The organism is Patescibacteria group bacterium (assembly GCA_038065255.1).
In the GTDB taxonomy this organism is placed as follows: Bacteria; Patescibacteriota; Patescibacteriia; order JACQRZ01; family JACQRZ01; genus JBBTRI01.
The window spans coordinates 1-57671 of sequence record JBBTRI010000010.1 but is presented as its reverse complement, the minus strand read 5'-3'; the positions used below and the strand labels follow the sequence as shown (position 1 = coordinate 57671).

Genomic DNA, 57671 nt, shown 5'->3' with positions numbered 1-57671 from the left:
AAAGTGATCGCATGGTACGACAATGAGTGGGGCTATTCTTGCCGTTTGGTTGAGATGGCACTTCATATTGGAAAATGAGGCACTGTATGAACATATTCAACTTGTTTAAGACAAGAGCGACAGAACCGTTTAGCAAAGAAAATGCACAACTCTTTCTCACCAAAGCTGGAATTCCGGAAGGTGTAATACATTTTATTCATCAAACATCTGGATATAATCCAAAAATATCAGAAAACGGCGTGAATATAACAATAGCAGGCGATCTCAATAATGAGGAATTGAAAAAACTTGCAATCCTTGCAGTATATTTTCCTTCATTTGAAAAATGGCAACTTGTTTCAACGGAATCTCCGCAAGGAATACCAACCGGATCAAAAAGAGTGCCATGCATAATAAGCTATTGCTTAAAGGAGGTATTCCTTTAGCTTGTGGTTATATAGATTATTCTATGATTCTTAAGACACTTGATGATATTGATCTCAAAGGTAAGCGCGTACTGTTTCGCGTTGCCTATGATGTTCCCCTGCGCCGGAAAGGCATCGGTTGGATCGTTGCGGATGACAGCAGGATTCGTGCTACTATACCAACACTCCGACATCTTATCAAAAAGAAGTGTCGGATAGTTATTGTTACATACTTGAACCGGCCCGGAGGAAAGGTGGTAGAAAAAGATAAGCTCAACCCTGTCGCAAAATCACTTTCCACAATCATTAATCGCCCCGTCAAAAAACTCGATACTTGTACCGGTCCTGATGTGCAAAAGGCATTGGATGCCATGAAGCCCAGTGATATCGTTATGCTGGAAAATGTTCGTTTTTCTCAAGGAGAAGAGACAAACGATGCTGCATTTGCTGCAACGCTCGCTTCGTATGCCGATTGTGTTGTTTTTGATGCATTTGCTCAAAGCCATCGGGAATGCCCCTCTATCACCGGAATTCTTTCACTGCTGCCGAGTGTGTGTGGTTTGAGCATGCTGCAGGAATACAAAACGCTCACCAGTTTACTTGCGAAGCCAAAGTATCCTTTTGTTGTTGTGATGGGGGGAGCAAAGATTTCAGACAAAGTAGAAGCGCTTGAACACTTGCTTGGCATAGCTGATATTATTTTGATTGGCGGAGCGATGGCGCATAATTTTTTGAAAGCAGAAGGAGTAAAGATTTCAGCATCACTTATTGAAGATCCACCGATCGACAGTAAAAAGCGCCAGCAACATATGTACTCTGTCGCTGAGCATATTTTGGCAAAAGCAAAGGGTATTTTTGTTAATCTTGGCCATAATCAGTCAATCCCAAAACTTGTGCTTCCGATTGACCTGGTCGCAGCTTCAAAAGCTCAAGATCTCGCTCAAACAGAAATTGTCGACCTTACCGGAGATCATCCTCTGCCATGGAATTGGATGTATTTGGATATTGGCCCCAATACTGCCAACTATTATTCGTCAATTATCAAAAAAGCCAAGACAATCTTCTGGAATGGGCCCATGGGATATTCAGAGCTCCAACAATTTTCTACCGGAACGAAAGCAATTGCAGAAAGTATAGCTGCAAATAAGGGTACAACGATTATCGGAGGGGGAGATACGGAGATAGTCATAAAATCACTTGGGTTGCACAAAAAATATTCCTTTGTTTCCACTGGCGGTGGAGCTTCTCTTTATGTGTTGGCGGGAAAGGAGTTGCCTGTTTTACCTTATCTTAAAAAATCATAATTCTTAATAATTAACCATATGGCAAAAATTACCTATGTGCGAGGATATGAAATTCTTGATTCTCGCGGAAATCCAACGGTTCGAGCAGTTGTAGAATTACAAGATGGAAGTGTTGGTACTGCATCAGTGCCATCAGGCGCATCCACTGGCAGCCATGAAGCACTTGAACTCCGTGATGGTGATAAAAAGCGCTATAACGGCAAGGGAGTCCTGAAGGCTGTTGCAAATATAAACAATGAACTAGCACGCGCAATTAAGGGAATGGATGCTTCAGAGCAACGATTGATTGACGATAAAATGTGCAAACTCGATGGAACCGAGAATAAATCCCGCCTTGGAGCAAATGCACTGCTTGGAGTGTCGCTTGCTGTTGCGCATGCCGCATCACAATCAATAAGTCAACCGCTCTATCGCTCGATACGCTCCACATTCAAACTCAAGCTTAATGGCTATACCATGCCGCAGCCGACCATGAATATCTTAAATGGCGGCAAACATGCCGATAGTGGTTTGAATATCCAGGAGTTTATGGTCATACCGATGGCAAAAACACTCACGGAACAAGTAAGAAAGGGCGCTGAAATATTTCATGCACTTCACGACCTGCTAAAAAAGAAGGGGCTTTTAACTCTTGTTGGCGATGAGGGTGGTTTTGCACCAACACTCAGTGCAAATGAAAAAGCACTCTCGTATATCGTTAAGGCGATTGAACTAGCGGGGTATATACCAGGCAAGGACGCTTATCTGGGAATGGACTTGGCTGCATCTGAATTTTACGATCAAAAAAGCAATCTTTACTACCTTACTCCAAGTAAGGGTTTGCGATCTGATCAAATGATAGAGTTGCTGGAAATGTGGCGCAAAAAATATCCCATCATTCTTGCTGAAGATCCTCTTAGTGAAGATGATTGGGATGGATGGCAGACATTGACGCGCAAGCTCGGAAAAAAACTTATTGTTGTTGGTGATGACTTATTTGTAACAAACCTAAAACGGCTTGCTATGGGCGTTGACAAAAAGGTTGCAAATGCTATCTTGATTAAACTCAATCAGATAGGAACGCTTACTGAAACTATCGATTGCATCATGACTGCAAAAGATCATGGTTATAAGGTAATTATTTCTCATCGATCGGGTGAAACAGGTGATACGACCATTGCTGATCTGGCAGTTGCAGTAAATGCTGAGTTCATAAAGACTGGCAGCCTTTCTCGATCTGACCGTGTAGAGAAATATAACAGACTCATGGAGATAGAGTATGAATTAACTGCTCATCAGTAAGTACCTGTCTCCCTAATGATAAAGGTAGTGATAGATTATATGTATGGCTCAACAGCATAAGCCGACAGTTTTAATTGTTCTTGATGGTTGGGGAGTTGCGGTGCCGTCCCAGGCAAATGCGATTGCCCAAGCAAAAACTCCCGCATACGAGAGCGCTATTCAGAATTACCCAACGTTAACACTACAGGCCTCCGGCGAGGCAACAGGGCTGCCATGGAGTGAGGTTGGAAATTCCGAAGTGGGACATATGAGTATTGGCGCGGGACGGATTATTTTTCAAGAGCTTTCCCGCATTAATAACGCAATTTCTCAGGGTTCGTTTTTTAGTAATTCAGTATTCCTTCAAGCGCTAGAACATTGCAAAAAATCCGGAGGTACACTTCATCTGCTTGGACTTGTAAGTTCCGGTGGCGTTCATAGTCATATTGAACATTTGTTTGCACTTCTTGAATTGTGTAAACAACAGAATGTTCAAAAAATTGCACTACATATCATTCTTGACGGCAGAGATACACCCTACGCTCAAGGCATTCAATTTGTAAATGCGGTAGCCGAAAAGTGTGATGCTGTTGGTGCGCAGATTGCATCGCTATCTGGCAGATTTTATGCGTTGGATAGGGATCATCACTGGGATCGAGAAGAAAAGGCATATCGAGCGATTGCAGAAGGTATTTCGGATCATCAGTATGAGAGTGCAGTGGATGCGGTAGAAAAATCCTACGCTGCATCTGTGTACGATGAGGAGTTTGTTCCGGCAGTTATTACCAAAGATGGAAAGCCGCTAGCTCCTATCGTTGCCGGCGATGCGGTTATCTTCACCAATATTCGGGCTGATCGTGCACGTCAGATGACCCACGCTTTTATGGATGATACATTTGATAAATTCGAACGAAAAAGAATTGATAATCTTTTTTTTGTGACCATGACGGAGTATGAAAAAGATCTCCCGGTTTCTGTAGCCTTTGGTCCTCAAGTAGTAAAAAATTGTATTGCAGAATGGATAAGTACGCATGGACTAAAACAAATCCATATAGCAGAAACAGAAAAATATGCCCACATCACCTACTTTCTGAATGATGGTCGCGAAGAACCGTTTCTCAATGAAAAACGTATCATGCTACCCTCGCCTCCGGTTGATTCCTATGATAAAAAACCCGAGATGAGCGCGCGCGAGATAGCAAAAGAAGCAGTAAAGGCAATTGAGAGTAATGAATATGATTTTATTGCCTTAAATTTTGCTAATTCTGATATGGTAGGGCATACAGGGAATTTAAAAGCAACTATCAAAGCAGTGGAGACGATTGATGATTGTCTATCTCAGATTATTCCTGAAGTACTTGCCCGAAATGGAAGTGTACTTATTACGGCTGATCATGGAAATGCAGAAACAATGCTTGATCTTGCAACAGGCAGAATCGATAAAGAGCATACAAATAATCCGGTGCCATGTATTATTATTACAAAGGAACTTGAGGGAAAAACAAGCGGATTCACTGACCGTGCAATCGGCAAGGATTTAAGTGCGTTAGAACCGAGCGGTCTACTATCCGATGTTGCTCCCACAGTACTCAGTCTCATGGGCATGGAAAAACCATCAGAGATGACAGGCAATTCTCTTCTCTCTAATTAATTTTATTTAAGCTTTGCGCAGATCTCTATGCTTCAATCTGAACTGTCAACCAAGACACTGCGAGAAAACCCAAAAGATGAACTTGCAGTAAATGCCCAGCTTTTAGAGCGTGGTGGGTTTGTAAGTAAACTAATGGCAGGGGTATATGCATTTTTGCCTCTTGGCTATCGTGTATTGGCTCATATTGAGCGGATAGTCAGAGAAGAAATGAACCGTATAGGCGGTCAAGAATTATTCTTGCCGGCACTTCATCCCAAAGAATTATGGATGCAGACAGGACGTTGGGATAATTTTGATGCACTGTTCAAAATCCAATCACGGTATGACAGTGAATATGCGCTTGGCGCAACCCATGAAGAGGTGATTGTTCCTGTGATGAAATCATTTATCCAATCATACAAGGATTTGCCCTTTGCAGTGTATCAAATTCAGACAAAGTTTCGTGATGAGCCTCGTGCAAAATCAGGCGTTCTTCGTGGGAGAGAGTTTCGCATGAAGGACATGTACTCTTTTCATACTGATGAGAAAGACCTTGACCGATACTATACAATTGTGAGTGAAGCGTATAGAAGGATATTTCAGCGCATTGGGTTACCTGCCCATTACACTGAAGCATCGGGCGGTACCTTTTCAAAATATTCGCATGAATTTCAAGTGCCGATTGAAACAGGGGAGGATACTATTTACTACTGCAAGAAATGTGATTACGCAGTAAATTCAGAAATATCAGAAAAGGGTGCATGTCCCAAATGTGAGGGCATCGGTGAACAGCTCAAGGCAAGCGAGGTGGGTAATATCTTCAAATTAAATACAAAATATTCACAGCCGTTTGACCTCACATTTACTGATGATAGCGGGCAGCACCCCACCGTACTCATGGGTTGCTACGGGATTGGCACATCACGCGTACTTGGTACTGTTGTTGAATATTCACATGATCAAAAAGGAATCATCTGGCCTGCAAGTATTGCACCTTTTTTGGTCCACATTGTGCCGCTTTTTTCATCTGATGAAGACACGCAGAAGCTTATAATGGACCGCTCTCAAAAACTATTGGGAGCATTGCAAGAATTAGGAATTGAGGTACTTCTCGATGACCGTAGGGGAGTGAGTGCAGGACAAAAATTTGCTGATGCAGACCTTATTGGAATACCTTTGCGCGTTGTGATAAGCGAAAAGACGATTGCTGCCGGTGGGTATGAATTGAAAAAAAGGTCAAGTGCAGACGCGGTCGTGTTGCCAGCTGAACGTATTATGGATTCAGCAAAAGAACAGCATGTCAGATCGCAACTATAGCATAAGATATGACAAGTATCGTTAATAAAATATTTGGCAGATTCTCTGTAGATCTTGGTATCGATCTCGGTACGGCAAATACTCTTGTATATGTGCGAGAAAGAGGAATTGTCATTAATGAACCGTCGGTTGTGGCCGTGAATATGAGGACTGATCAAATACTTGCAGTGGGGCATGAGGCATATAAAATGGTTGGCCGTACGCCCGCGCATATTGTTGCAACAAAACCACTTGTGGATGGGGTGATTTCTGATTTTGAAGTAACAGAAAAAATGCTGAAATATTTTATTAAGAAAGTACATAAAGAAGCATTTGGCTTTTCTCCTCGGCCACGCGTTGTTATAGGCATTCCGCTTGATATTACCGAAGTGGAGCGTAAGGCCGTTGAAGATGCGGCTCTCTCAGCCGGAGCACGCGAAGTGTATCTTATTGAGCAGCCTATGGCAGCAGCAATTGGCGCTCGAATTCCTGTTCAAGAATCAAGCGGACATATAGCTGTTGATATAGGCGGCGGTACTACGGATATTGCAGTAATTTCATTAGGTGGAATCGTTTCTTCACGTTCACTTAAAACCGCAGGTAATGAGCTGAATGATGATATTATCAAATACGCTCGTGATTTTTTTAGCATTCTTCTTGGCGAGCGAACAGCTGAATATGTCAAAATTAAGATTGGTTCAGCCATGCATCTTGACGATACATTAGCTATGAAGGTGAGGGGACGGGACCTTGCAACTGGATTGCCAAAAGAAATAATTATGGATGATACTCAAGTCAGAGATGCTATGTCGCGCTCCGTCCAGCTCGTAATTAATACTATAAAAGCTACTATCGAAAATACGCCACCAGAGCTAGTCTCAGATATATATGAAAATGGATTGCTCCTTACCGGCGGCGGAGCCCTGTTGCGAAACTTAGATCGTTTGATTGCTGAAGCAACGGGCATACCGGTCATTATTGCTGATGATCCGCTTACCTGTGTTGTGCGCGGTACGGCAGTACTTTTGGCAGACCTTGATTTCTTGCGAACTGTTATGGTACCTACGACTACTCAAGGGTGGTCGGCAAAACGAAGATGAGGCAACGCTTATTACAATGGACCGGTATCATTACTAGCATAAGCCTTATTCTTATTGTTTTTAATAGTCTAGGTATTCTAGATGCAATCATAAGGCCGGTACAACCGATTCTCGAAAAACCACTTTCAGGATTATCAGGTGTGTTTCGCTCAATTACTGATTCAATACGAGTATCTACAGTCTTACCGTCTACTATTAAGACCATGGAGCAAACTATAACTCAGTTGCGTATTGAGAATGAACAGTATAGGCATTTTGAAATTGAAAATATTGCATTGCGCAAGCAACTTGATTTTAAAAAAAGAGATACTCACACTATTATCTATGCTCATGTCATTGGTATGAGTTCGGAGACTGGAACAAATCTCATGATTATTGACAAGGGGAGTGATGATGGGATCAAAGAACAGTCTGCGGTGACAACAGGGAATGGAATGTATGTTGGACAAATTGTAAAGACACGAAATCTGTCGAGCTATGTGAGATTGCCAAACAACGATAAGAGTAATATCATTGTTTCAATAATAAAGGATGGCGTTGAGCTTTCTGGCATTGTACATGGAAGTTTTCAAACCGGCATTGTACTTGATCGTGTTGAACAAAAAAAGCAACTTATGCAGGGAGATAGTGTCATGACATCTGCCTTAAATAGCACCATACCTCCAGGGCTTTTTATTGGTACAGTGAATGATATTACAAGTACACCGAATGATCTTTTTCAGCAGACAACAATTATCCCTGCTCAACCCCTTGATACAGTGCGCACTGTAGGTGTTATTGCACCACGTTAACTATATGAATATCCGCAATTTTTGCATTATTGCTCACATCGATCATGGCAAATCAACATTGGCAGACCGTCTTATAGAACACACTGCAACAGTATCGAAGCGTGAAATGAAAGATCAACTTCTTGATCAAATGGATCTTGAACGAGAGCGAGGGATTACCATTAAGCTTCAGCCAGTGCGCATGGAATATAACAACACTATACTCAATCTCATTGATACTCCGGGTCATGTAGACTTTAGCTATGAAGTTTCACGTTCACTTACAGCTGTGGAGGGAGCAATCCTTCTTGTTGACGCAACCCAGGGCGTACAAGCACAGACGATTGCAAATGTATATTTGGCACTTGAACAAAATCTTACCATCATCCCTGTGTTGAATAAAATTGATTTAGCAAGCGCTAGAATTGAAGATGCAGCTGCAGAAGTACAGAGTCTCATCGGATGCTCACGGGATGACATCCTTAGCGTTTCTGCAAAGACCGGTGAAGGAGTGCCTGAGCTAATCAATGCGATCATTAATAGGATTCCTCCTCCTACTCAAAGCGACACATCTCCTACTCGTGCACTTATCTTTGATTCCGTTTATGATGAGTTTCGGGGGGTCGTGGCGTATGTTCGTGTTGTTGATGGAGTGATTCCTCGTGAACAAAATATACGGTTTATGGCTAGTGGTAGTAGTGGAAAGGTCCTTGAATGCGGGTATTTTAGGCCACAGTATGTTTCTTCGGATTCACTTCTTGTCGGTGAAATTGGGTATATTGTAACGGGATTGAAAGATGTGCGGCAATGCCGAGTGGGCGATACTATTGTTCAGAGTAATAATACTGCATCACTCCCTCTGCCTGGTTATAAGGAAGTAAAGCCAATGGTGTTTGCCGGTATCTTTTGTAAAATTGGTGATGAATTTAAACGTTTACGCGATGCGGTTGAGAAACTAAGGCTCAACGATGCTGCATTTACCTTTGAGCCGGAACATTCACCTGCGCTTGGTTTTGGATTTCGATGTGGATTTCTTGGCATGCTGCATTTGGAGATAGTCCAAGAGAGATTGCGAAGAGAATACCAGCTTGATATCATCATCACCGTTCCATCGGTTGCGTATCGGGTTTTTTCAAAAAACAATCAAGAAATCATCATACACAGTCCTCTTGAACTTGAAGATGAGAGTGCTATTGAACGAATTGAAGAACCCTGGACGCTTGTGGATATTTTATCGCAAGAGTCTACTATAGGGCCACTGATATCTCTCGTTATGGAAAAGCAAGGGGTGTATAAAAATACTGAATACCTGCTAACTGAAATGAAATCAGGAGATAGGAGGGTCATTCTGCATTTTGAACTGCCACTTTCAGCAATACTTGTGGATTTTTATGACAGTATCAAAAGTATTTCATCAGGCTACGCATCTATGAATTATGAACTCTGCGGATATCGCGAAGCAGATGTTGTAAAGCTTGATATTCGTGTGAGCGATGAAATTGTAGAGGAATTAACTTCGTTAGTCTATAGAAATCAGGCATATCATGTTGGAAGGAAAATTGTTGAGTCTCTTAAAAAAGTCATTGAACGCCAGCAATTTGAAGTAAAAATTCAAGCTGCAATCGGCAGCAAAGTAATTGCGTCCGAAAGAATAGCGCCCTATAGAAAGGATGTGACTGCAAAACTTTATGGGGGAGATGTAACGCGAAAGCAAAAATTGCTAGAAAAACAAAAAAAGGGAAAAAAGAGAATGAAGCAGGGTGGTCATGTTGAGTTACCGCCGGAAGCATATCTGAGTGTATTGCGTAAATAACCCACCTTTTGATATACTTATCTATATATATGCTATCAAAAAAGAAACAACGAGTTCTATGGATTATTTTTTCAACAATTATTGTTTTAAGTATGGTCCTTTCACTCGTACTGCAATTTAACATGTCATACTATTAATATATGAAGAAATCAATAGCGCCTAGTGCTTCGGGTATGCATTATGAACAAAAACTTATGATTGCGGCTGTGTTTATAATGCTTGTAACATCATTACTGTTTGTTTCACGAGAAATGCGGGCACAGCAACAGGCGGCAACGGTAAGCGCACGTGTTGAGGCAACCCCCTATAATACTCGGGTTAGGAAGCCATCACTCCTTGATTCTCTTACCGCCTATCAAAAAATTACCATAGGTTCTGTGGGTCTTCTTGCCTTAACCGGAGGAACTGCCATGTATCTTCTATTTGGATCAAGGAAAAAGAAGTACCCGGTATAGGTATGGGTTATACATGGATTTTCCCTTCAGCCATACCTAGTACAGAACTCATTGAAGCATATCATCCGACTATTGCATCGATTCTGGCTCAACGCGGTATACACACAAAAGAAGATGCAGAGATTTTTTTGAATCCTGATTATTATCGTGATTGTAACGATCCGTTTTTATTTGAAGATATGACGATAGCAGTGGATCGTATAGCATCTGCCCTTGCACGGGGTGAGCAGATGACGATTTATTGCGATTATGATGTAGATGGACTGTCTTCGGGTGCACTGCTCTATCTGACGATTAGACAGTTAGGCGGTAATGTCGGTGCATATATGAATCATCGTGAGCACGATGGCTATGGACTTCAGAAAAGTGCCATACAAAAATGCATCAACGATGGCACGACACTTTTTATCACAACTGATTGCGGAATCTCAAATGCAGCAGAAATTGCTTTTGCTAAACAGTATGGAGCGGATGTTATTATTACAGATCACCATACGGTGCCATCCTCAACAGATGATATGCCAGCAGCGTGCGCTATCATCCATCCATTAGTGCGGGCACAAGCATATCCATGTAAAAATTTAGCAGGTGGAGGTACGGCATATAAATTAGCCCAAGCGCTTATTCGTTCGTCAAACAGTGATATTGAGCTTCGAAGATCAATGGCAAAAAGCGAAAAGGGGACTTCCGTTGATTGGTCGGCATATGAAAAATGGCTATTAGACTTAGTATGCCTTTCAACAATTGGGGATTGCGTTCCTCTTCAAGGCGAGAATAGAATGTTTGTACGTTATGGTCTTCGCGTACTTCACAAAACGCAGCGCCCCGGCCTACAAGCATTACTTAAGCGAATGAGAGACCGCAATATGAAGCTTACCAGTAGGGCTGTTAGTTTCTTTCTTGCACCAAGGATTAACGCAGCAAGTAGAATGGAACACGCTCAATTGGCATTTGATTTACTTACTACGTCTTCAGTTGAACGCGCCGAGCAACTTGCTGAAATTTTAGAAAAGAAAAATACCGAACGTCAAAAGAAAACTGAGCAACTTGTTTCTGATGTTCGAGAACAGCTTGATATATACCACGCAGAAGAAAAAAAGATTCTTGTGGGAAATGGTGACGAATGGCCACTCGGCATTCTTGGACTTGTTGCCGGTAGATTGTGTGATTACTATAGAAAACCAGTTGTATTAATGACAAGCGGTAACGGAAGTGTTTCGGGTGCTGCTCGAAGTATTGGCGGTTTTCATATTGCTCATGCCTTTTCAGAGATAAGCCATTATTTTGACAGATATGGAGGTCATCAGGCAGCTGGTGGATTTGCGTTAAAAAAGGAATCTTCCGTAGAGGATGTGCGCCAATCGCTTGAGTCTATCGGTAATAAGCGGATACAGGGTGAGCATGATTCTTCTATCCCGCTTCACTTAGATGCTGAGGCGAGGCTTTCGGATATTTCATGGGATATGCTTAGTCAACTCAAAAAATTTGAACCCTACGGACAGGAGAATAGTAAACCAAAAATTGTATTAAAAGGTGTGAAAATTGAAAACAAACAGTGTGTTGGTAAGACGGGAAAACATGTGCGTTTCACCATTCAACAAGATTCCATTCGCAAGCAATGTATTGGTTTTTCCTTAAGCGATACCGTGAAGGATCTTGATGTCGGTGACTACGTTGATATTGCCTGTGAATTGGATGAAAATGAGTGGAATGGCTCAAAGAGCATACAAATTTCTATTATAGGTATGAGACGATCAGTGCTTACAGCCTCTGTATGAAAAAATTAATTATACATACAGACGGTGGTGCGCGTGGCAATCCCGGGCCTGCTGCAATTGGGTGCGTCCTTTTTGACCCCGATATAAAAGAGGAATATTATATCAGCAACTACATAGGCTCGACAACAAATAATCAGGCTGAATACAGAGCATTGCTAGCAGCACTGGAAAAAGCACAGGTGCTTATGGCAACGCATGTAGAGTGTTATCTTGATAGCGAACTTGTTGTAAAACAGATGAGGGGGGAGTATCGCGTACGCGATAAAAATCTCTCCCCGCTCTATTTAAAAATTTGGAACCTTACACTCAAATTTACGTCTATTACATTTAATCACATTCCCCGTGCAATGAACAAAAAGGCTGATTCTCTTGTAAATAAGGCACTTGATGAATATGGCACTCACAGCTAAGTATCTTGACATTTACCTTCAATAAAGGTATAGTTTTTAGTACTCAATCTCGATCATTGATAACACGCAGCAATCCGGATGGTCGCTCCGATTTATCGGAGAGGAAAGTCCGAACATCTCTTGTTTGGCATTGCCAGGCAAGAACAACGGTAGTCGGTAACGCCGACCTGAGTTATTCTCCGAAGTATACGTGGCGGAAAGTGGGGAGAGCCATGTTCTGCCTATTTAAAGACTCCTGGGGAAGAACCTTACGGGATAGTGTCTATATCCGGTGTGTTCCACGGGATATCAGATTTCGGTCAATGTATTTTGACCGGAGCAACAGAAAAGCTTCGCTTTAGGCGAGGGCTTGAGCAGAAATGCCCAAGTAATCTACCGCCCCGAGATCTATTGGGGTAAGGGTGAAAAGGTGTGGATATCGGTTTAACGATTGACGCGCAATGTAGCATCGTCTCTCCCGAAAAAGACGTTCTTTAGAGTAACACTGCATTGCGAGGTAAGAGCGCACCAGTTTTCGCAGTGATGCGGAAAGCTTGGCAAACACCTACCAGATGCAAGGGTAAAGACACCTGCATGACTATATCAGCAATGATATGGCTAGAGAGATGACCATCACTCCGATGTCAAAATCGGAGGACAGAATTCGGCTTATAGGATTGTTGCGTGCTATCATTGTATCGACAGAGCAGAATCGCCACATAATTATGTATGAAGAAAGCTGAACTTGTTTTTTCTGCAATTACTGTACCTCTTGATGCAAGTATGATTGTTGCGGCAGGTTGTGCTGCATATTTTTTACGTTTTCAAACACTCACTGATCTTTGGCCTGTTCTCTTTCAAATACCCTTTTCGCAATACCTCTTTTTTATTGGAATTTTTGCATTGTATAGCACTGCTGTATTTGCTTGTGCAGGTCTCTATGCTATTCGGCGCTGGAAAATACATAATGAATTTCAGAGAATTTTTGTAGCGTCGTCTGCATCGGTCATGCTTCTTATTGTAACTATTTTTTTCAGACAGGAATTTTTTAGCTCTCGATTTATTGTTCTCGCAGTATGGCTTTTAATGATAGTGCTTGTACTAAGTGGTAGGGGAGTGCTACGAGTTATGCGCATAGCATGTTTTTATAGAGGAATTGGCCTCCATTCGGTTGCACTAGTGGGACAGCAAGAGCGCATTGCGCAATTGCAATCATTTATTGAAACTCATCTCTCTCTTGGTTATCGCATCGTTGCCACATCGGAAAGGTTGACTGATGATTTCAAAGAGCTATGCATGCGTCTGAAATCACAAGGCAAACTCGATGAATTAATTGTTGTCAGTAGTCAAGCACATCAGCAGCTTGAGTTGTTGGCGGAACTAGCAACCTATCTTCACATTGATTTTGAATATTCTTCGGATATGATCAGTGTCGGTAGACTCCAATCCACAATGATTGCAGGACTGCCATTTGTGGAAGTACGCAGAACGCGACTTCAAGGATGGTGGAGAATCGTTAAGCGCATGCTTGATGTAATTGGATCATGTATCTGTATTCTTCTCTTCTTGCCATTAATGGTGCTTATTTCCGCATGGATTAGATATTCAAGTAAGGGGCCGATTATATATAAGGATGTGCGGGTAGGACAGCGTGGACTGTTTCATACGTATAAATTCAGAACAATGTATATCCAGTTCTGTACAGGCCCGGGATATGATAATACAGGCTCAGCAGAAAAGCTTGAAGAAAAGCTTATTTCAGAAAAAAATGAACGGCAGGGTCCTGTACCAAAAGTACTCAATGATCCTCGACGGACGCCCGTAGGACGCATTCTCGAGAGGACAAGCCTTGATGAACTACCGCAGTTTTTTAATGTATTTCTTGGAAACATGAGTTTAGTAGGTCCTCGCCCTCATCGTCCAAAGGAGGTTGCCGGCTATGATATTAGTCACCATAGATTATTTAGCGTAAAGCCAGGTATTACCGGCCTTGCTCAGATCAGTGGCAGAAGCGACTTAGATTTTAGTGAGGAGGTTAAACTTGATACTTTCTACATCGAAAATTGGTCACTATACCTCGACTGTGCCATTCTCTTTAAAACGCCATGGGCAGTACTTTCTCGTAAATCACGCGTATGAATGTTGCTCTTATTCACGATCATCTGATGCAGGAGGGGGGCGCTGAGCGCGTACTCAAGGCTATTAGCGAGGTCTATCCGGATGCGCCAATTTTTACGTTGCTGTATGATGCTAAAAAATTGAATAGAACGTTTGCACATGATCGCGTGCGTCCTTCATTTTTACAGCATATTCCATTTGCAAAGCATTCATATCAGTGGTTACTACCACTCATGCCCCTCGCTACTGAAATGTATAATCTTTCTGATTACGACGTAATCATATCGAGCAGCTCGGCATTTTCAAAAGGTGTTCTTACCAAGCCCGGATCTGTTCATATTTGCTACTGCCATACTCCTACACGCTACCTGTGGACAGATACGCTTAGCTATGTACAAGATATGAAGCATCCGCGATTTGTAAAAGCTTTAGTTCCTCCGATGCTGTCCCGAATGAGGATATGGGATCGTTTAGCTGCAGATCGTGTGGATTATTTTATTGCAAATTCCCTTAATGTTAGCGAGCGTATTAAAAAATACTATAATCGATCAAGCGCCATCATCTATCCACCTATAGATGTCTCTTCCTACAACATTGGAAGAGGGGATGGCGGCTATTATCTTGCCGGTGGTCGTCTCGTTTCCTATAAGCGGTATGATATCATAATTGATGCATTTAATAGACTTGGCATACCCCTGCATATATTTGGTAGTGGACCATCACTGGATCAACTTCGTTCAAATGCAAAGAAGAATATTACTTTTTTAGGAGCACTTTCAGATTCACAATTACAGCAACAGTATATGGAGTGTACTGCCTTTATTCACCCGCAAGAGGAAGATTTTGGCATAACGCCAGTGGAAGCAATGGCTGCTGGTAGACCGGTTATTGCATATGCTGCTGGAGGCGCGCTAGAAACAGTACTACCGGGTGTTACCGGGCATTTTTTTACCGATCAGGATTACGCGGCACTTATTGATGTTATTTTACATTTTAAGCCAGAATACTATCGGTCAGATGAAATTCATAAGCATGCAATGCAGTTTGATACATCGGTGTTTAAGCAATCATTACGAACCTACGTAGACAGTAAGTATCGCAAACTCTAGAAAACACGAGTACCTATACCCTATGGGTCGTTAAAGGTATATTGTGCGACACATTATCGAATGAGTTATACTGAGAAATACCTCATCCCCTTTTAAATAAAAAAGGCCGAACGCATGTCGACCTGTAGTGAAAATTGTATTTAATGTTTTACGCCATTTGGTTTGTTGACGTACACCTGCTTACCTTTAAGGTTACTATGTTCACCGTTTGGAGTGTAAAAATGAGTCCATCCATCAGGTTCTTGCGGGCGCTTCTTCTGAGTACCTTCGCGATAGTACATGAGACTCTGAGGCTTCAGAAGCGCATAAGCATTGATATTCCTCGCTCTAAGCGATTCAAGCGCAATAATAGTGGATTTGGTCAGCTTCTTCACTATGCGTAAGAATTGAACAGGCTCCTCAATACCCAGTAGCTTCTGAGGCTGAGGGAAAAAGAATTGACCATTCGCTGTAAATGTTTTTCCTGTAGTAGGTTCAACACATCTCCTAAAGAATGGATTAAGATGAAATGTTTTGCCCTCACGTCTAAATACCTCTGCAAGTAACTCCACCATTGCATGATCCACATTTTCATCTCGTGCAGGTGCTATGAAATCTTCAAAATCTTCCGAGTACCATTGATGTCCCTCTGCTTCCAACATATTCAGATGATCCCTCATAAAAATATGCCCGCGCTTGCCGGTAAGATTTCGGACTGCCTGCATCTGTCTAATATCTTTATGGGTGAGGTATTCTCCCCCATGCGTTTCAAGAATCGTAATCTCATGGCTGCAGCCCACAACCTTTATTGGTTTACGAGTAACAAAATCAGGAACATACGTGAAGGTACCGTCATCATCCCTGCAATTCTCAAAAGGAACTTGAGTGTCATACTGCGCATCCATTGCGTCAAGTATCATGGCGAGCCTCACCTCTGCTTGAGAGAACATGAGCATGCCATTATAGTCGATTCTATGGGATGTGTGTGAGTATGCTGTTGATTCCGTTGCAATTCTAATAAGCTCAGCTTTACGCTGTTCAATTGAGTGTCGTTTACCCTTTCTCATTGTAATGTACGTTGCCTCAAGGTTAGCATATACTTAACCTTATGCAATAGCATTCACACTATGTCCCAAAAAACAATTATAACTGTAGTATCTTTACTCCTAGTCTTCTATACTCCCTTTAATGCACTTGCCATGAAAACTGAAGTCCTTCATGTCATTGATGGTGATACGCTTATCATAAAAACCGGAAAAAAAATTGAACACATACGAATTCTTGGTATTGACACTCCTGAACTATATACATCAAAAACAGGTGTCGCACAATGCTATGCTCGTGAATCTCTGGCTGAAGTAAGAAAAATAGTTAAAGGTAATAAACAGCTTGATATTGAAAAGGATTCTTTAGCAAAAAATAGAGATGCCTATGGCAGGCATCTTAGGCATGTTAATCATGGCAGTATGTCGCTAAGTGAGCATCTGGTAAGAAACGGTTTTGCTAAAGTGTACACCCGATCCCCTGCTTCAAATACACAAAAGCTTCTTACTCTGCAGCAAGAAGCTCAACGTACTAAAAAAGGCCTTTGGAAATGGTGTAAATAATCAGGGTAAGTATTTTAATGGATCATCCGGTATGCCATTTACACGAACTTCAAAATGGAGATGAGGTCCTGTGGTAAACGGTCCAGCTCCATTGGTGCCTGGAGTTCCACCTGAGAGTCCAATCACCTGCCCTTTTTTAACATACATATCATCTTTCACCATACTATGGCTAAGATGACCATACACTGTTGCAAAACCCTTATCATGGAGGATCATGACATAACTATAACCCTTTTTACCGCCATCTTTGGCTCGCCCTACATATCCATCCTCTGCAGCCATCACATACGTACCTTGGTAGGCTCGTATATCCACTGCACTATGTTCAAAAATTGAACGAAAGGGATAGGACTTGTCATGAAAATATGCAGAAATGCCTCGAGAGGGATTAACCGGCCAAGAAAAATTAACAACACCACTTCCCATAATCTCAAGTTTTAGTCGCACTGATTCCTGTAAATCAGTAATGGCATTGCTGATTTCTTGTTGTTCAAGTCGAGCCTCGTTGAGTAATTGCTGGAATTTTTCTTTTGAAAGAAGTGACTGTACAATAAGTTGCTGCTTTGCTTCCCTTCGCTCATCGATCTCTCCTTTTTGATTCTGAAGCTCTTCACCAAGTAGCTGCTGTCTGCTATGCGTTTGTTCAAGTTGTGAACGCTGCACACTGAGTTCGTCTCGAAGTGTCGTTATTCTCTGTAGAGAATTTTTTAAATCAGCTTGGGTTTGTTCCAAATAGTAAACATTATCAAAGAATTCTGAGAAACTATTATTGACAATAAGAATTTCGAGATAATCACGTTCACTATCAATGTAGAGTTGGCGTACAAATACTGCAATTTTCTCCTTGAGTTTGGCGATTTCAGATTCCTTCAGAGATATCTCAAGTGAAGCCTGCTGTATTTCGAGATTAAGCTGGAGCTGTTCTTCTTCGCTCGCCTGTATATCAAGTGAAAGCTTTGCTATTTGGTCTTCAAGAAGTGCTGTTTCATTTTCCAATGTTGCAGCTTCTCGCTCACGCTGTTTAATCGATTGCTGATAAATAGTAATCTGATTTTTGATGCTTTGTACCTGTGCCTTTTTGTCCTGTATTCGCTGATTCAAATCCAATACTGTGACGTCAGTATTGAGAGCATGGGAATACCCGCTACTTACAAAAAAAGTGCAACAACTTACAATAATGACAAGGCCTAGTACGGTAAGCGATGTTCGCATGGGATAGTATGGATGAATGTGTTATGATTGTGTCAATTTGGAAAGAGCGCATTCGATTCTTTGGAGAACCCTTGCCTTTCCAATAATTGTAGCTATTTCAAATGGACTAGGACTTGCCTTAAGGCCGGAAAGTGAAACTCGTAGCGGCCAAAGAATATATCCATTTTGCTTGCCGGCAGCCTGGATCCGCTCTTTGAGAGAGCTTTCTATACTTGCGTTTGTCCATTCGTGTTCCGATAGAGACACAAGGCATTCCTTTGCAAACCTTAGACTATCTCGAAGATCCTCCATCGTCATCTGCTTCCATTGTAGCAGAGCTGTATCATAGTTCAATTGGTCTTCAAAATAAAATGCCGCATTTGTTGCTATTTCAGATATTTTTTTTATACGTGTACGTTCAATCTCAACAATCTGCTTAAGAAGTTGTAGGGTTATTTTTAGTCCTGTTTTCGAGGTATATTCCCCAGTATCAGATTCTAAAATATAACCTACAGTAATAAATTGAGGAATTGCCAATTGTGTAATATGTGAAATATCCGCGTGTCTGATGTAGTGCCCGTTAAACCAATCAAGCTTTTGGAGATCAAAAATTGAGCCTGACTTATTTACGTGTGAAAGATCAAATATACTTTCAAGTTCCGCGAGTGTATAGAGCTCCCTATCACCCCCGGGATTCCACCCAAGAAGCGCGATAAAATTAATAAGAGCTTCAGGCAAGTACCCGTCCTGTCGGTACTCATCAACGGCAGTCTTATGCTCTCGCTTGCTCATTTTTTTTCTGTTTGAATCCAGAATAAGGGGTATATGTCCGAACTCAGGTGTAGGAAGCCTAAGGGCTTGAGAAAGCTGTATCTGCTTTGGGGTATTTGAAATGTGCTCCTCTCCCCTGAAAACATGGGTTATCTCCATAAGAGCATCATCGATTACCACTGCAAAATTATAAAGTGGGGCATCAAAATCCTTTGCAATAATGAAATCATCCATAAGCGCAGTATCAAACGTTACGGCGCCGCGGATAAGATCCTTCACTATAATCGTTTGGGGTTCAAGAAGAAATCGCAATGTATACTCTTTTCCGCTCCGTTCATACTCGCTCCTTTTTGCATCAGAGAGCTTTCTGCATTTCCCACTATAACGGGGTGGCATTTTTGCGAGCGCCTGTTCTTGTTTCTCATGCTCAAGATCTTCCTTGGTGCAGTAGCATTTATAGAGACGTCCTTGGTCAGAAAGTTTTCTCAAATAGTCTGCATAAATATGTCCTCGCTCACTTTGGCGATAGGGACCATACTGACCGCCAATATCAGGCCCTTCATCCCAGCTGAGAGCGAGCCACTTAAGGCTCTGTATAATACTCTCTTCATAAAAATGTTTTGATCGCTCTTTGTCAGTATCTTCAATGCGTAATACAAACGAACCCTTTTGTTTCCTGGCAAAGAGATAGTTTGTGAGCGCGGTACGGGCAAGTCCTATATGAGCATGCCCGGTTGGAGAAGGTGCTATGCGTGTACGAATCATATTTTTATTTTTTTATAACAAGCCTAGAACCGATCGGTGTCCAGCTATAGAGCTTTTTTGCATATACTGTTGAAACGCGTATACAGCCGTGTGAAACAGGCTTACCTATGTGATTCTCCCCTTCCTTTACACCATTTGGCCAGACCGGTAAATCATGAATACCAAACCTGCCACCGGCAAACCCCATCCAATAGGGCATCCACAATCCAGCAAGTTTTGACCATGCCTTTGGGGATTTATTGATAATACGAAAAGTACCTGTCGGTGTTGGCCAATCCCATTTGCCGCTTGATATCATCATATCACCAAGCTGTACAGATCCTAGATAATACGACAAACGCTGTTTTGTCAAGTTAACTTCAATATGTTTTTCAAGCTTAACATTGCTTGAACTTGCCGGATCATACCCTTGTGCTACTTCGTCACCATCACTGTATCCATCACTATCAGAGTCTTTTTTAAGGGTATTCGTACCAAATGCTATCTCAAGATAGTCATTCAGGCCATCCGCGTCAGTATCGACATCTACTAATCGTTTGCCTTTTTTCAATGGAGAATATCCACTCCTCACCTCCTGCCCATCTAAAAAACCATCACCATCAGTATCATTCAGTGATGGGTTGCTGCCATATACCAACACCTCCTGCGCTGTGGGTATACCGTCGCTATCATCATCAGATTCGGGTATTTCTGCATGAGCTATAGTCGCACTCAATACGAAAGCAACTATAACAATGCAACATAACAACTTATACAACCGAGGGACTGCCATGAAGCTAGTAGTTCGAGTTGTAATACTGATCGTAGTTGAATTGCTCTCCCTGTGATGACGGTTGATTATCAAAGATTGGTGGAAGAGGCTTACTTGTTGGAAGCGGACTTACACCAAGCTTAAGAAAGAAGGCTGAAATTACTTCTTGATTCTTTTGCATTTCCGTAGCTATTGGCAATGCAATAGTTGCAAATCCATAGCGTACCGAATTCTGTAGTGACTTTTGGGTCTCTGTAGGCAGAACATTCATCAACCAGCTAGTCCCTACAAGTAAAAATCCTGCGATAGCAAATGCAATAAGGAATGCTTTTTCCCCTTTAAACTGGATAAACTCAACATTACGCTCAACAGCAACAAGATCCTCATATCTTAGATAGTCATAAACCATGTAATACGGGAATGCGAACAAAAAAAGTGCTGCAATCAGAAGTACGAATAGCAGCCAGCCGATAACAGGGATAGCTAACGTAAGATAGCAAAGAGTTGCAATGGCCAAAATAACCACAAACATTGCTGTATATCTGCCAATTGTCCTTAAAAAGAGACCTCGCACCAAGTAATGGCTCTTTGCAAGAGCGGCAAATCCCCTCTCCTCGTCTACGAGGACAATATAAATGCAAAAATAATACCAGACTGAAAAAAGTGTTGATAGTATAATGCCAAAAATTCCACCATACAATACAAATAGATATACCAGACCAACCCAGAATAGGGAAAGAAAATGTTCTTGGGCAAATTTCATTGACTGTGCTATGCTTGCCTCCTTGCCAGTAAGGTAGGATTTTACCAAGAAGACGATAGCAGCAATGATAAAAGCGCCATATATTGTGAGTGCTATGCCAATTGCAGTATTAAGAACTGCAACGGCAGATTTCATAATATCCGAACTTGCGCCAACCGTAACAGTTAAAAAGGAGGTAAGACTTGAATTAATAAGAAGGCCTAGGATAAACAAAAAACTCAAATAGGCGAGTTTCGAGAATAAAATCTTATAAATACCCCAACTTCGAGCAAAAAGCGATAGTGAACTAGGGAGATTTACAAGCTTAACTGAACCATTTGGCAGCTGATCCATAGCATGTTGATAATTAATAAGATATGAGACTAGTATAGCATATATAATAAAAAAGAGCACTTTCGTGCTCATAACTGCTATTTTGACTTCTGACGATATTCGTAGTGCATCAAAAGCTCCACAACTCCTGCCACCTAATAATTATTAGCGCCATATATTGAATTTGATGCTGCTATTAGTAGTTTTCTCATACGAAGAAATCTAAGGGTTGTTGTAAAGTCGCTTTTTGAAAAGTCGAATCAATTAGTCAAAATTCTGGAAAGTTTGATATTGGTGCGCCCACCGGGACTCGAACCCAGAACCATCAGCTTAAAAGGCTGTTGCTCTACCATTGAGCTATGGGCGCATACATGACATTGAGTATATAAAAAAGCTCATATTATTGCAACACCTGGCAGGCTAAAACTATCCTCAGGTTGTCCCCTTGCCGAATTCAATCCGCGTCTCTACAATGGTGAGACTTGATATAACAGCATATATGGCGTTTGATCAGATTTTGAGAGTACCTCCGCAAAACATGGAAGCAGAGCAATCATTGCTCGGGGCTCTTCTAATTGATAAAGAAGCACTGACAAAAATTGCTGATATGATCACTCCTGATGATTTCTACAAGGAGGGGCATAGGATTATTTTCCAAGCAGCACTTGACCTGTATGAGCATCATGAACCTATTGATGCATTAAGCCTTACCAATAGGCTTGAGGAGAAATCACAAATTGAAGATATTGGGGGCAGATCCTATCTCATTGGTCTGTCAAATATAGTCCCAACAGCAAGTAACATCACCCATTACGCGAATATCATCCAGAAAAAAGCGACACTGCGCCGATTGCAGTCTGCTGCAATAGAAATCACGGAACTTACAGGACAAACAGAGGATGATGTACAACTTATCCTTGATAAAGCGGAGCAGAAAGTATTTGCCGTATCGCAGAAACTACTCCGCAGACCGTTTACTGCCCTGAAAGACGCACTTCAAGACGCATTTGAGCGCATTGATGAGCTTCATAAGGAGCGAGGAAAATTGCGTGGCGTTCCCACTGGTTTTACAGAGCTTGATTCACTCCTTGCGGGCCTGCAGCCATCTGATCTTATTATTCTTGCGGCACGCCCATCTGTGGGTAAAACAAGCCTTGCGCTTGATATGGCACGAAATATGGCTGTCAAAAATCAAGCTCGTGTCGCAATATTTAGTCTTGAAATGTCAAAAGAACAGCTCGTTGATCGCCTCCTCTGTGCAGAAGCCGGCGTTGATTTGTGGAAAATGCGCACTGGCAAGTTATCCGACAAACCGGAGCAGGATGATTTCGTTCGTATCGGCCATGCGATTGATACCCTTTCAGAAGCACAGATTTTCATCGATGATACGCCAAGTGCGAATGTCATGGAAATACGCACCAAAGCACGCCGCCTGAAAAGCGAACATGGTATTGACGCAATTATTGTTGACTATCTCCAATTGATGGAGGGACTATCCAAACAGGATGGTCGTGTACAGGAAATTGCAGAAATTACCAGGGGCCTCAAAGCGATTGCCCGCGAACTCCACGTTCCCGTTCTTGCACTCTCCCAGCTAGCGCGTGCAGTAGAACTGTCAAAACCTGCAATCCCAAAATTGGCACACCTTCGTGAAAGTGGAAGTATAGAACAAGATGCTGATGTTGTGTTGTTTATTTACAGAAAAGCTGCGGACAGAAATTACCGTATTGAGGATTTAACTGAAGATGAAAAAAACACCGCTGAAATTATTATTGCAAAACACAGAAACGGCCCGCAAGGCACCATCAAACTCTTCTGGGATGAAAAAAGAGTGAGTTATAAAAACCTTGAGCAGAGGCGCGAAGGTGCATCCATATTTAATACGCCATTTTAAGAATTCATATGCCCTACCCAAGCATCATGCAATCTCTTATTGAAGCTTTTTCAAAATTTCCAGGAATTGGAGAAAAATCAGCCCAACGATTTGTCTTCTATTTATTGCGCCAACCACCTCAAGAGCTTATTAAGATTGCAAAATCGATCATGAACCTCCGCGACAGTATTGTGGTCTGCAGCTCATGTTATAATTATACCGACAGAACACCCTGTGCACTCTGTGCAAATCCTTCACGCGACCATACGATACTCTGTATCGTAGCCTATAGCCATGAGGTTAATGCTCTTGAGAGAACGGGTGAATATCGAGGCGTCTACCATGTCCTTGGGGGGAATATTAATATTTTAGATGGCGTAACGCCTGATAAGCTCAAAATTAAAGAGCTTGTAGAGCGCATTCGTGATTCAAAGAAAAAAATCCAGGAAATCATCCTAGCGTTTAATCCTGATCTTGAGGGCGAGAGCACGACTCTGTACTTATCAAAGCTATTAAAACAGTACCCCCTCCGAATCACGCGTCTTGCACGCGGACTTCCTCGAGGAGCAGACATTGAATATGCCGATGAAGTCACGCTTGGCGACGCCGTAAAATCGCGTAGAGAACTATAACAAAACCTCCAATTCGGAGGTTATGCTTTGATTTTGGAAATTTTAACTTTCGTAAATGCCTGACGATGCCCCTTCTTTCTGCGGTAGCGTACTTTTCGTTTAAACTTTACCACTCGAATTTTTTTACCCCTCCCCTGCTCAATAATTTCTGCTTTAATTTCTTTACCCTCAATACTTGGCGTGCCAATCGAAAGCGAACTGCCATCATCTTCAGTTAAAAGCAGTACGTGACCGAATGTGATTTCTGTTCCGACATCACCATCAAGACGCTCCACTTTCACGAGGTCGCCTTCTTTTATTTTATATTGTTTTCCGCCTGTTTTAATGACTGCTATCATAGATGTGTATAAAAGTATCATCATGATATCACAGCATATAAAAGGCGTCAAATGGTATTAAAAAACCTCCAATTAACCATGTGGAGGTTGTAGGGTGATAAAGCCAATAATGGCAATTCCCGCGAATATCAGCACGTTTCCAATTACCCTCTGTGGCGTGATTGCAAGATTGAACGCTTTCTTATCGACCAGGAGGTAGAAGAATTGTGCGATGCGCTTAAGCACAATAACAATACTGGGGTGAGCGGATGGTGAGGAAAGCGCAGAAAATTGCATGCCTGCCATTATGGTAGTGAATACTCCTGAAAAAAAATATCTCCAGTCGAATGTTCCAATAGCGTTCTTGAGAGATACATGATTTCTGTGAAGTATTGCGTAGGTACCGACAACCAGACCTAAAGCAAGAAAGAGTGTAAAAACTTGAGGGCTGGCATACTGCATACAGAACTTTTGAAGTACCGTTGTCAGGCTCCAAAAAATCACCACAAAACCAATTGATTTGATTTCTGGTATTCTGAACGATTGCTGAATATTACTCATCCATTCTTCAGTACCTTCAGTACTCATAACGCATACTCCCAGAATAAAAACAATAATTCCTCCTGTAACATCAAGGCGTAGTGGCATGTGAAGAAATATGAACGAGAGCGGGATCATGACAATCACCGTCATCTCCATGAGCGGCCTACAAAAGGATAGAGGTAATTCCTTGATTGCAAGCTGGAAATGCCACTGCGCAATCAGCTCACAAATAACTCCTACAACAAGGCCAAGAGTGAATAGCGGCACATTTGACACAGCAATTTTTGCATCAGTCGTCAGCCACCATAGCACAGCACATGGCAAGACATATATGAATGTGCGGAACAAAATAGACCACCCATCAGAAGAGCTTGTAATAAGAATTTGCTTACGCAAACCATCAACTGCAATACCGAATATTCCACTGCAAAATGCAAGAAGTATCCAACTCATTGTAGTGTACGTGAGTCTGAGGATACTCTTTTGGGAGTAATTGTCAATTTAGGACTCTTGACATGCAAGACACTTTGCGCTTAACTATACCTGCTGCCTAGGCTGTCTAGGTATGTAAGGAGGCTGCACATTGAGTGCTGCAAAACGAGGTTTCCACCTAACCCTCCCGGGTAACCTCATGGGACATTCCAATGTCTCAGAGGAAGCTCGGGCAGACATCGAGAGGGCGCGAGCCAATATCGATGTCATCGGTTCGTCCGGATTGCTCGTCTCGATGTCGTTCCAGGGGATCGACTTCGAATGGGCACCCTGGTTGCGCGAAGCCATCGCGCAGTATCCCTCGATCGACATGTTAAACGCGACGTGGTCGCACTCGATCCTTGACATGATCTCATCGCAACAAGCACTCTGGGAAGTTCGCCAGCGGGTGTCAGACTCCCGCGTCACGTTCTTCTCGGAGTATGCGTCTCCAAACGCTGACCTCATCCCCGATGTCTTCTTCGTCCTCGCTCCTCACTCATTCAGTTACTCCACGGGGTACGAGCGCGAAGAGCAGGCTGCGGCTCTCCTAGACCCACAGCTTGGCCCCGACCTCATGGGAGTCAAGGCAATCCGCACCAGAGGGAATGGCAAACTCGGGATCGTGATGTACGACTTCGAAAGCATTCTCAACAACAAGGACGCAGGGTTCTTCGCTTACCAGCGAGATCTCGGCAAGCTCGAGGCGCACATGGATCTGCTCAAGCGCAAGCTCGATACGACGGAGGGGATCACATCCTTCCCGATCGATCTCGAGAGCTGCTTCGTGGGCTCGGCAGAACCTCTCGAGGTCTGGCCTCGCTACCTCGATGCTCTTCGCAAGCACGATCTCGATCAGTACTTCCTTCCCATCGAAGAGGTCATCCAGGAAGCAGAGGGGTTGGCGATTGAAGCGCCGGCACCCAAGCGCATTCTCGGAACCAAGTGGACCAAGCACGTTGTCCAACTGAAGTACGCGGCGCAGAACATCAATACCTGGGCATACAACGAATACGAACACCGACTCATGGGCGTTGCTGGCGTGTCGGATTGGTACAGCGGCATCTGCACGAAGATCGACAGCAGCCGTCGCAAGACCATCCTCTCCGCCAAAAGGGTTGACGGCAGCGACTCCTCACTCGAGATCGGCTACAACCAGCCACTGATAGATGTGGCACACGCAGCCCTTGACCTGGTTAACAAACGACACAGCTATCTTCGCGGGGAGTCCAAAGACAGGCCTCTGCCCTTCGACAAGTACCTAGCAGAGAAGCTCGATTCAAGTACCTTCACAGTCCGCCGCATGATCGAGGTAGCGCGCAACTGGCGCAACTTCGATGACGCAGCGTTCGGTAAGTAGCTAGTACAAAGCACGGAGTGGCTTCATCAAGAAAGGATGAATGCATCAACCGTGCTCTTTTTTTTGCCGAATATGCTTAATTCTGAGTACTGTTACCACTAATATCACCATAAATAACAGGAGTGCCAAAAGCATAGTAACTTTTTGCCTGCTTTGAAGCAGTAATGCTGAATACCCGAAAAAAATTGCCAGAAGATATAAAATACCTACCGCTTGACGCTGAGTAAGACCAGAATCAAGAAGTTGAAAATGAATATGTTTTCTATCTCCACGAAATGGAGAGCGCCGTTCGATGATAAGCCTTTGAAAAATAACATGTGCCGCATCAAGCAGCGGAATGCCAAGTATCAGAAGCGCAGTAGCAAATTTTGCTCCGCTAATGATTGCTAAGATGCCAAGTAGGTAACCCGTAAGCGTACTTCCAGCCTCACCAAGAAATATTTTTGCCGGATTAAAATTCCATATTAGAAAACCGGCAAATGCACCGCCAATAATTGACGCAAGTGATGCGGTCGGAATATTAATAAATAGGAATAGGCTAATAAAAAGCAGCACCGAACACCCAATAACCGCCATCCCTGCCACAAGCCCGTCGAGTCCATCAAGAAATTTTGTCGTGTAGATCGTTGAAAGAAGCCAAAAAAACGTAAGAAGATCCGACCATACGGTAAAATAATATGGAACTCCGTTAATAGTGAAGAGATGATACCGAATCTGTGTCAGATCAATCGTCCCTCCTAACGGGTTAGTCAGTGTCACAACTCCTATGCCTGATCCAATTACCACCAATGCTGCCAGTATTGGAAAGAATATTTGATGATAGGGCTTAAGATTATATACATCGTCAAGGAAGCCGCCAACAACAAGAACCAAGCCTCCCAATAGCAACCCAATAATATGCTTAAGTGTTACGTGAGTATCAATGAGATAGTGTGAGCTTGTCGGAATAAAAAGCGCAACAACAACGACAATAGCAAGTGTGGCAAAAACTGCTATGCCTCCAAGGAGAGGTATTGGCCGTGTGTGAATTTTGCGTGCCTCTGTCGGTTTATCAGTTATATCAAAATGGAGGGCACATTTTCGCACGAGAGCAGTTGCTCCCACGGTAACAAAAAAACTCACGGCAAACAAACCGGCATATATCATATTTTAGAAATTCTGCTGCCATCAGAAGTATCTTCAATAGAGTACCCTTGCGATTCGATCGTTGTACGCAGCTCATCTGATCGGATAAAATTGCGTGATGCACGCGCAGAATCCCGCTCTCGGACAAGCGCAGAAACATTTTCAGGTAACTCTATGTGTTTTATAGTATCAAGCCCAAGCCCAAGAACCATATCAAAGTCATAGATAGCATTGAGACATAGTTGAAAGTCAGGCGATGTAAAATTCATTTCATGCTGATGAATATGTTTCAGGAATTCAAAAACAACCGCTAGCCCCTTTGGCGTATTAAAATCATCATTTACTGCTTCCTTAAATTTATATTGAGTATGCTCAATGAGTGATCCAACTTGATGAGTAGAAAGAACACCGCTGTGTTCTGCCGCGCTATTCGCAATATTCTGTATATCGTTTTGTAGGTTGCGGTAACCCTGTTGAGCTGCATCAAGTACGTCATAGCTAAAATTCAACTGTTGCCGATAATGAGTCTGTAAGCAAAGAAAACGATAGGCAAGCGGATCGTAGCCCTTGCCAATGATATCGCGATAGGTGATGAAATTACCTGCGCTTTTTGCCATCTTAGAACCATTCACGAGAAGCCATTCATTATGAAGCCAGTAATTCACAAATGGTATGCCTGTCGCAGATTCACTTTGTGCAATTTCATTCTCATGGTGGGGAAAGAGCAAGTCAACTCCACCTGCATGAATATCAAAGTGACTGCCAAGGTATTTCATACTCATTGCCGAACATTCAATATGCCAGCCAGGCCTACCTTTTCCAAATGCCGCATCCCAAAAAACATCTCCATCTTCCTCGCTCCACGCTTTCCATAGCGCAAAATCACGCACAGACTCTTTTGAGTACTCATCATTTTTCATCCTTCCGGAAGCATCAGCTTGAAGTTCCTGGCGATCAAGTCGAGCTAGATTCCCATAGGACGGGAAAGATTTGATAGAAAAATAAATACTTCCGTCATCGCCTTTATACGCACTGCCATTGTTGAGCAATAATGAAATTAGATCGATCATTTCAGAAATATGCAGTGTTGCTTTTGGATGATAGGTAATGGTTGATATGTTGAGATCAGCAAGGTCTTCAAGAAACTGCTGTGTGTAGTGTGACGTGAATTCAGTAAGACTGAGTCCTGCTGCATTCGCATTTTTAATTGTCTTATCATCAACATCCGTAATATTCATGACATGGTTAACATCAAATCCATTATATTGGAGTATGCGCGCAATAGTATCATCACATAGGTATGCTCGATAATTTCCTATATGGGGAACATTATAGACTGTCGGACCGCATGAATACATGCCAACCTTTTTTGGCTGAATTGGATTGAATTCCTCCTTTTTGCGGCTTAGTGAATTGTAGACAATAATACTCATATATCTTCACACTAACACCGCTATTCGCTTGATGCAACCATACTTGGCACCGGAAGTGAAATAGTACTTTTTGTTTGCATGTCAGCAGCTTCAAGTATGCCACTATCCGTAAGCGTCCTATCTTCGTGGATTTGATCAAGCGACACCTCAAAAGATGCACGGATTGAGCCAACAGAAAGCGGCATCCTATTCAGGGTCCACACAACAGTTCTTTTTTCAGGATCATAAGAAATATCGCCCGCACTTCTTGTTGTATCACCTACCCAAACGGTATTTTTTCCAAGTGAGGTTGTGAGGCGGATTTTTTCTATTTCATGAAGTTTATTCTGGATCTCCCAGGTAACGATAGTGCGCCCTGCATCACCCTGTTTTAGCGAGCTGAGTACTCGCGTATCACTTTGAAGAGGGATACTTAAAACGATCGGTTCCTGAGAAAGTTCTTGCTCTTGATCATTATAGTTAAGGAGCATACTGGCGCTTAGTTTGAGCTCAAGGGATAGCGGCTGGCCATAGAGTTTTTGGTCTTCAAAATACTTTGTTAACACTTCTGCATCCTTCATGCCGAGCGAGAGTTTAATTTCACCTTTTTGACCAGGACGTACAAGATCAAGACTACTCACTTCTTTTTTTGACCATGAAATACGGGAATCCTTCAGAGCGCCATACGAAGGATTATCTGTTTTTGACCAATCAATAAGTTTCTGGTCTCCCTCCAATACTATTTGAACATTATGCAATTCATCAGTACCGCTATTTTCATACAGTACTGATGCGTTTACTGCCTCATGGAGGGGTAGTGGCGCCAGTGTTTCTGAATTATTTATTAGAAGCTTTACTGTTAGCGGATTTTTAGCTATGTGAACAGTTATTGATTTTTCATCAGCAATAATAAATTGGTTATTTTTCTGTATCCCAATCTGAACAACAATCGGATAATCCCCGTTCGCATCTTTTGAAAACATTCCTTTGAGTTTCATTTCACCGCTTCTCTTTGCACTGTCAAACCCTTTTCGCACAAGCCCATCGGACCAACCATTGGCTATGTCCATGGCGGGAACTGCAGTGGCGGCAAATATTTTGGGTATGGTTACCTTTATTGCCACTGATTCTTGCTGACCAGCAACAAGAACATCGCCATACACAATACTATAGGAAACTTCCTTTTCAACCTCACTCAGCTGCGGACCGTCGAGTGATACCGATATGAGCGGCTCTGAGATTCGAACTGTTACGTTTTGCTTCGAAATAAACTCTGCACCGGTGTCTCCTACACGATAATGCAGTGATACGTGAATAATTTTTTCATCAGATGCCTTGCCTGTTGCCACGCCACGTATGGTAAGTGTCTTACTTGAACCGCGTGGAATGTTTTGCAACGTCCAATACGTATGATCTGCATTATTAGAAGCAATTGTTGACGATTCAAAATTGAAACCTGAAGGATGCTCGATAATGAGCGAGAGGTCCGTGAGAGGCGTAGTGCCGCGATTTGCAATAACAATATCATAGGACAACACATCTCCTGATTTCACCGCATCGGAAGCTTTGATAGTAAGAAGAACAGGGTCGGGTTGTTTACTGAAATTACTGAAATAGACAGTGCCAATGGTAGCAGCGCCAAGTCCGAAGAAAAAAAGAATGACAAAAAAACGAATAGTAAGTTTCTGTGTTTTAGAAAGGGAATTTTTTTTCATTTTCTCCATACGCTTATCGTAATCTTTGATAAACGTTTCATTTTCCTCGCGGTATTTTTTGAAAAATTCAGTTGATTTCGGTGAAGTCATATATACTACTGGCTAGTAGTTCTTACGAGTCATGAGAAAACCTATAAACTCGTCCCTTTCAAAACTATCAATCATACAGACAAGTTTCTGACTGCCACTCTCTTTGGTACATGGAGAACCATAGTTCAATTCTACATCATAACCTGCCGGTATCTCAAATGTGGCATCGTATGAAGAAAGTGTAGATCCAGACTGTCGCTGCAGCAAAACCGCATACATTCCTTGTTTGCCAGATGGGAATAATTCTTCGAATCGATAAGGTAGTTGATAGACAATACTGGCATGCGACAATGAAGAAGGCTTGGTAAGCAGCCAACCGCCAAATACTCCCCTCCCCTGTTCATTCCAAACATCAATACTACTATCTACTATGTGAATTTTATCTTTCTCACTATTCATCAAACTATCGTCATTCGTGTAATTTTGAAGAGTTGGATTTTGCTCTGATGGAGGCGGTGCTTGAAAACCCGAGGCAGAAATTAATTTCGAACCCGCAGGAACATATAATCGAAGATAGTCATTATGCTGTACTCCGACAAATGCTTCACCTTTAACACCATTATGCGTTCTAGTAAGTGCAAGCGAAATGGTGATGCTGCCTTTTTCATCAACATGCATATCCCTATGAACTTCCGTACTCAACACAGCATCTGATTTGCCGCCCCCAATATTAGTGGAAACGAGCATGCTGTAGTCCGGAGAAAAGGGCTTCATTTCTCCCGTTAGCTCAAAGTCTCTTGCAAGAGATTGGTATTCTTCATTTGTAAAAAAGAATTGTATCTCTTTTTTCGAGATAGCATCGGTAAGTATTGATACCAGCTGCAAGGTTGCATCCGCATTCAACTGCGAAAGCGATTGCAATACGACAGGAAAAGCATCAGCAATAATTTGTTTAGGCTTATTATCCGCCCTATCATATTCTTGCTCAACCGCTCTTTGCAATTCAATAATTGCATTATCGGTGGTCAGTGTTTTATTATATTCATTCAAAGATATCGAACCTGATAGACTCAAAAGGCGAGGTAAGAATGATGCATTAATTGCAATAATGCCATCCACTGTGGGACCGCCAGCTTTTTCGTAAAACCACATGAGCTTGCGAGCAGATGTTGGAAAATCAGCCCACCAATTAGCATCTTGAAACTCCCATTGGGATGTAATAAGACGTAAAGGCTCCGGCGGATTAAGACGTTCATGGAAACCTGCACGTAAATCATAGGGGCCTCCTGGAGGAATTTCAACTTTTCTTATTTGTCCATGAACCACATCAATAAGCGCATAGCTTCCTATAAATCCACCTGTCGGGCGCAATTCAGCATTATTTTGGAAAAGAACAAGATACCTCCGAAGCGTGGCCGAGCCAATACTATCCGCCAGTGCATTGGTAGCTTCTGATGCTTTTTCTACAGCATTTCGCACGTCATGCACGGCCCGTAATGCAGATACAGCGGTCTGCCTCTCATCGATAGGAAATGACTGCATATCGACATCTTTTAATGCCAGGTCGGCTTCTGTGATGAGCGGTGAAATGTCTGAGAGCACGCTTTGAATATTCTGGATGGCTGGAAACAATCCACCCTGTCCGCCGGAAATTATCTGTTCTACTAGTGGCACTGCCTCAAGCACCCTTATTCCAACTTTACTCAGATTACTTCCTGCAAGGAGTATTGATTGGGCATCGCGTATTTTTTTACCCATGAATGGAAGTGAACGTGCAACACTAAGAAGGTATGGATTGATGGAATTGATTAATTCTTGAGAATATAAAAAAGAATTTTGTGAAATTTGAAATTCGATAGCTGCCCGCGCATAATCCTGTTGTTTTGCATAATGCATTCCCTCGCTCATGTGCAATACTCCCTGCTTTCCCGCATCTTCAATCGAATGTTTAAATGCATATGCCGTATACGAATATTGAAAAGCAGTAAAAACAAAAAATAGCAAAAAGATTGAAAAAGAGAAAATAAAAAAATGCTTCCAGTATTGATACTCCTCCACTCGTTGTCTTGGTTCTGATCGTATGGCTTGACGATTGCGAAGCGTATGAAGTAATTCTGAAAATTCATCAGAAAGAACCCTGCCTAGAATTGCAAAAAAACGAAATATTTGAGATGAAGCTTTTAATCCATGCCTGCTACCTGAAATGAGCGGTTGAGCAATGGTGGCAATAAGATTGTAAAATGTTACAAAAACATTGACAACAAAAAGAATAACAGTAACAAGAGATAGAGATTCAATGCCCTCGGCAGGAACATCAAAGAATGTATCCTTTACTTTTGTATGATGGGTATGATTCATCAATGTGTATCATCAATTACAAATCATGCCTTTTTCCAAAGACAGTACTATAATTCTACCAAAAAAATACCTATGAACCAAATCGCCTTTGGCGGTTCTGGTACTCCTCCAATGCAGCATCCAAATCGTGCTCGCTAAATTCCGGCCATGACTTGGGGGTAAAATATAATTCACTATATACGGATTGCCACGTAAGAAAGCCTGAAAGCCTATATTCGCCTGATGTACGGATAATCAAATCGGGACTTGGTAGGTCTGCCGTATAGGTGAAACGAGAAACAACGTCTTCAGTAATATCTTCGGATGCTATGCCGCTTTTTACTATGCGCTGAATGGAACGCACAATCTCATCGCGTCCACCATAATTTACCGCTATATTAAGGATACCTCGCGCATTGTTCTTTGTAGATTCTATAGAAGCATCCATTGCGTCTCTGAGTGGTTTTGGAAAAGCGCTAAGATCACCAATAAATCGGATTTGCAATCCCTGCTGTGCCAGAGCATCAATATCCTTTGAAAAGGCTAATGTAAAAAGCGAAAGAAGATGGTTTACTTCAGTTTGAGGCCGATTCCAGTTTTCCGTTGAGAATGCAAACAAAGTAAGTACTTCTACTCCCCTGTCAAATACATGCCTAATAATTTTCTTAAGATTCGCATACCCCTCCTGATGGCCAAAAAGTGCTGGCATACCCCTGGAGCGCGCCCACCTTCGATTGCCATCCATGATGATACCGAGATGCTTAACATCAGTCATACTATAAAAAATGTCTTGATTGGTCGGGCTGCCGGGAATCGAACCCGGTCTCCACGAACCCGAATCGTGTGTACTACCGGCATACTCCAGCCCGTTAATCTGTGAACAACTATACAGCACGTTAACGGCTTTGTCTATAGTGGTGACAATAGCACATAAACCAAAATCACCTCATTGACCGAGGTGATTTATGGTATTGAATACATTATCTGTTCTCTATATTTTTGTCTCTTTGTGAGCTACATGCGCCTTACAATGCCTGCAGTATTTCTTCAGTTCAAGCCTATTCTTGAGCTTTTTTTTGTTTTTTTCCGAATGATAATTCATTCTGCGGCACTTGGTGCATTCCAGCCCGATAATCCTATCTTGTGACATATTGGTATTGATTAATCCGAATACAGAGATGATAGTAAAGAATTATAAAAACGTCAAGCTGACCTAGCCGCCTCTCGGATTCGAACCGAGGACCTTTGCTTTACAAAAGCATTGCTCTACCACTGAGCTAAGGCGGCAGTTTTTTTGGATAGTACTTAGCCTTGGGCGGTAGAGGATTTGCACCTCTGAAGGCTGATGCCAGCAGATTTACAGTCTGCCCCGTTTGACTACTTCGGTAACCGCCCGAATAGTACTGAATAGGTACTAGAATACACAATTATTTCGATTAGATCAAGCCTATTGACAAAATAGCAAAAAAGTGCTATATTCGCATCATAATTCAACTCTTAAACGACTCCAACTAGGAGTCTTTTTTTTATTTCACAAAGCCGTTGTGCGGATTCGAACCGCAGACCTACTCCTTACCATGGAGTTGCTCTACCAGCTGAGCTACAACGGCATATTATTGTTAGTACTGTAGTTGCTTAATCCTCTCTTCAAAATCTTGTATTTTCTGATTTTCCGGGTTCGCATCACGGAGCTGCTCCAAATACTTCTCCGCCTTCAATCGCTGTTGGGTAAGAATAGCAATTTCTATCCCTGCGTCAAGATACTTGGGGTTGAGAGGTTGCCAATTCAGAGACCGCCGTATACTCTGCGATGCCTTTTCGTAGTTTTCCAGCTTACAGTAGACATCAGCTAATTCTGCTGAGTTCTGCGCCGCATCAAATATGAGCGTCGATTCAACGTCTCCTTTTTTAAGCTTTGCACTATATACTTTCACAAGATACTCTGCCACATCGCGGGCTTTTTCCCATTCTTTCTGAGCTGTATATACCGAGATAAGCCCATGGTAGGGCGTTAACCCATCCTTATTTTTTGAAATAAGATCGATATATTTCATCTCTGCTTCGGAAAATTTTTCATCTTCAAAAAGCCGTTCTGCTTCACTCATACATTGCTGATAATCTGCACTATCGACCGACTCTACCGAAGGTGCAGAGCTGAATTTTGTCCACTGTTTCTTCTGAAATTCGCGCGCATCACTCAAGCGTTTATACGTATGGGCAAGTGCCTGAGAAAATTGTTTAAAAAAATCCGATAAAGGCTTTATCACAAATGAAAAAAAATGCTCCCAATCCTGTATGCGGCGGCGAAGCCGATCATACAGAATCTTATCTTTCGCTTTTACATTGCGTTCATGTGGTATTGCTTCTACATCGATACGAGATAATGTACTGAGCTTCGGGGCCAGAAGCCATATAAGACCGATGAGCGAACCAACCATTAGGACAACAGAAATGATCACGAGTAGCGTCATATCATTATGGTATTGCTCGCAAAATAGTATGGAGTTGCACAAGTGTCTTTGCATTGAGGCTAGCCGAACCGACAAGAAGGCCTTCAACGCCACCCTCTGTCATAATAGAATAGGCATTAGTGCTATCAACACTGCCACCATACACTATTGACATTTGCTGAGCTGCAAACGCTCCAAAACGCCTCTGTATGTACGTTCGTATCCATCCTGATACTTTTTTGCAATCCTGTACCGTAATAGGATTGCCGGTACCTATTGCCCATACCGGTTCATAGGCAATAAGAAATGGCTTGGGCGTTATAATTCCATTTAAAGCCGTAGCAAGCTGACGCTCCAAAACCTTAACTGTTTTTCCTGATTTTCGTTCCGCACTATTTTCACCAACACAGAGAATCGGGATGAGTTTTGAGTATTCTATAATCATATTCATTTTACACCCAATCGTTGTGTCAGTTTCGCGGAGATGCATTCTCCGCTCAGAATGACCAATAAGCACATACCGTACACCCAGAGCATGGAGAAATGTCGGAGATTCTTCACCTGTATAAGAACCAGAATCTTGCCAGAAACAATTTTGAGCTCCAACATATATATGTCTATGCTTGCTTACAACTCCTGCCACGTCTCGAAGTGAGGAGTACGATGGACACAGAATCGTTAAGAGAGTCTTGGTTTGTTCTACCTTCTGAGCATATGTACGAGAAAGAGCGCAGGATGCTTTGTGATCCAAGTTCATCTTCCAATTTGCGATTAAGTAACGCTTTTTCATAAATTACTGAACTTCAGCTAGTTGCTGTTGAAATTGCTGATTATGAAAATGTTCATATTCGGGTAAGTCATCGAGGGATCGCAATCCAAGATGCCCAAGAAAATCAAATGTCACTGAATAGGTTGTTTTCTGAGTGACTTTTTCTTCCTTCACATCAATGAGTCCTCGAACAAGCAGGTTACGCAATGCAATTGAACAATTAACGCCTCGAATATGCTCAATTTCTTCTCGTGTCAGGGGTCCACGATACGCAATTAGTGAAAGTGTTTCACTTGCTGAACGAGTCAATTCACCGGTGTTTTCGGCTTTTACGTGTGAGGCGATAATTTCGCTATAGAGTGGATTGGTAACAAATTGCGCAGAATCATTGTGGAGCACAAGAAGTATGCCAGTATCGCCGGAATAACGCTGTGCTATCTGAGTAAATGAACTATGGACTTCAGCGAGTGAAATGCCAAGTTCAAGTGCAAGTTTTTTTGCACTCAGAGGCCTAGGAGAAACAAAGAGCAGGCTCTCTAGAACATACTGTTGCTTTGATTGAGTCATAAAAGGTTACTGCCAGTATAGCAATAACCTTTCGGATGTGCAACGAATGGATGCAGTTCTGCCTACATCATTTTTTTTCGGATAAATGCAGGGATATCAATTTCACTGTCATCTTCATCTGCCGCTGTTGGTGTCTCTTCGCTACGCATTTTGCGATCATCTTTTTGCACGTGTTGCGCGGGAGAAACGGTGCGAGGGGTTGGTGGTGTAAACATTAGCTGGCTTGTAGAGGGTGTACTTCGCTCCAAATAGGATTTTTCATACACAGGAGCTTTAGATACCACTTTATCTCTCTCAGAAAAACCGGTTGCAACGACTGTGACAATAATCTCATCCCCGAGGCTCTCGTCAATTGTTGTTCCAAAAATAACTCGGGCATCTGGATCTGCTGAGCTTGTGACAACTTTGGCCGCTTCATTGATTTCTAATATGCCGATATCCGAGCCACCGGTAATAGTAAATAAAATTCCCTTAGCTCCCTCGATGGAAAGATCTAGAAGCGGGCTTGAAATAGCATCTTTAGCAGCCTCTACAGCGCGGTTCTCGCCTACTCCCCTGCCAATTCCCATCAATGCAGAGCCAGTCTCTTTCATAATTGCTTTCACATCGGCAAAATCAACATTAATAAGTCCCGGAACAGTGATCAATTCTGAAATTCCTCGCACTCCCTGCTGCAAAACATCATCAGCAATTTGAAAGGCTTCAAGAGCAGATGTCTTCTTGTCTACAATTTGGAGTATCTTATCATTTGGTATTGTAATAATTGCATCAACTTTTGACGCGAGCTCTTCCCAGCCCTTATCTGCGATGGTCTTGCGCGGAGTCAATTCAAATGAAAAAGGCTTTGTAACAACAGCTACCGTTAATGCACCGATATCCTTCGCAAGCTGTGCAACAACAGGGGCAGCACCCGTGCCGGTGCCACCGCCAAGGCCACATGTTATAAATACCATATCCGAACCTGCAAGAGCATCGCGGATATCATTTTGGCTTTCTTCTGCAGATTTTCTGCCTACTGCAGGATCTCCGCCGGCTCCCTGTCCCTTTGTAACCGTCTGTCCTATCGCAATTTTTATAGGTGCATGGGATCTGCTTAGGATCTGTAAATCAGTATTAATAGACAGAAATTCAACTCCGCGTATCTTTGCCGCAATCATACGGTTAACAGCGGATCCGCCACCGCCGCCTACGCCGACAACTTTAATCTTCACAATAGTCTCAATGTCTGGCTTAACTTCCATAAAATTGTACTTGAACCCTTTGATTACTCAGAGGGGTAACGATGAATAAGGTAATGAATCGATAATTGATTCATCACCCAGAGCTTACCATGCGATACTGATTTATGGCAAGAGTGACTTGAACCATTTTTTTACTCGGTTTGAAATGTCGATTGATTGATCCATTTGAAAAGGAAAATGCGCATGTTTTGATCGTTGTTGCGCCAATGTGAACCCCCAGAGCACCAACCCAACTGCAGTAGTAAAACTTTGGTCGTATATTTTTTCGATTGGATTGTTTACGTTTTTTAATGTTGCAAGTGATGCCGCAATTTTGAGGCGGCGCTTTGCCAGATCCGCAATTCCCGGAAGTTTTGCTCCTCCACCTGTTAATACAACACCTGCAGGCAATACCCCGTCTCTTCCAATCTTTTTTAGTTCTTCTTCAACTTTTTCGAATATTTCTTCAACACGCGCTTCAATAATATGAGAAACGTACTTCATGGGAATTGTCCCCTGCTCCTCAGGATGAATATCAGACAATTGAATATCGGGGCGCTTTTGCTGATCTTTTTGCGCAACACTACCATATTCGATTTTAATTTTCTCTGCAATATCGGGTGAAATGCGAAGGCCGATCGCAATATCTGCAGTAATATGATTTGAACCAACAGGCAAAACAGCAGTATGTAAGATCTCTCCCTCCTCGTACACAACGAGGGATGTTGTTGAACCGCCAATATTCATAAGTACAACGCCGAGTTCCTTCTGCTTATTGGTCAATGTACTTTCAGCTGTAGCAAGTATAGAAAAAACGAGGTCTTCAATTTCTAAACCTGTTTTATAAATACACTTTGTAATATTTCTTACTTCAGACGCAAATGCCTGAATAATCATAGTATCAACTTCAAGCCTCGTACCGGTCATACCGATTGGGTCTTTAATGGTCATTTGGCCATCAATAGTTGATTTACGGGGTATAACATGCAAAATCTCATAGTTAGCGGGAGTTGCAATGGCTCGGGCAGCTTCTATTGCACGTTCTACATCTTGTTTTCCGATTTCACCATTTACCTTTCCAACAGCGACTATCCCACGGCTAATTTGAGATACGATATGAGCGCTACTCATGCCAACCCACGCAGAATCTATAGGCACACCCGTCATTCGTTCTGCTTTTTCCAGACAGGTAATAATCGACTGTGCAGCATCATCAATGTCTGTGATTGAACCGCGAGTAATACCCTCTGTTTCACTTTCTGCTGCTCCAATAAGCTGAATCCTTCGCTCGCCGCCTTCAGAATACATCTGACCAACAACAATACGTATTGTTGTTGATCCAATGTCTAATCCTGTTAATATTGTGTCTTTCATACTACTAGTGTATCAAAAAAGTACTCTGATATGCAATCATTGAACAATCAATGATACAATTTTTGGAACAAACATTAGGATTCCAACCCCCAGTGCCGCACATGATGCTAATAGTACTGCTCCCGAGAGCAAGTCTTTTATAGCTTGTAGCTGTAATGCAATTCGTGGTTTAACCATATCACATAAGCGTTCAACTGCACTATTTAGAGACTCGATACAAATAACGAGAGCTGAGGCAATAAGCACAATCGAGAGTTCAGTCAGTGAAACCTTAAGAATTATTGATAATACAACAGCCATAAGTGCAGCAATGCATTGAATGCGCATATTCCGTTCCTCACGCAATGCTAATACGATACCGCTCAAGGCATATCGTGCGCTTCTAAGCCATTTTTTCATATCTTTTTTGCTGCCAAAAGGAGAGTGCGCGTCACCTGTTCCATTATTCTTCGCTCTGCCAACTTTTTATGGTCAAGACCGGCCAAATGCAAATATCCGTGAATTACAAGTCTTTTAAGTTCATCTTTTAATGATTTGCTTTTAAATGATGCATATTGCCGTCGCGCCTGATTTGGGGCAATAATCAACTCTCCCTCATCCAAGCCATACGAAAATGAAAGCACGTCTGTTACTCTATCTACTCGTCGTGTCTGTTTATTAATTCGCCGTATTGTAGGATCATCAACAAGAGCAATGCTTAATACTATAGGAAGTGTATACCCTGCTTTTCTTGTCAAGTTTGCAAGTCGCTGATACCAACTAGACTTGAGCGCAAGAGGAGGTATTCCTTTTTTTTCAAGAGCTACTGTAAGACTTACCATATTCCTATTTTACAAACGTAAGGTCGGTAAATGTGAAGCTTTGAATCATCATCTGGAACGTAGCAAGAAAATTCACTTCATTTTTTGCATTAAGGTTATAGGTAAGTGCATACATGAGTGGCGCGCTAACCGCTGATTTTTCCGAACGCCGAACAAAGTAAATACTGCGACTATCACTACTTGTTACGCCCATCCACGTGTCACCGGTAATTGTTTGGAGTTGGGCAGGATTAATTCCCTGATCCTTCACAGTGACATACCAATCAAGCGGGGAAAGTGCTTGAGGATTGTCCTCAACTTTTAATGACATAAATTCGCCGGTTGCTGAGGTAAAAATTGCTTCTCGTTCTGTTGTATTAATTGCTTTTGCTGCCCAAGATGATGGGTAGAGTACCCTATATTTAAACGTCTGATTGGTGTAGGTATAGGCCAATGAAGATGAATCTAGTCGAGCTGAGGGTTTTGTAGGGTCAAAAAGCTTTTTTAATTCTTCACCGTCAAAAAAACCATCCCCATCGGTGTCTGGCGTATCAATAGACGTACCATAGAGACGTTCTTCGGCATCGGTGAGACCATCGCCATCGGTGTCTGTGCCCTGTGTAAGTGCGGTAGTTGGCGATATGGACGCTACGGGTTTTTGCTGTTGCTGTGCTTGCTGCTGTCCTTCTGAGGTAATTGGCGAGCCAGATTGTGCTTGGATTGGCTGTTCAGTTGTAGATGGAGTACTCGTAGCCGACTGCTCTGCTGGCTGCTCGCTTGGTAGCTCCTCAGCGGTTTTTGATTCCTCTTGTTTAGATTGTTCCTGAATTGGCTGCGGTGGCTGCACTTTCTGAGGTTGACTCAAGAGATATAGTACAACAATAGAGGAAAGTGCAATAACAACAAACAATACAACAACAATGATCATCAGAAAACTGCCTTTCTGTTTCTTTTTTATAACAGGACGAAAACGCTCCGGCATCACCGTAACTGCAAGCTCGCCAGAAGGAGGCGGCTGAATGCCGGCATCTTTTTTTTCAGATTGATCTTGTTGTTGAAGAGATAAGTCTTCTTCAATAAATTCAAACATACAGGGAATAGGAACGTATTCTTACATTTCAAAATAGTGGGAGTTACTGCATTGGTGCTGTCAAGGCACCTGGACCAAGCGGACTATATCCATTGCTAACTTCTGAACCATCAAGATAACCATCTCCATCCGTATCTGGATTAAGCGGATCAGATTTATACACTGTTAATTCCTTTGAATCATCGAGACCATCAGAATCACTATCGGCAACCACTGGATTTGTTTTATATGTTTTTACTTCTTGCCCGTCTGCTAAGCCATCACTATCGCTATCTGACTTTGCAGGATCTGTACCAAGCTGCAGCTCCTCGTCATCGAGCAATCCATCACCGTCAGTATCGGTGGCGGATTGCGTGAGTGGTACTAGTGCCTCACCCGGAGTAGGCGTGGTTGGTAGGGCAGATGGTACTGCTAGCTGATCCGGAGGTGTGGGAGGTATAGGTTGTTGATTATCCTGAATAAGCCCTGGTGGTGGAGTTTGGGGCTCGGAGACCTCTTGTACTGGAGGTTGAACCGGTGCCTGCTGCACGGCAACTGGCTGCTGCTGAGATGTTTGCTTACTTCGCAATGCAAACTGAACGCCAAATGCGGCAACGACCAATACGGCAAGTATCGCAACGACAATAAGAATAAGTTTTGGATTAAATCCCGAATGTGGTTCTTGAGGATAGGATTGCTGCATGCCGGCAACCTGTCCTGGAATCTGTGGCTGACTGGAAGATGCTTGTAATCCCGGTACCTCGCTAAAAATATCCTGTGGCTCTTGCTTTGAAGATTGTGGTATCGGCGGTGTCGCTTGCGGTTGTGTTTGTTCGTCGAACATATCTAAAAATTATGAATTTGATAAATGATCTTATTGTGGAAAAAGAGATGATATCTTTCTTAAGAGTAGCATGCCACGGTCAAGAAGGGAAAGATTTGGTTCTTGCTCGAAACAAATTGGCTTTGCATCATTAATTGCCAATCCGTAAAATGTTCTGATGAGGCGCGGTTTATCGAAGAGTCCGCAGAGTTGATAGTTCTGCCCACCATTCAGTGATTTGTATGTGAATACATGCTTCTCTTTTTCTATGGCATTATATACCGTCGTTCCCAACTGAAACGGCGTAGATTGAGGTTTGCAATATCCATTTTCATTTTTTGCATTATGCTCACATGAGCCGTTAAAATACGGAAAGCATGAATTTGTTGCTGTTTCACAATGGAGGTCTGATTCTGAACACTTCCCCTTTTCACCGCATTTTTCTTCAGTATACCAACAGGTGTTCTTGTTAAACGGCAATGAGCATTGATATTCAAGTGGTTGCGGATCCTGTTCCTGAAGAGGATCTACCGGCAATGCTGTACCAAGATTATTACTGAGTGTTTGCTTCCATGATGGCCAAATTGAAATGCTCTCATGCGAAATATAACTTCCTGAATCAAGATTTGGATAGTAGCATGTTGTCGATGGGTTTGACTTGCACGGATAGCTTGATACCCTCCGATACTGTTCAAGCTGTTTCTGAATAGATCGTAACCGCGCATACCGAGTCATATCCATGCGGAGTTTTTTGCCATCTTCATCTGATGGTATCGAAGAAGCGAATTTCGTCCACGAAAGCATTCTGGTAAACAGCTGTGTTGTAGAAGGGTCTGCGCCCTTATTCACCGCAAAGAAATAGATGCGCAGTTCGGGAGTAGTTCCATTTGTGCTTGGCGCCATAACATAGATGCCGGATTCATCCTGAAGGGTGTCAAACCCATCAATTTGTGCAATGGGAGAAGGAGATCCAAATGGCACGCGCTCCTTGTACCAATCATTGAGAAGTTGACGCTTGGGATTATCTCCAACGCGCATAATAATAACATCTGTTTGATTGGGATCAGGATTATTCTGTGCATCAAGAACAAAGGGGAAAATGTATTCTCTACTGAATGCTGTGCCTATAAATCCCTGGACTGCCGTACGAATACGGGGAGGGTTTGAGAGAAGGGGCAGCATGCTCGTGTTGTCAATATCCCTACAGTAGTACATTGAAAAATCATAGTCGGCATTTACATAGCTCCATGGATGGGGACAGACACTCATGGTAACGGTTTTCGTAAGTGTGGTTGCATTTCCGGCAGTGTCTTTGCCCTGTACTGTTACAGCAATTGAATTTCCACCCTGGAGAGCCTTTGCCGTAACAACTGCCTGACTATTTGAAGTGTTTTCAGAAACTCCGCTAAGCACAATAGATGTGGATGCTGGCGTGCCAAGCGACCAGGTAACCTGATCAGGTATAATCTCTTGTTTTGTGCCTGCCGCATCGATACCAAATGCTGTTACTGAATAGGTATGAGAAGGCGTAGCCCCTGCAGGGCATGGATAGCTTTCGGAACAATTAAACTGATCACTCAGGTGTAGATCATCTAGTGCCGCGCCATCAACGGACACAGTTATTGATTCCAGAGGGAGATTGCCACCAAGAGCACAGGCAGGATCAACCTGCTTGCTATAGGTCTCCTTGAAGGCTGCCGTCTGTGCACTTCTACTTGGCCTATCCTTCGTCATATAATCAAGAACTGATGTGAGAACATTTTTCCCTTGATCATTATTAAATAATCCCCCTGTATTATCGTGGAACCAAATACCCCCAATGGCATTTTTTCCAATAAGACCCATGTGATGGGTTTGACCGGCAGGCTTGCTCACACGCTCATAGAGAGAAGTGAAGCCATTTTTTGCTGTCAGAATAGCAGTTGCATACCCGTCCGTAACAGCACCAATTTGATCGTAGGCCTGAAATGATGAGTTCATTACTTCATGGGCTTCGCGTGGCTTTGATGCCAAATTATACTGCGCGCCGCCAGTCCCAACATAGGTACCGATAGGATCCAACGCGCTTGTTGAATCATTTCCTATTGAAATAACGTTTTTACCACGATCATTCCAAAGGCTATATAGTTTTGAATTATACGAATCTGCGCTCCACCAAGCTCTATCTACTATATAGATATCATAATTATCTTCTGCGAGCATGGATGCATCGCTCAACGTATCAATTACACCCACAACGGAAGGATAGGCCTGTCTAATCCAATCATAGGTCGGATGGGTATTGCTATGAAATCCGATAAGCGCCATTCGCAGGGGCTGTGCGCATGTTCCACTCACCGTACCGCCGCCTCCTCCTCCTCCACCGCCTCCGCCTGAATCTGTGGATGCGGACACCGTTACAGCAACTTGCTTTTCAACTACTTTCGCGTATCCATTTTCATCAACATCAGAGACACGAATGCTAATAGTTTCTGTACCATTGGCAAGTGCAGAAATCTGTCGACTTGTGGGTTTAGCTGGGGTAGTTTGAGATAGTGAGACTATGGCGCTTGAACCGGTAGGATATCCCCATTGTATTCCTCCGGATGGCACAATTTCGCTTAATCCACCACTTCGTGCATCACGTCCAAATACCTTCAGTGAATACGTGTGGAGTGATTTTGAGCCGATTGGACATGTCTTTCCGGCAGTACAATTAAACTGATCATTTAATGAAGTGGATTTGTCTGCATCATCAATCAAAACAGATACCGAATCAAGATAGGGACGTACGGAGTCCGGACTCACACAGGTAGTGATTGGCGCTCCTTGATCGGTATAGAGATACTCTGTGGGCACAATTTCTTCCACAGCAACACCCGGTCCTGACCAGAAAAGTTGCATCCATCCATATCCTCCATTTTCATAATAGGTCATTGATATCGGATAGAGCACTTCTTTTTCAAGAGTAACTTTTCCTTTATCGCTTGTAATGCCGTGTCCCGTCCAATTATTTATAATAAGTTTATTATCTATGGAAACAATAATGCCGTCATCACTTCGCGTATGAAATGTATATTCGCCGTTCTGTGGCACGCGAATGCCACCGGTCCAGCGAACCAGGTACCAACCCGGCGGAACAGTCGGGTCATTGGGAACATTTCTCCAGTCAAAATTTATTTTGCTATCAATGCGGTCGATAAGCGGGCTGCCTGCAGGCACCTGGGATGGAGGATCCTTATGCTCAGCAGCATAGTAAATACCGCGCAATCCCGCACCGGCAATTTGTGTGGGCACGCATTGTCCTGGCTGCGGAGGAGTTACCGTAGTAATGCTTGTATCTCCTGAAAGAACAGATGATGATTCTCGTGTATCATTTAATGCTGTAATTCGATATGAATACGTCGCTGGCAATAAGCCTGCATCACGATGAGTGCGCTCGTTTTTGCCAACGGTCGTGACAAAATGATATATTTTTGTTGCGCCGCTATCTGATGTTTTTTCAATACGGAATGCGGTAAGATCTGCGCCGGTATGCTGCCAACTCAAAGAGATCGTTTGAGAATCAATCTTTGTTGCTTTCACTTCCGTTGGAGCAACTGGTGTTTTACAAAAGAATATACATCCAAAAAGTGGTGTGTGGGCCTTTGCAGGATCCCCAGCGGCAAATGTTTCTCCATAATCATTGAATGCGGCAACACGATACCAATAATCAGAATTGGATTGCACATTTGTTTCTTTTTCTGTGTCGATAAATATAAGCTCATCTCTGCCGGCGCGCTTCACAAACTCAAAAGGTTGGGTGAGATTCTTTGTTCTATACACATTAAATCCAAGCTCATCAGCGCCTGTATGCTGCCATTGAAGAGTTATTTGAGATGGTGTATCCCCCACCGCTGTGAGTTGCGTGGGTGCAAGTGGTGGAAGCCCGCCACTGCCGCCAAGCGTCTTTATGGACTTAGCTTCGGATGGAGCAGAAAATTTCGAACCATTCAATGCTTGGACTCGATACCAGTAGGTAGTATTCGGACTAAGCTCACCGTCATTACACCACTTCTGGGTATTGGTTACCGAGCATGCCGTGATATATGAATCGGGATCATTGGGATTTATAGTGCGCTCCACTTTGAATGCAGTAACATTTTTATCATCATGGTTCCAAATAATTTTAATTGTCGAAGCATTAAGCGCTCGCATATCAAGTCCCGTAGGAATAGCGGGTGTTGGACAAAATATGAGGCAGGGAAGCCATGATGTTGTTTCCGACTGCACATTCGATGGATCAGAATCACCATATGCATTTATGGCAATAATTTTATAGGTATATTCTGTTCGAGCATCAAGACCCGTGTCTGCATAGGCGGCCAACTGTTCTGATTGTGCAGCTACTGCTGCTCTGAGTGAATAGGAAGCGCCCTTATCAAGTGAGCGATAGATTAAGAATGCACGCTCGTTAGAAGAATTATCACTCCATGTAAGATCAATTTGTGAAGATGAGCGGACTGCAAGTATGAGGCTGGATGGTGCTTGAGGCCCACCCGGCGCTTGGCATGTATTTGTACCTGGATTACAGGTTGTTCCAGCCGGACATTGTCCATTGGGACCACATGATTGCTCCTCATCATCCGGTGGCAACTCTTCGCAGGTAGCATCACTACAGAATTTGCTACCATCTTTTTTCTGGCATTCGTATTTGCCCAAAGCTTTGCAATCAGGTGGTGGGGTGCTGCATCGTGAAGCTGTTGCGCACTTAGGACAGAGTTTACAGTCATCGGTGAGTGAACAGCCGGTACCGGCACTGCAAACACCTACGTCGTTTGATGGGCATGGCTTAGCACATTCAATGGTACCATCGGTTTTTTGGCATGAGAATAAATTACGCGATGCACAGTCCGGAGGATTCACAATCTTACATCTGTTGGCGGATGTACAGAGAGGTTCGCAGAGTTTGCAGTCGTCAGAGGGTTCACAGGATTTCTTTTGAGAACAGACGGTTATGATGGGTGGTTTACACACCTTTTCTGTGGGATCGCATATAAGCGGAGATTTGCAATCGCTATCATTTTCGCAAACAGGGTGGCATTTGCCGTCAGCACTGCATTTGGATCCTCCGGGACATTCACCCTTGGGACCACAGGCAATGAGCTTGCAGGAACCTGTACAGATGTTTCCTGATGAATTGTTCGATGAACCGTTATCACACTCCTCGCCACGTTCAAGCTGGATGGTTCCATCACCACAGCGTGGGCCGGTGGGAATGGGCTTACACATATTTTCAACACAGCGTTCATCTGAACGACAGTTGGAATCCGGAGGACAGGACACGCGACATACGCCGGCAGCAAGATCGCATTTCTGGTTGGCAGGGCAATCGGTATTGGAAGCACAGACCGGAAGACAGGTGCATGCTGAAGCAAGAGGATCTTTCTTGGTTCCGAGAGGACAGGATCCATCGGGATTGCAGGCAATGGGACCGGGGGGGATTTCTTCGCAGGTAGCATCACTACAGAATTTGCTACCATCTTTTTTCTGGCATTCGTATTTGCCCAAAGCTTTGCAATCAGGTGGTGGGGTGCTGCATCGTGAAGCTGTTGCGCACTTAGGACAGAGTTTACAGTCATCGGTGAGTGAACAGCCGGTACCGGCACTGCAAACACCTACGTCGTTTGATGGGCATGGCTTAGCACATTCAATGGTACCATCGGTTTTTTGGCATGAGAATAAATTACGCGATGCACAGTCCGGAGGATTCACAATCTTACATCTGTTGGCGGATGTACAGAGAGGTTCGCAGAGTTTGCAGTCGTCAGAGGGTTCACAGGATTTCTTTTGAGAACAGACGGTTATGATGGGTGGTTTACACACCTTTTCTGTGGGATCGCATATAAGCGGAGATTTGCAATCGCTATCATTTTCGCAAACAGGGTGGCATTTGCCGTCAGCACTGCATTTGGATCCTCCGGGACATTCACCCTTGGGACCACAGGCAATGAGCTTGCAGGAACCTGTACAGATGTTTCCTGATGAATTGTTCGATGAACCGTTATCACACTCCTCGCCACGTTCAAGCTGGATGGTTCCATCACCGCAATGGGGGCCGGTGGGAATGGGTCTACACATATTTTCAACACAGCGTTCGTCGGAACGGCAGTTGGAATCCGGAGGACAGGACACGCGACATACGCCACTGACGCTATCGCATGCGCTGCCGGCAGGGCATTTCTGTCCGGCGCTGCAATCCGGTAAACACTTACATGATGAAGCCAGAGGATCTTTCTTTGTTCCGAGAGGGCAGGATCCATCGGGATTGCAGGCAATGGGACCGGGGGGGATAATTGGTGTTACTACTTCGCAAGTAGTGCCTCCAGGCTTACATGCAAGACCGCTTGGACAGCTTCCTCCAGGGCCGCATGGAGGGTAACAATGCTGTGTTGCGGGATTACATTCTAAGCCATCGGGACATTTTCCACCCTCACCGCATACAGGAGGTTCAATACAGGTATTTGTGCCGGGTACGCATACTTTTCCTCCTGGGCAGGAGCCGCCGGGACCGCAAGGAATAATAGGCTTGCATTGATTTGAGCTTTTTTCACACTCATATCCTGCCGGACAGGAACCGCCAATACCGCATTGAATGATTGGCTCACAGCCTTTTGTATTGGGATTACATACTAACCCTCCCGGACATGTGCCGTTTGCTCCGCATTCGGGATAACAACGATTATCTGTTTTACTACAAACGCCTCCATTCGGACAGGTTCCGTTTGGCCCACACGTCGGGGGCAACCCACAGAGATTTGATCCATTACATGATAACCCAGCAGGACAAGCACCCTTTGCTGCGCATGCAGGGTAGCATTTATTATCCTCCTTGTTACACTGCAATCCATTTGGACATTTGCCATTTTCACATGATGGAGGCGGAGTGCATGCTAGCGTTTTTGGATTACACACCAGTCCACCCGGGCATGCGCCGTTTGCGCCGCATGCAGGGTAGCATTTATTATCGGAATTACATTTCAACCCTTCGGGACATTTGCCGCCTAGTCCGCACGTCGGTGGATCGATACATTTTTGCGTAGCAGGATTACACACCAGTCCACCCGGACATGTACCATTTGCACCGCATGCAATATCTGGCGGCAACACATTGCACGTAGCGCCGGCACTGCATACGCTTCCATCGCCGGTACATTCACTTGCTGCTCCCTGACATACAGGATCAACTCCGGTACAACGAGCGCCATTCACGCATTTGCTTTCGCTTCCAGTACACAGGGTTCCAACTCCGCTGCAGGTAGAATTACTGCCATCACAAACCGCTCCATTGAGGCACGTTGAACTATTTCCTTCACATGCTGCTCCTATTCCGGTACAGCGAGAGATAACACCGCTACATGTTGATCCATTAGTGCACTGAGCTCCCTGAGCACTGCATTTCTGTCCTGAAGTTTCACACTTTTCTTCCTTTACAATAGGTGGCGTACCTTTACACACTGCTCCATCCTTACATATCGAACCATTCCCGGTACACAGCACCCCTGATCCGCCGCATTGGGCATTGAGACCGGAACAGCCAGCCTGCTTACGACATACCGAGCCTTCATTGGTACACGAGCTTCCTTTATCTAAACATGTGGAACCGGTGCCAGTGCATGTGGCTCCTTCCAGACATTTTGATCCTTTGCCGCTACATACCGTACCAACGCCGCGACATGTGGATGAATTACCGGAACATGACGCACCACCTTCGCAGAGCGAACCTTTTTTGTCACAAATCGAACCCGTGCCACTGCATGCATTCCCACCTGTTGCAGCACATTTTGCAATCGTATCCGGACTGGATGCAGAACGTGCATCCGGCCCAGCAACAAATGTGTAAGCTTCATTTGATTTTAATGATGCATCCGGCCTATATTCCGCCTGTGTTTTTGCTTCCAATCCCGTTCCAATAACTTTAACTAGAATTGAGCCCTTTGTTTCGGGTCTAAACAAAAGTGCAGCACGTACCGAGGCTTCATCCATTAACTGATTGAATAACAAACTGAAAACTGAATTTTTATATGCCAGTTTGCCGGTAGGTTCTGATTTCAACACTTTGGGGCATATGCGCGCCTGAGCACATTTTCCGTTATAGCAATTACCGCTAGCACACTCTTGATCGTACTTGCATTGCTCACCAACTTTTTTGTCACCATTTTTACATATTCCATTTTCGCATTTCCCACTGAAACATTCTGAACTGCTGGTGCATTTGTCGCCATTTTTTTTCAAAATAGATTTGCACATGCCATTCTCGCATTTCAATCCCTTCTGGCATTCGGCATCAAATGTGCATCGCGCGCCTTCTCCCTTTATTCCCTGTGCGCATATGCCATTCGTACAAATTCCTGACAAACATTGTTCATTAGATGAACACGGTTCGCCGGTACCGGCAAGATCACCTGTATAAAACGCCCACGAATACGTACAGAGAGGCGGCCTATCTTCGCAGCGCCCATCCGGACGACATGAACCGTCTGCACAGCATGCATTTCCCGTGCCACAGGATCCTGGAGAACATCGAGCAAAAGAGAATGAAATCGGATTGCTCAACGTTTTGTCTGCAGTAATAACGCGGATTTTTCCCGATAGAGAATCGGTCAAAGATGTCTGCGCCCTAATAATTGAATCATTCCACCCCTGATCTTCGATTTGCAAATCCACACTGCCAAGAACCACTTTTCCTGCATCTCTGCCAAAACCAGATCCAAATATTCTGACCGGAACACCGGCGGGGCCGTTATCGGGCAATAATCCGCAGATACCCGGCGTCGGAGTTCCTTGATTGACTACAAAACGGATTTGGTTGCTAATAGATCCATCCTGTCGCTTGAGTTTTATCATGTACGTGCCTGCTTCGAGCTGTGGCACTTTGACAATAATAGTCGTATTCCTCCACCAAAGGCCTTGGCACTCGAGCGGAAAACTTTTTGTCTCAGCCTGCACTGCACGGCCGTTCTGATCAAAAACTACCGTACCGGCCACTGGGCCAAATCCGCTGCCCTCAATGCTGACAAATTGGTTGGGCGGACCGCTCTGTGGAAAGACACGGTCAATTTTCATTGCTTCACCCTGTGCTGTGCTAAGAGGCTGTTCCGCTTGTTTTGGTGCCAGCTGCCGATCCGGCTTATCAGGAATGATTGGCAATGTCGCTTGCGCCAACACAAATGATATCCCGCCCAACGCAACACAGGCACTCATGCAGAGCCCTATAAAAAACGGTTTCAAATGTGGATGGAAAGTGCGCATGGCAATAGTATTATGGCGTCGGGCCAATACATGGATTAAAACATTGCTGAGTAATATCTTTTACTGCTGATTGAATTTCCGGTTTATAGATTGTATTTGGCTTCAGTGTGTCATGCAAAATCTGTGAAGTGGTTTTTTTGTTTGCACTATCATTAGTGCTTACAATCCAATAGTTTAATTCCTTACTCAACATAAAGGTACTGCTGTGAAGTGACGTAAGATCCATAAACGATGAGAAATCAGCCTGAATAGGTTGAGTGAGGTCTACCTTGGTGCCATCCCGCTTCGGCATGATGTAGGTCACTTGAGGTGGGGTACTTGCAAATTGGTCTGATGTAGCAAACGAGTAGGTCACTGAATCTGTCGGAGGACCGTCTGATTTCCCATTCTTCTGTGCTGCATTAACTCCGCCACCATCAAGAGAGTTACCCATCACATCAACGATGCCATCATACGGAAAAACTGCGCGATTCGGACTCTCGGAACTTCTTGTCTTTGGCAGAGAGGCAGCTTTTGCCGTTACATGAAGCCTATTTTTTTGTGGCAAGCAGAAGATTGTCTCACTGCATGCGTTTTTCCCGCATGATGTTTTCGGCAAAAATGTCACAGTACGAAATCCATTGCCAACAGTGACACTACCGAGCACTTTCGTACTCAAATCATCATTGATCACTTCTATTTTGTCGCCGGTAATGCTTAATGGGTCAATAGGTTTGGTAAATGTCATCTGAATGAGGTGATTGTAGGGATAGCGAATCTGCTGCTGCATACCAGAGGCTTGGGGCAGGGGCTGCGCAGATTCCAACTGAGGAGGGGTATTATCCACAAGTCCGCTGACTTCAAATTGCCATGAGTAGCCGCTGTTTGTAGAAAATATTTTTTCTCCTTTTTCATTCTGTAGTGCATTCGTTAGCGTAACGGCATAGGTAGACTTTTTGTTCTTCTCGCCGAATAGCGCTTCAGGAGCAATAGTAAGAACAGTATGATCGCTATTTGTTTCTACAGCTCCCGCCGCATTCACCATGACGCCAGTCACTTGCGGAAACACTTGTTGAATGCGAATAACATCTGTTTTTAGTTTCTTTGCGTCATCTCTAACGCTCTCAATACGAATGGATTCCTTAAATGTAATAATAATACGGGCATTCCGAGGAATATTTTTGGCATCTCGCGTAGGAAAATGCTCTGCAACCCTTCCTCCTGCGCCAAGCATTTCGCTAAAAAATTGCGAAGGGAATTCAACTTCGGTACCCACGACCTGACTGGCGGTTTTTTTAGCCATGCTTCCATAGATCTGCGCCAATATAATAGAAAGTGCAATCACGACTACAACACCAATGGCGCCTATCAACATGAAGCGTTTGCCCTGATGCAGCTCTTCTTCATCTCCTGATGCTGACCTGTACAAATAAATGCCGTATCCGCCCAGCGCTGCGCATGCAATACCGACGAGTATCCAAAATATCTGAAACACGCGTAGCACAATAAGGCGTACATCATCTCCCTGTACACCTATAAAAGCTCCGAATCCGTTTGCGGCAAACACAACACTTGGCACTATGAGTGCCACACCTACAGCTGCCCCTATGAAACTGTTCCTCCTCCAAATCATGGCGCTGAAATGTTATTAACGAATGCTATTGCAATCTCATGACAGCCTTGACACCCGGAAAGACGTCTTTGAGCTTGCCTACTTTGCGGAGATAGTTTTTCTTCTGCTCGATCTTCATTCTACGCAGCGCAGTTTCTTTCTTTGCTCGCCTGTTCTTGGAACGCGTAAAGAACCGCAATTTTCGAACAGATAGCAATTTTCCGCTCTGCTGAACCTGCTTGTTGAATCTTCGCAATGCCGACTCAAACGACTCTTTTGTTTTTCGTTTTATTTCTGGCATGGTGTGTTCACCCCTTTTCAACCGTTATGAATTAATATAATCACGATGTTGTTTTCTGCGACCATGCATCGAGCTTTTTGCGCAAGGTCGGTATAAGCTTGGTACTATCTATCACTTCCTGTTCGCCACCTTCCATATTTCTGATAATAATCGTTCCGTCGATCAATTCTTTTTCACCCAAAATAACCGTAAATTTCACACCAAGTTTATTTGCCAAATCAAGCTGCGCCCTCAAACTATCCTTGGTAAATGCTTCCGCCATAGCAAAGCCTTCTTTGAGCAACTCTTCATATAATACCATCATTCTGCGCTTTGCACGCTCGCCAAGCTGTGCAATAAATATATCAATTTTTCGCTGTTGGACAATGGGGATCTCTTCTCCCGCCGTCTGCATTTCTTTCAGTTTTAAGATCACTCGCTCTATACCAACCGCAAACCCAACCGCCGGCGTAGGCATCCCGCCGAACAATTCAACAAGCTGATCATATCTCCCGCCGCCGCCAATGGCAAGCATATTCATTTCCTCATCGTCTCCCCGCGGAATATAAAACTCAAAGACTGTTCGAGAATAATAATCTAGTCCGCGCACCAAATAGTGGTTATATTCATAGGGTATATCAAAGTCATCCACATATTCAAGCACCGACATGAAATGGTTTTTGCAATCATCGCAGCGGTATTCATCCATGTGAGGACTTTTTGCTTTGATCTCCTGGCAGGTTTGCTCCTTGCAATCAAGGAGTCGCATAACATTCCTGGTAAGCCTTCTCTTGCAATCTTCGCAAATCTGGCTGCGTTTGTTTTTGTAATATTCTGTCAGCGCCTCGCGATACGCTGGCCGGCATACCTGGCAACCGATACTGTTAATATGCATGATCGGTGAAAGACCCAGTGATGTATAGAATTTATACGCTATAAGAATGAGCTGTGCATCTGCGGCAGCCTTTGCCTCGCCGATGACTTCACAGCTCCACTGATAGAATTGCCGATAGCGCCCTTCTTGGGGCTTGTCGTGCCTATAAGCAGGTCCAACCGCATAGAGCTTCACCGGCTGCGGCCATGTGAGCATGCCATGCTCCAGATAGGAACGCACAAAACTTGCAGTCAATTCCGGACGGAGAGACAAGTTGTTCCCTCCCTGATCCACAAATGTATACATTTCTTTTTCCACGATATCTGTTTGCTTGCCAAGCCCATGCAAAAACAGCGACGTATCTTCAACAATCGGCATATCGATCCGGCCAAAGCTATAGTCATCCATCATGCGACCAATCAATGCTTTAATATGCATCCAATACGGCTGGTCAACAGGAAGAATATCTTTCATACCCTTCACAAGCTGCGGAGCTCTTACCTGCTTCACGGTTTCAATGCCTGGTTTTGCAGATTGTACAGGTTGCACAGCAGGCGCTGCTTCAGGTTGTTTATCTTGTTTCTTTTTCATATCAATAGGTTGGAGCACTGAATATTTCAAACTTTGTAATAGGCAAACCCCGTAGATACACCCTGCCGATTACTTGCCGTATCTTAATGGGGCCGAATTTCGATGAATCATAGCTGTTCTCACGATTATCTCCAAGTACAAAATACTCATCAGGTGCCACATCAAACTCAAGTGTTTCAAGGCCAAGCTCCTGAGGTTTATAGGTATTTTCATCAAGCGTCAGGCCGTCGGGATGTTCTTTGTTGGTAATGGTCACATGCCTGTTTGCAATACTCACATGCTCGCCGGGCAATCCTATGATGCGTTTTATTAAATAACGCTGATCGGCTGAATCATAGCGGAACACGATCACCTCGCCTCGCTGGTAGGGCTTGAATCGAGGGCTGAGTTTGTCGATAATAAGGTATTCGCTATCATGGAAATTCGGCTCCATCGATTGCCCCCTCACGTAGAATGGCTGCACTAGAAACAACCGTACGGGTAAAATGATCGCCGCTGCAATAATAAATATTTTTGTGAATTCTGCAAAGTACTCAAGCGCAGTAGAAGCAAATGAAAGCTTTCGCTTCCCTCCCCCGCCCTGCTGGAGTTCTTCATTGAATTCGTTTTCACTTTTTATTATCGGCATAAATACAAAATCAAAGCCACTGAGGACTTTAGAAGCCATGCAAAGATAATGTTATACACAACCAAAGGCATTATAACGTAACCAAAAGAAAAAATCAAATGATCACGCAGAAACAGCTTTTTATTGACAAAAGTTCACTTTTGTGCTATATTCATGGACAATATGACACAACAAGCAGATACACTCAGAGAGCCGGAACATCTTCGTAGAATCAAATCTCAACTTGCAGCATGGGACGAAGCCGATGTAGACAAGCGGCTTATACGCCTTGCAGCTTGGCATACAAAAGTGGCTCAACTCTCGGCAGTATCTGGTCCTGTGAGAGAAATCACAACCCATAACCGCCCCCATGCCGATGAGGTGCTTGAGTTTTTTCTTGGAGCAAAATACTCTTCCCCATTATTTGGGGATATTCGCCATATCATCAACCTTGAACACCTTGAAGACGAAGAACGTCCGTTTGGTCAAGGCATAGTCTTGCGAACCGATACGGGTCCTTCTTATAGGGGTACGGATTGGCTTACCAACTGGCGCAACGGCATTCGCCTCCTTGGCACAGGTGGAAGCGTACTCGATGAACATCCTACAGCAAGCGATTCTGAAGTAGAGAAGGAATCAGGCGCAACACTTATGGCGCGCATTCTTGGAGTTGTAGATAAAGACGAGCTCGCCCGCATCTTAAATGCCGTACGTCTCAATGATACGCAGGCTATACAATCTGCACTCATAAACGAACTAACAAAAATCCGTGAGGAATATGAAGTCACTGATTGGCAGGGAAAACCCAAAGGTGGTCCTGAAGATAAAGCAAACCAGTTGATTGTCTTACGAAAAAAACTTTTGTGGCTTAATACATTTGTTGAGCGGGAGATCAGGGTTATTCAGGAATTCAAAAACAAGGGGTTTGTGCTAGATATAGATGGCAGAGGAGATATTCTCATTGGACGCATTAGATCATCTATTCCAAAAATGATTGGTTACATACAGGAAAAATTTGGCACATGTATGAATATGCAGATTTCTGATGGGCACCCTGTCATCCTTCCGGATAAGAAGAAAGTGCCCATGGAAGTTATTAATGAAATTGCAGCTGCCATCCGCACAGAGGAAGCGCGCATCCAGGGCCGCCCCCTTCCCACTAATAGGGCTACATTATCGCAGAAAGGCACAGTAGAGTGCGCTCCGGAATGGTACTATACCTATGGATTTCTTATGAATGGCGGGGATACGGCTCCTGGTGTCCAAGCAACGCATATCTCTGCAAAGCGTCTGGAAGATATTATTGCTGAAGTGTTAGCAGCTAAAGCTGACCGCATTCGCGAGTGGCGAAGAGCACAAAAAGAAGAAAGAAATCAGGCGTATCGCCAGCAAGCCCGCGCAAACAGATAGAGTTATCTTTTTGATATGGGTTCAATTCCCAAATCACAGCAAATTTTTTTAGCCAAAAATGAGTTTATTTCATTATGGCGAGGTACAGTGGAAAAACGCTGCAGTGAAATATTACAAAAAAGTGTGTGTCGCGCACCTTCTCGCATAAGTTCACAGCGATGAAGTGCTAAATATTTTAAAAAATCTTTTCTTTTCATCTTGAAAGAGTATAGAGAACAGGTTCTCGAATAACTTCTTTACTCTCAACGACGTATGAATGATTTGCTTCAAGTATCATTGCTAAAGCTTCCTGCAATGAAACACGGGCATCCTTGAGTGTTTTCTCCTGCACATTCACTCCGGGGACTTCTTCCACCCAACCAATAAACCATCTGCCTCTTTTTTGGTAAACAGCATTATATTTTCGAGTTTCTTTTTTCATACTACTTATTTAAACGCGAACATATCTTTCATACGTTGAAGTTCTAGTTCTAGATACTCGATGCGATGCGTATGTTCATTAAGAATAAGGTATTATATTTTACTAAGGCGTGTATCAATGCCATCGAAACAAGTATCCACTTCATCAAATCCTGTTTTGATCATTGTTGCCAAAT

General features: G+C 43.4%; 47 protein-coding genes, 5 tRNA genes and 1 other RNA gene (1 of these 53 running past the window's edge). 20 read left to right on the top strand and 33 right to left on the bottom strand.

Annotated features, from left to right (window positions below; all coding sequences use genetic code 11):
- The 15 genes from gap to AAB400_02860 all read left to right on the top strand — a co-directional run.
- Positions 1 to 78, top strand: partial view of a type I glyceraldehyde-3-phosphate dehydrogenase gene (gap, locus tag AAB400_02930; protein MEK7648846.1) — the 3' end only. It extends 942 nt beyond the left edge of the window; only the last 78 of its 1020 coding nucleotides appear in the window; its start codon lies off the left edge, out of view; the stop codon is at positions 76 to 78.
- 8 nt (positions 79 to 86) lie between these two features.
- On the top strand, positions 87 to 425 hold the full coding sequence (locus AAB400_02925) for a hypothetical protein (GenBank protein MEK7648845.1): 339 nt from the start codon (positions 87 to 89) through the stop codon (positions 423 to 425).
- A 23-nt stretch (positions 426 to 448) separates the two neighbouring features.
- Positions 449 to 1708 carry a phosphoglycerate kinase gene (locus AAB400_02920; protein ID MEK7648844.1) on the top strand — a complete coding sequence of 420 codons (1260 nt, stop codon included), beginning with the start codon at positions 449 to 451 and terminating at the stop codon, positions 1706 to 1708.
- Positions 1709 to 1726: 18 nt separating this feature from the next.
- Positions 1727 to 2989: a phosphopyruvate hydratase gene (gene eno / locus AAB400_02915; protein MEK7648843.1), complete on the top strand. Its 1263-nt coding sequence runs from the start codon at positions 1727 to 1729 to the stop codon at positions 2987 to 2989.
- A 43-nt stretch (positions 2990 to 3032) separates the two neighbouring features.
- Entirely contained in the window at positions 3033 to 4619 is a 1587-nt protein-coding gene (gene gpmI, locus AAB400_02910) for a 2,3-bisphosphoglycerate-independent phosphoglycerate mutase (protein MEK7648842.1), read from the top strand.
- Positions 4620 to 4646: 27 nt separating this feature from the next.
- Complete coding sequence (locus AAB400_02905) at positions 4647 to 5915, top strand: aminoacyl--tRNA ligase-related protein (GenBank protein ID MEK7648841.1); 1269 nt, start codon at positions 4647 to 4649, stop codon at positions 5913 to 5915.
- Positions 5916 to 5923: 8 nt separating this feature from the next.
- Positions 5924 to 6994 (top strand): rod shape-determining protein, encoded by a 1071-nt coding sequence (locus AAB400_02900; GenBank protein MEK7648840.1) that lies wholly within the window; start codon positions 5924 to 5926, stop codon positions 6992 to 6994.
- A complete protein-coding gene (mreC, locus tag AAB400_02895) occupies positions 6991 to 7785 on the top strand; it encodes a rod shape-determining protein MreC (protein MEK7648839.1) in 795 nt (264 codons plus the stop codon). The genes AAB400_02900 and mreC overlap by 4 nt, the downstream gene beginning before the upstream one ends.
- 4 nt (positions 7786 to 7789) lie before the next feature.
- On the top strand, positions 7790 to 9577 hold the full coding sequence (gene lepA / locus AAB400_02890; GenBank protein MEK7648838.1) for a translation elongation factor 4: 1788 nt from the start codon (positions 7790 to 7792) through the stop codon (positions 9575 to 9577).
- A gap of 140 nt (positions 9578 to 9717) precedes the next feature.
- Positions 9718 to 10032: a hypothetical protein gene (locus AAB400_02885; GenBank protein ID MEK7648837.1), complete on the top strand. Its 315-nt coding sequence runs from the start codon at positions 9718 to 9720 to the stop codon at positions 10030 to 10032.
- A 2-nt stretch (positions 10033 to 10034) separates the two neighbouring features.
- Complete coding sequence (gene recJ / locus AAB400_02880; protein ID MEK7648836.1) at positions 10035 to 11810, top strand: single-stranded-DNA-specific exonuclease RecJ; 1776 nt, start codon at positions 10035 to 10037, stop codon at positions 11808 to 11810.
- The gene (locus AAB400_02875; GenBank protein MEK7648835.1) at positions 11807 to 12220 is read left to right on the top strand and encodes a ribonuclease HI family protein; all 414 of its coding nucleotides are present in this window, start codon (positions 11807 to 11809) and stop codon (positions 12218 to 12220) included. The genes recJ and AAB400_02875 overlap by 4 nt, the downstream gene beginning before the upstream one ends.
- 66 nt (positions 12221 to 12286) lie before the next feature.
- Positions 12287 to 12887, top strand: an RNA gene (gene rnpB, locus AAB400_02870) — RNase P RNA component class A.
- A gap of 41 nt (positions 12888 to 12928) precedes the next feature.
- Positions 12929 to 14338, top strand: coding sequence for a sugar transferase (locus tag AAB400_02865; GenBank protein MEK7648834.1), 1410 nt, complete (start codon positions 12929 to 12931; stop codon positions 14336 to 14338).
- Positions 14335 to 15426 (top strand): glycosyltransferase, encoded by a 1092-nt coding sequence (locus AAB400_02860; GenBank protein ID MEK7648833.1) that lies wholly within the window; start codon positions 14335 to 14337, stop codon positions 15424 to 15426. The genes AAB400_02865 and AAB400_02860 overlap by 4 nt, the downstream gene beginning before the upstream one ends.
- A gap of 140 nt (positions 15427 to 15566) precedes the next feature.
- On the opposite strand, the gene AAB400_02855 is transcribed toward AAB400_02860, so the two are convergent.
- On the bottom strand, positions 15567 to 16472 hold the full coding sequence (locus AAB400_02855) for a hypothetical protein (protein MEK7648832.1): 906 nt from the start codon (positions 16470 to 16472) through the stop codon (positions 15567 to 15569).
- A gap of 60 nt (positions 16473 to 16532) precedes the next feature.
- Between AAB400_02855 and AAB400_02850 the strand changes: the two genes are divergently transcribed.
- Positions 16533 to 17012: a thermonuclease family protein gene (locus tag AAB400_02850; protein MEK7648831.1), complete on the top strand. Its 480-nt coding sequence runs from the start codon at positions 16533 to 16535 to the stop codon at positions 17010 to 17012.
- On the opposite strand, the gene AAB400_02845 is transcribed toward AAB400_02850, so the two are convergent.
- From AAB400_02845 to AAB400_02825, 5 genes are all read right to left on the bottom strand, one after another.
- The gene (locus AAB400_02845) at positions 17013 to 18224 is read right to left on the bottom strand and encodes a peptidoglycan DD-metalloendopeptidase family protein (GenBank protein ID MEK7648830.1); all 1212 of its coding nucleotides are present in this window, start codon (positions 18222 to 18224) and stop codon (positions 17013 to 17015) included. It lies immediately after the preceding gene.
- Positions 18225 to 18245: 21 nt separating this feature from the next.
- The gene (gene gltX / locus AAB400_02840) at positions 18246 to 19739 is read right to left on the bottom strand and encodes a glutamate--tRNA ligase (protein MEK7648829.1); all 1494 of its coding nucleotides are present in this window, start codon (positions 19737 to 19739) and stop codon (positions 18246 to 18248) included.
- 4 nt (positions 19740 to 19743) lie between these two features.
- On the bottom strand, positions 19744 to 20454 hold the full coding sequence (locus AAB400_02835) for a L,D-transpeptidase family protein (protein ID MEK7648828.1): 711 nt from the start codon (positions 20452 to 20454) through the stop codon (positions 19744 to 19746).
- A gap of 61 nt (positions 20455 to 20515) precedes the next feature.
- Entirely contained in the window at positions 20516 to 21586 is a 1071-nt protein-coding gene (locus AAB400_02830) for a hypothetical protein (GenBank protein ID MEK7648827.1), read from the bottom strand.
- A 271-nt stretch (positions 21587 to 21857) separates the two neighbouring features.
- A tRNA-Lys gene (locus tag AAB400_02825) sits at positions 21858 to 21932 on the bottom strand.
- Positions 21933 to 22037: 105 nt separating this feature from the next.
- Here AAB400_02825 and dnaB point away from each other — a divergent pair.
- Both dnaB and recR read left to right on the top strand, forming a co-directional pair.
- On the top strand, positions 22038 to 23459 hold the full coding sequence (gene dnaB / locus AAB400_02820) for a replicative DNA helicase (protein MEK7648826.1): 1422 nt from the start codon (positions 22038 to 22040) through the stop codon (positions 23457 to 23459).
- An 8-nt stretch (positions 23460 to 23467) separates the two neighbouring features.
- Complete coding sequence (gene recR, locus AAB400_02815) at positions 23468 to 24070, top strand: recombination mediator RecR (protein ID MEK7648825.1); 603 nt, start codon at positions 23468 to 23470, stop codon at positions 24068 to 24070.
- A gap of 20 nt (positions 24071 to 24090) precedes the next feature.
- Here recR and rplU read toward each other — a convergent pair whose 3' ends face one another.
- Both rplU and AAB400_02805 read right to left on the bottom strand, forming a co-directional pair.
- Entirely contained in the window at positions 24091 to 24408 is a 318-nt protein-coding gene (rplU, locus tag AAB400_02810) for a 50S ribosomal protein L21 (GenBank protein ID MEK7648824.1), read from the bottom strand.
- Positions 24409 to 24480: 72 nt separating this feature from the next.
- Positions 24481 to 25383 carry a hypothetical protein gene (locus AAB400_02805; GenBank protein ID MEK7648823.1) on the bottom strand — a complete coding sequence of 301 codons (903 nt, stop codon included), beginning with the start codon at positions 25381 to 25383 and terminating at the stop codon, positions 24481 to 24483.
- Positions 25384 to 25561: 178 nt separating this feature from the next.
- On the opposite strand from AAB400_02805, the gene AAB400_02800 reads away from it, so the two are divergent.
- Positions 25562 to 26761: a hypothetical protein gene (locus tag AAB400_02800; protein ID MEK7648822.1), complete on the top strand. Its 1200-nt coding sequence runs from the start codon at positions 25562 to 25564 to the stop codon at positions 26759 to 26761.
- A gap of 45 nt (positions 26762 to 26806) precedes the next feature.
- Here the strand turns inward: AAB400_02800 and AAB400_02795 are convergent, their stop codons facing one another.
- From AAB400_02795 to lepB, 24 genes are all read right to left on the bottom strand, one after another.
- Positions 26807 to 27907 (bottom strand): MraY family glycosyltransferase, encoded by a 1101-nt coding sequence (locus tag AAB400_02795; protein ID MEK7648821.1) that lies wholly within the window; start codon positions 27905 to 27907, stop codon positions 26807 to 26809.
- The gene (cysS, locus tag AAB400_02790; protein ID MEK7648820.1) at positions 27904 to 29319 is read right to left on the bottom strand and encodes a cysteine--tRNA ligase; all 1416 of its coding nucleotides are present in this window, start codon (positions 29317 to 29319) and stop codon (positions 27904 to 27906) included. Before cysS ends, AAB400_02795 begins: the two co-directional genes overlap by 4 nt.
- A 20-nt stretch (positions 29320 to 29339) precedes the next feature.
- On the bottom strand, positions 29340 to 31103 hold the full coding sequence (locus AAB400_02785) for a hypothetical protein (protein MEK7648819.1): 1764 nt from the start codon (positions 31101 to 31103) through the stop codon (positions 29340 to 29342).
- Positions 31104 to 31115: 12 nt separating this feature from the next.
- Positions 31116 to 33401 (bottom strand): DUF4012 domain-containing protein, encoded by a 2286-nt coding sequence (locus tag AAB400_02780; protein ID MEK7648818.1) that lies wholly within the window; start codon positions 33399 to 33401, stop codon positions 31116 to 31118.
- A gap of 70 nt (positions 33402 to 33471) precedes the next feature.
- Complete coding sequence (gene uppS, locus AAB400_02775; GenBank protein ID MEK7648817.1) at positions 33472 to 34155, bottom strand: polyprenyl diphosphate synthase; 684 nt, start codon at positions 34153 to 34155, stop codon at positions 33472 to 33474.
- 20 nt (positions 34156 to 34175) lie between these two features.
- A tRNA-Pro gene (locus AAB400_02770) sits at positions 34176 to 34249 on the bottom strand.
- Positions 34250 to 34371: 122 nt separating this feature from the next.
- Complete coding sequence (gene rpmG, locus AAB400_02765; protein MEK7648816.1) at positions 34372 to 34530, bottom strand: 50S ribosomal protein L33; 159 nt, start codon at positions 34528 to 34530, stop codon at positions 34372 to 34374.
- Positions 34531 to 34595: 65 nt separating this feature from the next.
- A tRNA-Thr gene (locus tag AAB400_02760) sits at positions 34596 to 34667 on the bottom strand.
- A 25-nt stretch (positions 34668 to 34692) separates the two neighbouring features.
- Positions 34693 to 34775, bottom strand: a tRNA-Tyr gene (locus AAB400_02755).
- Positions 34776 to 34917: 142 nt separating this feature from the next.
- Positions 34918 to 34990 (bottom strand) — tRNA-Thr (locus AAB400_02750).
- A gap of 9 nt (positions 34991 to 34999) precedes the next feature.
- Positions 35000 to 35851 (bottom strand): hypothetical protein, encoded by an 852-nt coding sequence (locus AAB400_02745; protein MEK7648815.1) that lies wholly within the window; start codon positions 35849 to 35851, stop codon positions 35000 to 35002.
- Between the two features lie 4 nt (positions 35852 to 35855).
- Positions 35856 to 36620 (bottom strand): triose-phosphate isomerase, encoded by a 765-nt coding sequence (tpiA, locus tag AAB400_02740; GenBank protein MEK7648814.1) that lies wholly within the window; start codon positions 36618 to 36620, stop codon positions 35856 to 35858.
- 3 nt (positions 36621 to 36623) lie between these two features.
- Positions 36624 to 37166, bottom strand: coding sequence for an SMC-Scp complex subunit ScpB (locus AAB400_02735; GenBank protein ID MEK7648813.1), 543 nt, complete (start codon positions 37164 to 37166; stop codon positions 36624 to 36626).
- Positions 37167 to 37228: 62 nt separating this feature from the next.
- Positions 37229 to 38407, bottom strand: coding sequence for a cell division protein FtsZ (gene ftsZ, locus AAB400_02730; protein MEK7648812.1), 1179 nt, complete (start codon positions 38405 to 38407; stop codon positions 37229 to 37231).
- Between the two features lie 102 nt (positions 38408 to 38509).
- On the bottom strand, positions 38510 to 39760 hold the full coding sequence (gene ftsA, locus AAB400_02725) for a cell division protein FtsA (GenBank protein MEK7648811.1): 1251 nt from the start codon (positions 39758 to 39760) through the stop codon (positions 38510 to 38512).
- Positions 39761 to 39796: 36 nt separating this feature from the next.
- Positions 39797 to 40159, bottom strand: coding sequence for a diacylglycerol kinase family protein (locus AAB400_02720; protein MEK7648810.1), 363 nt, complete (start codon positions 40157 to 40159; stop codon positions 39797 to 39799).
- Entirely contained in the window at positions 40156 to 40581 is a 426-nt protein-coding gene (gene ybeY / locus AAB400_02715) for an rRNA maturation RNase YbeY (protein MEK7648809.1), read from the bottom strand. Before ybeY ends, AAB400_02720 begins: the two co-directional genes overlap by 4 nt.
- A gap of 4 nt (positions 40582 to 40585) precedes the next feature.
- Positions 40586 to 41650, bottom strand: a complete 1065-nt coding sequence (locus AAB400_02710; GenBank protein MEK7648808.1) for a hypothetical protein — start codon at positions 41648 to 41650, stop codon at positions 40586 to 40588.
- Positions 41651 to 41693: 43 nt separating this feature from the next.
- Positions 41694 to 42473 carry a binary toxin-like calcium binding domain-containing protein gene (locus AAB400_02705; GenBank protein ID MEK7648807.1) on the bottom strand — a complete coding sequence of 260 codons (780 nt, stop codon included), beginning with the start codon at positions 42471 to 42473 and terminating at the stop codon, positions 41694 to 41696.
- A 30-nt stretch (positions 42474 to 42503) separates the two neighbouring features.
- Positions 42504 to 51701, bottom strand: a complete 9198-nt coding sequence (locus AAB400_02700) for a PA14 domain-containing protein (GenBank protein MEK7648806.1) — start codon at positions 51699 to 51701, stop codon at positions 42504 to 42506.
- Between the two features lie 31 nt (positions 51702 to 51732).
- The gene (locus tag AAB400_02695; GenBank protein MEK7648805.1) at positions 51733 to 53292 is read right to left on the bottom strand and encodes an Ig-like domain-containing protein; all 1560 of its coding nucleotides are present in this window, start codon (positions 53290 to 53292) and stop codon (positions 51733 to 51735) included.
- Between the two features lie 67 nt (positions 53293 to 53359).
- A complete protein-coding gene (rpsU, locus tag AAB400_02690) occupies positions 53360 to 53614 on the bottom strand; it encodes a 30S ribosomal protein S21 (protein ID MEK7648804.1) in 255 nt (84 codons plus the stop codon).
- 40 nt (positions 53615 to 53654) lie between these two features.
- The gene (hisS, locus tag AAB400_02685) at positions 53655 to 55058 is read right to left on the bottom strand and encodes a histidine--tRNA ligase (protein ID MEK7648803.1); all 1404 of its coding nucleotides are present in this window, start codon (positions 55056 to 55058) and stop codon (positions 53655 to 53657) included.
- 1 nt (position 55059) lies between these two features.
- Positions 55060 to 55686: a signal peptidase I gene (gene lepB, locus AAB400_02680; protein MEK7648802.1), complete on the bottom strand. Its 627-nt coding sequence runs from the start codon at positions 55684 to 55686 to the stop codon at positions 55060 to 55062.
- A gap of 162 nt (positions 55687 to 55848) precedes the next feature.
- Between lepB and AAB400_02675 the strand changes: the two genes are divergently transcribed.
- Complete coding sequence (locus AAB400_02675; protein ID MEK7648801.1) at positions 55849 to 57075, top strand: hypothetical protein; 1227 nt, start codon at positions 55849 to 55851, stop codon at positions 57073 to 57075.
- Positions 57076 to 57268: 193 nt separating this feature from the next.
- On the opposite strand, the gene AAB400_02670 is transcribed toward AAB400_02675, so the two are convergent.
- Positions 57269 to 57496 carry a type II toxin-antitoxin system HicB family antitoxin gene (locus tag AAB400_02670; GenBank protein ID MEK7648800.1) on the bottom strand — a complete coding sequence of 76 codons (228 nt, stop codon included), beginning with the start codon at positions 57494 to 57496 and terminating at the stop codon, positions 57269 to 57271.
- Positions 57497 to 57671: the final 175 nt, after the last annotated feature.

Coding starts and splice junctions, on each gene's coding strand:
- AAB400_02795 (MEK7648821.1), bottom strand. CDS start 27,907: ATGATATATGCCGGTTTGTTTGCCGTGAGTTTTTTTGTTACCGTGGGA.
- AAB400_02745 (MEK7648815.1), bottom strand. CDS start 35,851: ATGACGCTACTCGTGATCATTTCTGTTGTCCTAATGGTTGGTTCGCTC.
- eno (MEK7648843.1), top strand. CDS start 1,727: ATGGCAAAAATTACCTATGTGCGAGGATATGAAATTCTTGATTCTCGC.
- gltX (MEK7648829.1), bottom strand. CDS start 19,739: ATGATTCGTACACGCATAGCACCTTCTCCAACCGGGCATGCTCATATA.
- AAB400_02710 (MEK7648808.1), bottom strand. CDS start 41,650: ATGTTTGAATTTATTGAAGAAGACTTATCTCTTCAACAACAAGATCAA.
- rpmG (MEK7648816.1), bottom strand. CDS start 34,530: ATGTCACAAGATAGGATTATCGGGCTGGAATGCACCAAGTGCCGCAGA.
- rpsU (MEK7648804.1), bottom strand. CDS start 53,614: ATGCCAGAAATAAAACGAAAAACAAAAGAGTCGTTTGAGTCGGCATTG.
- cysS (MEK7648820.1), bottom strand. CDS start 29,319: ATGAGTATTATTGTCTACAATTCACTAAGCCGCAAAAAGGAGGAATTC.
- recJ (MEK7648836.1), top strand. CDS start 10,035: ATGGGTTATACATGGATTTTCCCTTCAGCCATACCTAGTACAGAACTC.
- mreC (MEK7648839.1), top strand. CDS start 6,991: ATGAGGCAACGCTTATTACAATGGACCGGTATCATTACTAGCATAAGC.
- AAB400_02780 (MEK7648818.1), bottom strand. CDS start 33,401: ATGAATCATACCCATCATACAAAAGTAAAGGATACATTCTTTGATGTT.
- AAB400_02670 (MEK7648800.1), bottom strand. CDS start 57,496: ATGAAAAAAGAAACTCGAAAATATAATGCTGTTTACCAAAAAAGAGGC.
- lepB (MEK7648802.1), bottom strand. CDS start 55,686: ATGCCGATAATAAAAAGTGAAAACGAATTCAATGAAGAACTCCAGCAG.
- AAB400_02705 (MEK7648807.1), bottom strand. CDS start 42,473: ATGTTCGACGAACAAACACAACCGCAAGCGACACCGCCGATACCACAA.
- AAB400_02785 (MEK7648819.1), bottom strand. CDS start 31,103: ATGACTTCACCGAAATCAACTGAATTTTTCAAAAAATACCGCGAGGAA.
- AAB400_02845 (MEK7648830.1), bottom strand. CDS start 18,224: ATGCGAACATCGCTTACCGTACTAGGCCTTGTCATTATTGTAAGTTGT.
- ybeY (MEK7648809.1), bottom strand. CDS start 40,581: ATGGTAAGTCTTACAGTAGCTCTTGAAAAAAAAGGAATACCTCCTCTT.
- AAB400_02675 (MEK7648801.1), top strand. CDS start 55,849: ATGACACAACAAGCAGATACACTCAGAGAGCCGGAACATCTTCGTAGA.
- AAB400_02735 (MEK7648813.1), bottom strand. CDS start 37,166: ATGACTCAATCAAAGCAACAGTATGTTCTAGAGAGCCTGCTCTTTGTT.
- recR (MEK7648825.1), top strand. CDS start 23,468: ATGCCCTACCCAAGCATCATGCAATCTCTTATTGAAGCTTTTTCAAAA.
- AAB400_02860 (MEK7648833.1), top strand. CDS start 14,335: ATGAATGTTGCTCTTATTCACGATCATCTGATGCAGGAGGGGGGCGCT.
- AAB400_02805 (MEK7648823.1), bottom strand. CDS start 25,383: ATGAGTTGGATACTTCTTGCATTTTGCAGTGGAATATTCGGTATTGCA.
- hisS (MEK7648803.1), bottom strand. CDS start 55,058: ATGAAAAAGAAACAAGATAAACAACCTGAAGCAGCGCCTGCTGTGCAA.
- ftsA (MEK7648811.1), bottom strand. CDS start 39,760: ATGAAAGACACAATATTAACAGGATTAGACATTGGATCAACAACAATA.
- lepA (MEK7648838.1), top strand. CDS start 7,790: ATGAATATCCGCAATTTTTGCATTATTGCTCACATCGATCATGGCAAA.
- AAB400_02900 (MEK7648840.1), top strand. CDS start 5,924: ATGACAAGTATCGTTAATAAAATATTTGGCAGATTCTCTGTAGATCTT.
- AAB400_02830 (MEK7648827.1), bottom strand. CDS start 21,586: ATGGATCAGCTGCCAAATGGTTCAGTTAAGCTTGTAAATCTCCCTAGT.
- AAB400_02865 (MEK7648834.1), top strand. CDS start 12,929: ATGAAGAAAGCTGAACTTGTTTTTTCTGCAATTACTGTACCTCTTGAT.
- AAB400_02720 (MEK7648810.1), bottom strand. CDS start 40,159: ATGAAAAAATGGCTTAGAAGCGCACGATATGCCTTGAGCGGTATCGTA.
- AAB400_02875 (MEK7648835.1), top strand. CDS start 11,807: ATGAAAAAATTAATTATACATACAGACGGTGGTGCGCGTGGCAATCCC.
- AAB400_02885 (MEK7648837.1), top strand. CDS start 9,718: ATGAAGAAATCAATAGCGCCTAGTGCTTCGGGTATGCATTATGAACAA.
- AAB400_02920 (MEK7648844.1), top strand. CDS start 449: ATGATTCTTAAGACACTTGATGATATTGATCTCAAAGGTAAGCGCGTA.
- ftsZ (MEK7648812.1), bottom strand. CDS start 38,407: ATGGAAGTTAAGCCAGACATTGAGACTATTGTGAAGATTAAAGTTGTC.
- AAB400_02850 (MEK7648831.1), top strand. CDS start 16,533: ATGTCCCAAAAAACAATTATAACTGTAGTATCTTTACTCCTAGTCTTC.
- rplU (MEK7648824.1), bottom strand. CDS start 24,408: ATGATAGCAGTCATTAAAACAGGCGGAAAACAATATAAAATAAAAGAA.
- tpiA (MEK7648814.1), bottom strand. CDS start 36,620: ATGAAAAAGCGTTACTTAATCGCAAATTGGAAGATGAACTTGGATCAC.
- AAB400_02855 (MEK7648832.1), bottom strand. CDS start 16,472: ATGAGAAAGGGTAAACGACACTCAATTGAACAGCGTAAAGCTGAGCTT.
- uppS (MEK7648817.1), bottom strand. CDS start 34,155: ATGACTGATGTTAAGCATCTCGGTATCATCATGGATGGCAATCGAAGG.
- AAB400_02800 (MEK7648822.1), top strand. CDS start 25,562: ATGGGACATTCCAATGTCTCAGAGGAAGCTCGGGCAGACATCGAGAGG.
- dnaB (MEK7648826.1), top strand. CDS start 22,038: ATGGTGAGACTTGATATAACAGCATATATGGCGTTTGATCAGATTTTG.
- AAB400_02925 (MEK7648845.1), top strand. CDS start 87: ATGAACATATTCAACTTGTTTAAGACAAGAGCGACAGAACCGTTTAGC.
- AAB400_02905 (MEK7648841.1), top strand. CDS start 4,647: ATGCTTCAATCTGAACTGTCAACCAAGACACTGCGAGAAAACCCAAAA.
- gpmI (MEK7648842.1), top strand. CDS start 3,033: ATGGCTCAACAGCATAAGCCGACAGTTTTAATTGTTCTTGATGGTTGG.